This is a genomic window from Micromonospora sp. NPDC005087 (genome assembly GCF_042872965.1).
GTDB lineage: Bacteria > Actinomycetota > Actinomycetes > Mycobacteriales > Micromonosporaceae > Micromonospora.
In genome coordinates this window covers 224,803-268,878 of the sequence record NZ_JBIALB010000010.1, presented here as the reverse complement: position 1 = coordinate 268,878, position 44,076 = coordinate 224,803, and the positions used below count along the sequence as shown (strand labels likewise).

Here is a 44,076-nt window from a genome sequence, read left to right as displayed (position 1 = left end):
CGGCTGCCGGAGGCAGTGGCTCGTGGTGTCCTGGCTGAGGCCGGGCCTGGCTGATCACTGCGAGCAGGTCGGCGGCAGCCGCCGCGTTGAGGACGATGCCGGAAGCAGCGTCGGTCAATGTGTGGGCGGCGCGACGGTAGTCGCGGAGGATCTTGAAGCACTTCATCCTGGCCAGGGCGTGTTCCACCTGTGCTCGGACGGTGCGGTGCTGTCTGCTCAGGTCGTCCTTCCACTCGGGTAGCTCGCTGCCGTCGGCTGGCTTGCGGTACGGGATGATCACCTCTGGGTTGCCGCGGTAGGCGCCGTCGGCCATCACCGGCCGTCCGGCCAGCTTCTGGTCGATGCCGCTGGTGCGGTAGACGATGGTGTCGTTGCGGTTGCCGGGTTGTGGGTCGCCGAGGGCCACCACGAGGCGGGTGTGGGCGTCGATGGCGACCTGCAGGTTCGTTGAGTAGCGGTAGTTCTTGCTCGGGGCGGCCAGGCGGTGGTCCCGGGTCGGGATGAGGGTGCCGTCGACGATCGCGATCTGGTCGACCCGGCGCCGACGAACCGGGGCCAGTGCGAGGAGCGGGCCGAGGGTGTCGATGACCCGGTGAGCGGCGGAGTGCGACACCCCGAACAACGGGCCGATCTGGTGCATCGTCAGGTTCGTCCGCCAGTACGCGGCGACCAGCAGCACCCGGTCAGAGAGGTCGAGAGACCACTGCCGGCCCGGCCGGCCGTCAGCGATCGCGTCACCGCCACGCTCGGCGACCAGGCGGACCAGCCGGCGGAACTGGGCGGCTACCGCCAAGCCGAGACCGACGTCACCGGCACCGACGACACCGGCACTGTCGTGGCCGGCGGCACGCGACGCGCGGCCGTAGGCTGATTGTCGTGCCGACTGTCAGCGGGGGTGCGCCGGCCCATCGACCGGCCCGCACCACGGCGCCGCCCACCTGGCGGCGATGAGCGGGCCTGCCCGGGGCACCCGGGCCACCCACCAGGAGCTGCCGCCAGCGCTGCGCGACGCGGTGGACGATTTCGCCGACTACCTGTCCCGGGTCCGCAACCGGTCGACGCACACCGTCCGCGCGTACGTCACCGACCTGGTCTCGCTGCTCGACCACGCCGTTCGGATGGGCTGTGTCGAGCTGGCCGAGCTGGACCTGTCGGTGCTGCGCAGCTGGCTGGCCCGGCAACGGACGACCGGTGCCGCCCGCACGTCCCTGGCCCGGCGGGCCGCGTCGGCGCGGGCGTTCAGCGCCTGGGCACACCGTGCCGGGTTGCTCCCCGCCGACGTGGGCGCCGCGCTCGCCAGCCCTCGCGCGCACCGGGAACTTCCCACCGTCCTGCGCGCCGACCAGGCCGCCGCCCTGGTCGAGGCACCAACCCGGCTGACCCCCGCCTCCACACCGACCGGGCCGACAACGGCTGAGCCGCCGGACGAGGCGAAGCCCGGCCCGGCGGAAGGGACGGCGGTCGAGGCGGTACGGCTTCGCGACCGGGTGCTGCTGGAACTGCTCTACGCCACCGGCGTGCGGATCAGCGAGGCCTGCGGGTTGGACGTCGGGGACGTCGACCACGGCCGCCGGGTGATCCGGGTGTTCGGCAAGGGCGGTCGGGAGCGCTCGGTGCCGTACGGGGTGCCCGCGCAGCGAGCACTCGACGACTGGCTGCGGCGGGGCCGCCCGGCGCTGGTTGGCGCCCGCTCGGGCGACGCGCTGCTGCTCGGTGCCCGGGGCGGCCGACTCAACCCGACCACCGCACGCCAGATCGTCGGCGGGTACGCCGAGGCCACCGGCCTCCCCCGGACCAGCCCGCACGGGCTGCGCCACTCCGCCGCCACCCACCTCCTCGAGGGCGGCGCCGACCTGCGCGCGGTGCAGGAACTGCTGGGCCACTCGTCGCTGGCCAGCACACAGATCTACACGCACGTCTCGGTGGATCGGCTGCGCGCCGCCTACCGCCAGGCCCACCCGCGCGCCTGACCCCGACGAGCGAACCGCTCGGCGGTGATCGACCGGCGGTTACGATCATCAGGTGAGCGTCCCGCAGCCCCCCGAGCCGATCCCGGGCGCCCGCCTGCTCTTCTCCCTCGACCCGGCGGTCAGCCACCTCAACCACGGTTCGTTCGGCGCGGTGCCGATCGGCGTGCAGCGAGCCCAACAGCGGCTGCGCGACGAGATGGAGGCCAACCCGCTGCGCTTCTTCACCCAGGGGCTCGTCGACCGGATCGGGCACACCCGCCGGCACCTCGCCAGTTTCCTGGGCGCCGACCCGGAGGGCAGCGCCCTGGTCGGCAACACCACCACCGGCGTCGCCGTGGTGCTCCAGTCGCTGGGGCTGCAGCCCGGTGACGAGGTGCTCAGCACCGACCACGGGTACGGGGCGGTGAGCCTGGCCATCCAGCGGGAGTGCCGCCGGACCGGAGCGGTTGGCCGGGTGCTGCCGATCCCGCTGGCGGCCACCGACGAGCAGATCGTGCAGACCGTCCGCGCCGGCCTACGCCCGGGGCGGACCCGGCTCCTCGTCGTCGATCAGCTCACCTCGGCCACCGCCCGGCTCTTCCCGACCGCCGCCATCGTCGGGGTGGCCCGCGAACACGGCGTTCCGGTCCTGGTGGACGCCGCGCACGCGCCGGGCATGCTGCCGACCCCGGTCACCAGCATCGGCGCCGACTTCTGGGTGGGCAACCTGCACAAGTGGGGGTACGCCCCACGCGGCACCGCCCTGCTCGCGGTGAGCGCGCCGTGGCGGGACCGGATCGAGCCGCTGGTGGTCTCGTGGGAGCAGGACACCGGTTTCCCGGCCCGGATCGAATGGCAGGCCACCCTGGACTACACCTCGTGGCTGGCCGCCCCGGCGGGCCTCTTCACGCTGCGCAGCCTGGGCGTCGACCGGGTCCGGGAGCACAACGCCGCGCTCGCCGCGTACGGCCAGCGGGTGGTGGGGGACGCGCTGGGGGTGCCTCCCGCCCACCTGCCCGACCCCGGCGGGCCCGCGGTGGCTCTGCGGATCATCCCGCTGCCGGCCGGCACGGCCACCACCATCGACGCGGCGCGGGCCCTGCAGACGCGCATCGGCGAGCGGCTCGCCGCCGAGGTGGCGGTGATGAGCTGGAACGGCCGGGGGTGGCTGCGGCTCACCGGTCAGGTCTACAACGCCGCCGGCGAGTACGAACGGCTGGCCGTGCGGCTGCCGGCGCTGCTCGCCCAGCGCTGACCCCGCCGACCGGGAGCAGGCGTACCGGGCCGAGGCCGAGCAGGGCCAGCGGGTCGAGGTATTCCGCGCCCCGGCGCAGGCCCCAGTGCAGGCAGGCGACGGCGGGGCAGCCCGGATGCCCGGGCAGCAGTTCACCCAGCGGCGCACCGGCGGCGAGCGGCTGGCCGGGGCGTACCGACGGTCGCACCGGCTCGTGGGTGGTGCGCGGCCCGCCGGCGTGCCCCACGGTGACCACCGGTCGACCGGCCACCAGGCCCGCGAAGAGCACCGTGCCCCGCCCGGCGCTGCGGATCACCGCGCCGGCCGGGGCGGCCAGGTCCACTCCCCGGTGCCCGGCCAGCCACGGCTGGGGCGGCGGGTCGAATCGGCGCACCGGGCGGGGCTGCCCGTCGACCGGCCAGCGGAACCGCCCCGGGCCGGTGTCCGTCGGGTCGGGCGCCACGACCGCGACCGGCACGACCAGCGTCGGCGGGCGGCCGGGCAGTGCCGCGACCAGCAGCGCCAGGCAGCTGAGCTGGGCGGTCAGCGCGAGCGGGAACGCGGCGCAGAGCAGCACGGTGCGGCGGATCGGGACGGTGCGCGGGGCGGGTGGCGGTCGCATGACGGCAGCCTGCGACCGGGCGGGGCCGCCTGCCACCCCCGAGCAGCCGGGCTGTGGACAAATAGGGCTGCTGTGGACGACCACTCAAGGCCCTCGATGATCTGCTATGTCGCGGGCCGGCGGACGCTGCCTATGCTGGGCCGATGGCTCGGGACTGGCTTGCCTGGCATGACGACTACGACCAGCCGGGTTCGGCGCTGGCCGCCCGGCTGGTTGAGGTGCGGGAGCAGGTTCGGGCGGCACTGGACGGGGCGCCGGCTGGGCCGCTCCGGGTGATCAGCGCGTGCGCCGGTCAGGGCCGGGACCTGATCCCGGTGCTCGCCACCCACCCGCGCCGCCACGACGTGACCGCCCGCCTGGTCGAGCTGGACCCGCGCAACGCCGCCGTGGCCGAGGACGCCGCCCGGACGGCTGGTCTCAGCGGCGTACAGGTGGTGGTCGGCGACGCGGCGGTGACCGACGCGTACGCCGATCTGGTCCCGGCCGACCTCGTGCTGCTTTGCGGGGTGTTCGGCAACGTGTCGGACGCCGACGTTCGGGCCACCGTGGGGCACTCTGCCGCGCTCTGCGCGAGGGGCGGCACGGTGATCTGGACCCGGCATCGGCGCGAGCCGGATCTGGTGCCCGCCGTCTGTGACTGGTTCGCGCAGGAGGGATTCGCACCGGTCGCGGTAGGTCGCCCGGCGGACCGGGTCGGCGTCGGCGTGCACCGCCACCTCAACCGTCCCCGGCCTCTGCCGCCCGGGTTGACGATGTTCCGCTTCCTCCCCCGATGACCCTGCCACCCCGCACCGGAGGCGTCGCGCGCACCGGGCCGCGCTCGGGCCGTCGCAGAGGGCCTAGGCTGGTCCGAGTGCGAGCGCAGTGCCGCCGTCCGAGCCGGGGAGGCCCCTATGACCACTGTCGATGACCGGACGTCGGGGTCTCAGCAGGACGTCCCGACTCCGCACCTCGGGGCGGCCGACGCGCCGACGGTCGCCGAGGTGAGCGGCCCGTCCCGGCTCGCTGAGCCGGGCGAGGCGATCAGCGCCGAGGAGTTGCAGCTCGCCGCCCGCAACCACGGCATCCCGCTGGAGGCGCTGCGCTACGACGTCACCCCGGCGGGGTTGCACTACCTGCTCATCCACTACGACATCCCGGAGCTGGACCCGGCCACGCACGCGCTGACCGTCGGCGGTGCGGTGGACCGGCCGCTGACCGTCAGCCTGGCGGAGCTTCGTGAACGGCCCCGGGTCACCCACCGGGTCACCCTGGAGTGCGCCGGCAACGGCCGGGTCCTGCTGGACCCCCGGCCGGTCAGCCAGCCCTGGCTGGTCGAGGCGGTCGGCAACGCCGAATGGACCGGCACCCCGCTGGCGCCGCTGCTGCGCGAGGCGGGTCTCGACCCGGCCGCGGTCGACGTGGTCTTCACCGGCGCCGATCACGGCGTCGAGCGCGGGGTCGAGCAGGACTACCAGCGCGGGCTGCCCGTCGCCGACGCGCTGCGCGAGGAGGTGCTGCTGGCGTACGAGATGAACGGTGCTCCCCTGCTGCCGCAGCACGGTGCGCCGCTGCGGCTGATCGTGCCGGGCTGGTACGGCATGGCGCACGTGAAGTGGCTCCACTCGATCGACGTCCGGACGGAACCGTTCGAGGGCTACCAGAACGCGGTCGCCTACCGGCTGCGCCGCGACGCCGACGACCCGGGCGTTCCGGTCACCCGGATCGAGCCACGCGCGCTGGTCCGCCCGCCCGGCTTCCCCGACTTCATGTCCCGCCGCCGCGTGCTCCGGCCGGGGCCGTGCACTCTGGACGGTCGGGCCTGGTCGGGGCACGCGCCGGTGGTCTCCGTGGAGGTGACCACTGACGGCGGGACGACCTGGGTGCCGGCGGAGCTGGACGCCGCGGAGGGCGGCGACTTCGCCTGGCGACGGTGGCGGCACGAGTGGACGGCGACGCCGGGCCGGTACGTGCTCGGCGCGCGGGCGACGGACGCCTCCGGGCGGACCCAGCCGGTTGAGCAGCCGTGGAACCGGGGCGGCTTCGCCAACAACCTGGTGCAGCGGGTTGAGGTCGTGGTGCCGGCCGAATGACCGGCGGCGTGGGCTACGCCACGGGTGGGGGGCCCGTGGTGGCGCCGGACGGTACGGGAGCGGTCAGCCGCCGAAGCCGGAGTCGGCGGGGAGCGAGATGTCCGGCTTCTCCAGCTCCTCGACGTTGACGTCCTTGAAAGTCATCACTCGGACGTTCTTCACGAAGCGGGCAGGACGGTACATGTCCCACACCCAGGCGTCGTGCATCTCAACCTCGAAGTAGACCTCGCCGTCGGAGTTGCGCACGTGCAGGTCGACCTGGTTGGCCAGGTAGAACCGGCGTTCCGTCTCCACCACGTAGGAGAACTGGCGGACAATGTCGCGGTACTCCCGGTAGAGCTGCAGCTCCATCTCGGTCTCGTACTTCTCGAGATCTTCCGCGCTCATCGCACTCCGCCTTCCATGACCACATCTTCCCCCACCGGCGCCGGAGGCCGAAGCTGCTCGCCCAACGCCACGCCGACGGTACTCCCTGACGCCCAGGAGCGCTCCATCGGCTCATCCGGGCCCGGTTGGACGGGCCGACGGGCGCGCGGCGGCCGGCCGTCGCGACCGGAGACCGCGGCGACGTTGACGTACGAGAACCGGTGCTCCCGGCACGGCCCGTGCTCCCGCAGCGCCGCGGAGTGCTCCGGGGTGATGTAGCCCTTGTGCTCGGCGAAGCCGTACGCCGGGAACACCCCGTCCAACTCCACCATGATCCGATCCCGGGTGACCTTGGCGAGCACGCTGGCCGCCGCCACGCAGGCCGCCACGCGGTCGCCCTTCCACACCGCCAGCCCCGGCACCCCCAGGCCGTCCACGCCGAAGCCGTCGGTCAGCACGTACTCCGGCCGGGTGGTGAGCGAGGCGAGCGCCCGGCGCATCGCGGACAGGTTGCACACGTGCAGCCCCCTGGCGTCGACCTCCTCGGCCGGGATGACCACCACGGCGTACGCCAGCGCGCGGTCCACGACCTCCGCGTACACCCGCTCCCGGCTCGCCGGGGTGAGCAGCTTGGAGTCGGCCAGCCCGTCGATCTCGCCCCGTCGCCCCTCGGGCAGCACCGCCGCGGCGGCGACCAGCGGACCGGCGCACGCGCCCCGACCGGCCTCGTCGGCACCAGCGACCTGCCGGAAGCCGCGCCGCTGCAACGCCCGCTCCAGCGCGTACAGCCCGGCCTCCCGGCGCACGACGGTGCGCGGCGGGGTCAGCACGAGCCCTCGTCCCGGCCGACGCCGACCGTCGGTCGCAGGAGCGTGGTCAGCAGGGCGGGCAGCTCGACCGGGTAGTACCGCTCATCGCTGGCCGCCAGCTCGTCCGGCGACCACCAGCGGTGACCGGCGATGCTGCGCTGCTCGACGTCGTCGAAGCCCGCGGTGTCCACCTGCCACGACGACACCTGGACCAGGAAGAACACCTGCTGCTGGCGATACCACACACCGTCGAACGGGAACTCGGTCATCTCGGACCAGACCGGCTCGCCCAGCTCGGCGGGGTCGAGTCGCAACCCGGTCTCCTCGGCCAACTCCCGGGCCGCGCCCGCCGCCGGTGACTCCGTCGGATCCAGCCCACCGCCCGGGGTGAACCAGTAGCGGTGCCCGGGGCGGGCCGGGTCGAAGCCGTCGAAGAGCAGAACCCGGCCGGCCGCGTCGACGAGCAGCACGCGGGCGGCGCGTCGAGGGGTGTAGACGGTCACGCCCCCAGCCTGCCAGACCGGCGGCGGATCGCCCACGCCCCCGTCGGGCCTACGGCTTCGGAATGCCGTCGTACTGATCCGGCACGGTCAGCCAGGTGGCCCGGTTGACCGGCCAGAACACGGTGAACGCCCGCCCGACCACCTCGCCCTCCGGGATCGTGGCCTCGGTGATGTTCTGCCCGGACTGCTGCCAGTGCTCCAGCGAGTCGCCCGAGGCCGACCGGTGGTCGCCCATCACCCACAGCCGCCCCTTCGGCACGGTGATGTCGAATTCCTGGTCCGCCGGCTTGTCGCGGACCCCGTCCATCGAGAAGATGTACGGCTCGTCGAGCGACTTGCCGTTGATCACCAGCCGCTCCTGCGGGTCGCAGCAGACCACGTGGTCACCACCGACGCCGATCACCCGCTTGATGAAGTCCTCACCGTCGGGGTTGCCGCTCCACTCGATCGGCGCCTTGAACACGATCACCTCGCCGCGGTGCGGTGACCGGAAGTCGTAGACCAGCTTGTTGACCAGCACCCGGTCATCGATCTTGAGGGTGTTTTCCATGGACGGGGAGGGGATGAAGAAGGTCTGCAGCACGAAGGCGCGGACCAGCACCGCTACCAGGATCGCCACACCCAGCAGGATCGGCAGCTCCTTCCAGAAGGAACTACGGGGCTTGTCGGTCTGCTCGTCAATCACGCCAAGGAGCCTACGTTGCCGGGCCAGACGTCACCGTCCGGAACGCGCGGGAACCCCGCAGCGCGGCTACCAGGGGAAGAAGCAGCAGCACACCGCCCTGCGGGGTCGGACGGACCGGGGGCGCGCCCGAGGACGCCGCAGCCGGCCCGGACACGTCGTCGAACGTCGACGGCACCGACAGCGGATTCCACCGGGAGGACGGCCAGACCACCATGAAGGCACGGCCGACCACGTTGTCGATCGGCACCGGGCCCTGGCAGCGCGCGTCCTGGGACACCAGCCGGTGGTCGCCCATCACGAAGATCTGGCCGGGCGGCACGACGACCTCGTCGAAACGCCGGGAGCGGCACTCCCCCGGGTTGGGTGGCAGGTCCAGCGGGGAGTCGCGCACCACGTACGGCTCGTCGAGTGGAGTGCCGTTGACGGTGACCCGGCCCTGGCTGTCGCAGCACTTGACCCGGTCGCCGGGGAGACCGATCACCCGCTTGATGAAGTCCTTCTCGCCGGGGCGGCTCACCCCCACCAGGTCACCGACGGTCCGGGTGAGCTTGCCGGCGAAGCCCGGCGCCGGCTGCTCGTCGACCTGCGGTGCCCAGCGGTCGGTGCCCCGGAAGACCACCACCTCGCCGCGTACCGGGTCGCGGACGTCGTAGACGACCTTGTTGACCAGCACGCGGTCGCCGATCAGGAGCGTGTCCTCCATCGAACCGGACGGGATGAAGAACGCCTGGAGCAGGAAGGTGCGGATCAGCACCGCGAGGCAGAACGCGACGACCAGCAGCAGCGGGAGCTCCTGCCAGAGCGGCATCTGCCGGCGGGTGCGGCGGGCCCGCCGGCGCCACGGATCGACGGTGCCGTCCTCGTCAAGCGTCTGCACCACGCCACTCCCCGGTCCGCAGAAACACCACCGCCCGGGAGCCTCGTCGAGGCCCCACGGGCGGTTGTGGACGGCTGCCCGCCACATGGGCGGGGCCGCCGCCTCGCTGCGCCCGTACGACCAGGGTAGTGCGGTCCGGTCGGTACGGCATACGCGCAGCTCAGGCGGCGTGGCGAGCGGGAAGTCAGCTGGGCTGCTTCTCCCGCTTCTCCTTGATCTTGGCCTTCTTGCCGCGCAGCTCGCGCAGGTAGTACAGCTTGGCGCGGCGCACGGCACCGCGGGTCACGATCTCGATCCGGTCGATGCCCGGGCCGTTGATCGGATAGGTCCGCTCGACGCCGACACCGAAGCTGACCTTGCGGACCGAGAAGGTCTCGCGCAGACCGTCACCCTGGCGGCGGATCACGACGCCCTGGAAGATCTGGACACGGGACCGGGCGCCCTCAACGACGCGGGCGTGCACCTTGACGGTGTCACCGGCACGGAAGTCGGGAAGATCGGTCCGCTTCGACTGGGCGTCAAGGGCGTCCAGGATGTTCATCGCTGCGTCCTCGTGAGGCTCACGGCGCACCGTCACTCGGTGCGCGGGTGGGTGGTTCTGATCCCCGGGTGGTGGTCGGCGTGCCGACCCCGGTCGAGGATCCTCGCAGCCGCCCGCGGGCGCGGACGGATGCGGCAACCCCTCTACTTTGCCACATCCCCCGGCGGCGGCTGAAATCCGGCCCGGTCCAGCGCCGCGATGTCCCGTTTGTCGAGCTGATCGGCGGGCAGCGCGGCGAGCAGGTCCGGGCGCCGGGCGGCGGTGCGCAGCAGACCCTCCTCGCGCCGCCAGCGGGCGATCTTGCCGTGATCGCCGGAGCGGAGCACCTCCGGCACGTCGTGCCCGCGCCAGCTCGGCGGCTTGGTGTAGATCGGCGCTTCGAGCAGCCCGTGCGCGTGCGACTCCTCGTCCAGCGAGCCGGCGTTGCCCAGCACACCGGGCAGCAGCCGGGTGACCGCCTCCAGGACGACCAGCACCGCCACCTCGCCGCCGAAGAGCACGTAGTCGCCGAGCGACACCTCGGTGACCGGCATCCGGGTCGCGGCGTGCGCCAGTACCCGCTGGTCGATCCCCTCGTACCGACCGCAGGCGAAGAGCAGGTGCGGCTCGGCGGCCAGCTCGTGCGCCATGGCCTGGGTGAACGGGACACCGGCCGGCGAGGGCACCAGCAGCCGGGGCGGCGGGGCTTCGGCCGGCGCGAGCGCGTCCAGCGCGCCGCCCCACGGCTCCGGGCGCATCACCATGCCCGGACCGCCGCCGTAGGGGGTGTCGTCGACCGTGCGGTGCACGTCGTGGGTCCAGGTCCGCAGGTCGTGCACGGCCAACTGGAGTACGCCATTGGCCCGGGCCCGGCCGATCAGCGACAGGTCGAGAGGGGCGAAGTACTCCGGGAAGATCGACACGATGTCGACGCGCATGCGGGTGGTCCTAAAGGTCGAGCAGTCCGGCGGGTGGGTCGACGATCACGCGTCCACCGGCCAGGTCGACCTCCGGAACGATCGCCCGGACGAACGGGATCAACGCGACACGCCCCTCGGGGCGTCGCAGCACCAGCAGGTCGGAGGAGGGGGCGTGGTCGATCCGGGCCACCTCGCCCAGCCGCTCGCCGCCCGGCGTGACCACGGCCAGCCCGACGAGCTGGTGGTCGTGGAACTCCTCCGGGTCCTCCGGGGGCTCCACGTCGGCGCTGTCCACCACGAGCAGGGTCCCGCGCAGCGCCTCGGCGCCGTCGCGATCCAGTATCCCGGCGAACGCGACCAGCATCCGGCCCTGATGGAAGCGGGATTCCTCGATGGTCAGCTCGGCCGGGACCCGGAACAGCACCCCGGGCCCGTCCGTGGCCGGGGGCGGCGGAACCGCCCCAGGCTCGGTGCGCAGCACGCCGCTGCTGCGCGGGGACACAGTCTGGGGCGTCGCCCCAGGCTCGGTGCGCAGCACCGTGCCTGGGGCGAACCGTGCTTCGGGCTCGTCGGTCCGCACCTCCACGGTGACCTCACCGCGGACACCGTGCGGCTTGCCGATCCTGCCGACGACGAGCTGCATCAGTACGAGTCGACGATGTCGACGCGTACCCCGCGCCCGCCGATGGAGCCGATCACCTGGCGCAGCGCCTTGGCGGTCCGGCCGGACCGCCCGATCACAGTGCCGAGGTCCTCGGGGTGCACGCGGACTTCCAGCCGCTTGCCCCGACGGGAATCGACCATCCGCACCCGGACATCGTCCGGGTGGTCGACGATGCCCTTGACCAGGTGCTCCAACGCCGGACGCAGAGGCATATCAGGCCTGCTCACCGGCGTCGGCAGCGGCAGCCGGGGCCTCGGCCGGAGCCTCGGTCTTCGGCGCCTCAGCCGGAGCCTCGGCCTTCGGAGCCTCAGCCGGAGCCTCGGCCTTCGGAGCCTCAGCGGCCTTGGCGGCCTTCTTGGCCGGCTTGGCCGGGGTCTCCGGGGCGAGCCCGGCGGCGGCCTTCGCCTCAGCCTCGTACGCCGCCTTGCGGTCGGCCCGCTCGGGGGCGACCTTCAGCGGCGGCGGGGCCGGCAGGCCCTTGTACTTCTGCCAGTCACCGGTCAGCTCCAGCAGCCGCTGCACCGCCTCGCTCGGCTGAGCGCCGACGGACAGCCAGTACTGGACCCGCTCCGACTTGACCTCGATGATCGAAGGGTCTTCCTTCGGCTGGTACACCCCGACGAACTCGATCGCCCGGCCGTCACGCTTGGTGCGCGAGTCGGCGATGACAATGCGGTACTGCGGGTTGCGGATCTTACCCATCCGCAGGAGCCGGATCTTTACGGCCACAGTTGTTTCGCTCCTGTTGCGATCTCACCAGCCCGGTACGGGCGGTGTGTATGGGTGAGCGCCGACGGCACAGTGGGGTTGGGCCGGAGACTACTCGGTGGACTGGCGACGCGCCTGGGTTAGAGGGCGCCGGACGCGCGCCGGATACCAGCGACCCATTCTGCCAGATCCGCCGCCGATCTCTCGCACCGGACCCGGACACCGCGCCCGGCTCGCCCGGACCGGTGACCCGGAACACCCCTCAGCGCACCGGCGGACGGTCCCAGCCCGGCGGAAGTTCGTCCGGTACGTCCCAGTCGGCGGGAGGCGCGAAGTCGCACCAGGTGCCGTCGAACGGGAACTCTCCGGCCTCGGCGAGCGCGATCACCCGCTCCCCCTCGGCCCGAACCGCCTTCTCGTCGGCCACCCAGTAGTCGTCCGGGAAGGCGAGGCGCTCGACGAACTCCTCCTCGTCCTTCCACTGCCAGCTGCGGTCCGGGTGCACCACCACGTCGAGGTCCTGGTCCACCACGTCGACGCCGGCCACCGGGCCGTCGTCCCAGCGCACGCCGGGCTCCTCCAGGTTGACGTACCAGTGGGCGAACCGGCCCTGCGCGTCCCGGAACCACCAGACGGAGTGCGCCGCACCGGTGGGCAGGAACTTCAGCAGCGGCGGCCCGTTCCAGCGCCCGTGCTCCAGCCGGTACGCCGACGAGATCCACTGGGCGAACGGCATCGCCCGCATCCCCAGCCCCGCCTCGCTCACCTCGTGGGCGACCGGCGAGTCCCGGGCGATCCAGACCAGCAGGCCCCGCTCGTCGTCGCTGACCACCCGGCCCGGCCGGACCCATCCGATCCGGCCGCGTCGCACGCTGCGGTGCATGATCAGCCGACCCGACTCGAAGCGCACCGCACCACCTCCGGGGCTGTTAACAGGGGGCCCTTCCTCTACCGCAGGCGTTAAGAAGGTGCCCTTCCTTCCGCCTCAGTAGGCGCGGGCGAGGATGGCGATCAGGTCGGGTTCGTCCTCGGAGTCCGGCACCGAGCCGTCGGCGCGAAGCAGGCAGCGCACCGTGACGCCCTGGCCGTTCGCCTCGGCCTCGCCGGCCACGCCGACCGCCGACCACGGCACCCGGGCCCAGCCGTTCGCGGCGGCCTCGATCGCCTCGGCGAGGGTGGCCACCTCCACCGTGAGCGACTCGCGGTTGGCCAGCGCCTGGTCGTGCAGCACCTGCTGGTCGGTCTCCAGCGCGGCCAGCACCACGCCGACCACGTCGGCCACCGGCGTCGGGGACTTCGACCCGTCGGTACGGCGCACCACCACGGCGTTGCCGGCGGCCAGGTCGCGGGGGCCGACCTCGACGCGTACCGGATAGCCGCGCAGCTCGGCGTCGACGGCCCGGCGGCCGAACGCGGTGTCCGTGCGGTCGTCGAGCGCGACCCGGACACCGGCGTCACGCAGGCCGTCGCGCAGCTTGGCCGCCGCCTCGGCGACGCCCTCGCCGTCCTTGACGATCATGACGTACGCCTGGATCGGGGCCAGCCTCGGCGGCACCCGCAGGCCGTTGTCGTCGCCGTGCGCCATGATCAGCCCGCCGAGCATCCGGGTCGAGGTGCCCCAGGAGGTCGTCCAGGCGTGCTCCCGGCCACCCTCGGCCGACGAGTAGCTGATGTCGAACGCCTTGGCGAAGTTCTGGCCCAGCTCGTGGCTGGTGCCCAGCTGAAGCGCCTTGCCGTCGCCCATCATGCCTTCACAGGTGTACGTGGCGGTCGCACCGGCGAACCGCTCGCGGGCCGTCTTCAGACCCACCACCACGGGGATGCCGATCACGTTGACCATCAGGTCCTCGTACGCCTCGTGCAGGATCCGCCGGGCGTAGGCCCGGGCGTCCTCGCGGGTGGCGTGCGCGGTGTGCCCCTCCTGCCAGAGGAACTCGCTGGTACGCAGGAAGATCCGCGGGCGCAGCTCCCACCGGACCACGTTGGCCCACTGGTTGAGCAGCAGCGGCAGGTCCCGGTACGAGTCGATCCACTTGGCCATGAACTCGCCGATGACCGTCTCGCTGGTGGGGCGCACCACCACCGGTTCGGCGAGCTGCTTGCCGCCACCGTGAGTGACCACCGCCAGCTCCGGCGAGAAGCCCTCGACGTGCTGGGCCTCGCGCTTGAGGTAGCTCTCCGGAATGAACAGCGGGAAGTACGCGTTCTCCGCGCCCGCCGCCTTGATCCGGGCGTCCATCTCGGCCTGCATCCGTTCCCAGATGGCATAGCCGGCCGGGCGGATGACCATGGTGCCGCGGACCGGGCCGTTGTCGGCCAGCTTCGCCTTGGCGATCAGGTCCTGGTACCAGCGGGGGAAGTCCTCCGCACGGGGAGTGAGCACGCGTGCCATGACCGCACATCCTATGCGCCACACGGGGGGACACCGCGTCCGGGAGTGGCCGTGCCGTGTCGCGCCCGCCCGTCGTGCGGTGTCACGCCCGGCTTGTCGTCGTCGTGGCAGCTCTGGGCGTGGCGACGGTGCCCCCGTAGAATTCGACCACCATGACTGCATCGACCGGCTCGCCGCGCCAGCAACTGCGGGACACGATCGTGGACGCCGCCCGTACGCGGACCATCGCCGGCGGCTGGGACGCGGTCCGGATGGGTGGGGTGGCCACCACGGCCGGGGTGAGCCGGCAGACCGTCTACAACGAGTTCGGCAGCAAGGCGGGGCTGGCCGAGGCGCTGGCCCGGCGCGAGGTGGACCGGTTCGTCGGCGACGTCCGTGCCGCACTTGTCGCGAACGGCGACGACGTGCGGGCCGGGGCATACGCGGCCATCGCGCGCACCCTCGCCACGGCAGCGGACAACCCGCTGGTCAAGGCCATCCTGACCAGTGCCCGGGGTGGCTCGGACGAGCTGCTGCCATATCTGACCACCCGGGCCGAGGTGGTGCTCACCGAGGCTTCCGGCGCGCTGATCGAGTGGGCCGGAGACCACCTGCCGGGAGCCGACCCGGCCGCGCTGGCCTTCGCCGCCGACAGCATCGTCCGCCTGGTGGTGAGCCACATCGTGCTTCCCCGCTCCCCGATCGACCAGACCGCCTCAGCCCTGACCGACCTGGCGATACGCCTCTTCGCGGCGACGGCCCGCCCAACCCACTAACCCCACGGGCCGCGCGCGGGGCGTCAGCGGATGACGCGGCCCCGGAGGATGGTGCGGGACGGGGCACGGACGACGCGCAGGTCGTGGCGTGGGTCCTCGGGGTAGACCGTCAGGTCGGCGAGGCCGCCCTCGACCAGGCCGGGAAAACCGAGCCACTCCCGGGCGCCCCAGGAGGCTGCGGCCAGCACGTCGATCGGCGCCATCCCGGCCCGCTCGTGCAGCAGCAGCATCTCCTCGGCGGCCAGCCCGTGGTCGATGCCGCCGCCCGCGTCGGTGCCCACGTAGATCGGCACGCCCGCCTCGTGTGCGGCCCGCACCACCTCCGGGAATCCGTCCCGCAGTGCCAGCATGTGCTCGGCATACCCGGGGAACTTGGCCCGCGCCTGCTCTGCGATGCCGTCGAAGGTGGCAATGTTGATCATCGTGGGGACCAGCGCGGTGCCCTGGCGGGCCATCTCGTCGATCAGGTCGAGGCTCAGCCCGGTGCCGTGCTCGACCGAGTCCACCCCGGCCCGCACCATGATCTCCACCGCCGACTCGGAGAAGGTGTGCACCGCTGCGCGTACCCCGGCGTCGTGCGCGGCCCGCACGGCGGCGGTGAGGGTGTCCGCGTCCCAGGCCGGCGCCAGGTCACCCACGCCGCGGTCGATCCAGTCGCCGACCAGCTTGACCCAGCCGTTGCCGGCCCGCGCCTGAGCCGCCACCGTGGCGGCCACCTCGGCCGCGCCGACCTCCACGCCGATGTCGCGCAGGTAGCGCTTCGGCGGCGCGACATGCCGGCCCGCCCGGGCCAGTCGCGGCAGGTCCGGTTCGTCGTCGAGTTCGGGGTACGGGTACGGCGAGCCGGCGTCGCGGATCGCCAGCACGCCAGCGTCCCGGTCGACGTGGGCCAGCTCGCGGGCCTGATCGAGGGAGGTGATCGGGGCACCGCCACGGGCGATGCCGATGTGGCAGTGCGCGTCGACCAGCCCAGGCAGGACGAAACCGCCGTCGACCACCGTCTCCACGTCGGGCACCGGGGTGAAGGTCACCCGGTCGCCGACCAGCCAGAGATCCCGGACCTCGTCGTCGGGGAGCAGCACACCGCGCACATGAAGAGCCATGCGCACAGTCCTACCCGATCAGCCCGGCGTCTGCGGAATCAGCGGGGGCCCTTGTCGCCACCCTTGCCGAGCTTGTTGAAGTCGATCTTCGGGAGCTTGAAGCCGGGCGGCAGCCCCTGGCCCCCGGCGAGGTCGTTCGGGTCCATCCCCGGCGGGAGCTGCGGCATACCGCCCGGGAAGCCGCCCGGCATCCCGGCACCGGCGCCGGTACGCGGCCGACCGCCACCCTTGGTGCCCTTCCGCTTGTTCTTCGGCGACTTGGTCGCCTTGCGCCGGCCACCGCCGGGCAGGCCCATCATGCCGCCCATCTGCTTCATCATCTTCTGCGCGTCGGCGAAGCGGTTGAGCAGCTGGTTGACGTCCATCACGGTGACTCCGGAGCCGTTGGCGATGCGCGCCCGGCGGGAGCCGTTGATGATCTTCGGGTTGGTCCGCTCGCCCGGGGTCATCGACCGGATGATCGCGGTGACCCGGTCGAAGTGGGTGTCGTCCAGATCGGCCAGCTGGTCCTTCATCTGCCCCATGCCGGGCATCATGGCCAGCACGTTGGCGATCGGACCCATCCGCCGCACGGCGATGAGCTGGTCGAGGAAGTCCTCCAGGGTGAACTGCTCGCCGCCCATCAGCTTGGCGGTCATCTTCTCCTTCTGATCGGAGTCGAAGGCCTGCTCGGCCTGCTCGATCAGAGTGAGGACGTCGCCCATGCCGAGGATCCGGCTGGCCATCCGGTCGGGGTGGAAGACGTCGAAGTCCTCCAGCTTCTCGCCGGTGGAGGCGAACAGGATCGGCTGCCCGGTCACCTCGCGCACCGACAGCGCGGCGCCACCACGGGCGTCGCCGTCGAGCTTGGAGAGCACCACACCGGTGATGCCGACACCGTCGCGGAACGCCTCGGCAGTGCGGACGGCGTCCTGACCGACCATCGCGTCGATGACGAAGATGACCTCGTCCGGCTGGACCGCGTCGCGGATGTCGGCGGCCTGCTGCATCATCTCGGCGTCGATGCCGAGCCGGCCGGCGGTGTCGACGATGACGATGTCCCGGGCCGCCCGCTTCGCGTGCTCGATCGACGCGCGGGCCACCTGGACCGGGTCGCCGACGCCGTTGCCGGGCTCCGGGGCGTACACCTCGACGCCGGCCCGGCCACCGAGCACCTGGAGCTGCCCGACGGCGTTGGGACGCTGGAGGTCCGCGGCGACCAGCAGCGGCTGGTGCCCCTGGCCCTTGAGCCAGCGGGCCAGCTTGCCGGCGAGGGTGGTCTTACCGGAGCCCTGGAGGCCGGCCAGCATGATCACGGTCGGGGACTGCTTGGCGAACTGGAGCCGCCGGCCCTCGCCGCCGAGCACGTTGATCAGCTCATCGTTGACGATCTTGATGATCTGCTGGGCCGGGTTCAGCGCCTGGGAGACCTCGGAGCTGCGGGCCCGCTCCTTGACGGCCGCGATGAAGCCCTTGACGACCGGCAGCGCGACGTCCGCCTCCAGCAGCGCGAGGCGGATCTCGCGCGCGGTGGCGTCGATGTCGGCGTCGGTGAGCCGCCCCTTGCCGCGGAGCTTGGTGAAGATCCCGGACAGGCGGTCACTCAAGGTGTCAAACACGCGAACATCCCGTTTGTCAGTGTTCCGGCGGGCACAACGTGGCCGGCAGTGCGGAGTCCGACCACCGCAAGGGTAGCGGGCCGGCTGCACGGCCGCTGTCGCCCGGCCCGGGCCGCGTCCCGGCCGCCCCGCCGCGCCCGGCCGCCGCCGTTTATCCGGACACCAACCCCGACTGGTACGCGAAGACGACGAGCTGCGCCCGGTCCCGAGCGCCCAGCTTGCCCATCGCCCTGCTGACGTGGGTACGCGCGGTCGCCGGGCTGACCACCAGCCGGGCGGCGATCTCCTCGTTGTTCAGCCCCTCACCGACCAGGCCGACCACCTGGCGCTCCCGGTCGGTGAGCGCGTCGAGCCGCGGGTGCGGGCGGGGCGCCCGGGACGGGCGGGTGGCGAACTCCCGCACCACCCGCCGGGTCACCGACGGCGACAGCAGCGCCTCCCCCTCGGCGACCAGCCGGACAGCCCGCAGCAGCTCGGCCGGCCGGGTGTCCTTGGTGAGGAACCCGCTCGCCCCGTACCGCAGCGCGTCGAAGACGTACTCGTCCAGCTCGAAGGTGGTGAGCACCACGACCCGTGTGCCGACCAGGTCGGGGTCGGCGACGATCCGACGGGTGGCCTCGATCCCGTCGATGCCCGGCATCCGGATGTCCATCAGCACCACGTCCGGCCGTTCCCGGCGGGCCAGCTCCACCGCCCGCAGTCCGTCGGCCGCCTCACCGGCGAGCGCCAGGTCGTCCTCGCTCTCCACCAGCGCGCGCAGCCCGAGCCGGACCAGGTCCTGGTCGTCGGCGATCAGCACCCGGATCACGCGGACGGCTCCACCGGCAGCCGGGCGTACACCCGGAAACCGCCGTCGGGGCGCGGCCCGACGAGCAGCCGCCCACCGAGCGCGTCGACCCGCTCCCGCATCCCGGCCAGACCGTGCCCGCCGTCGCCGGCGGGATCCAACACGTCGCCGGCCGCGCCCGCGCCCCGGTCGGTGACCTCGACGGTCAACTCGTCGACGCGGTAGCCGACCGTCACGTCCGCGTTGGCCACCCCGGCGTGGCGCAGGACGTTGGTCAACGCCTCCTGCACCACCCGGTACGCGGCCAGGTCCACCGGGTTCGGCAGCTCCCGGGGATCACCGACCACCCGCAGCTCGACGGCGAGACCAGCCCCGGCGAGCCGGTCGCGCAGCGCCGGGAGTCGGGCCAGGCCGGGCACCGGCCCACGCTCCGCGCCCCGCCGCACGGCCCCCAGAGTGACCCGCAGCTCGTCGAGTGCCTCCCGGCTGGTCCGGCTGATCGCGGTCAGCGCGGTCTCCGCCTGCTCCGGCCGTTTCGGCAGCAGGTGCAGGGCGATCTCCGCCTGCATGCTGATCGCGGCCAGCCCGTGCCCCACCACGTCATGCACCTCCTGAGCGATGCGCAGCCGCTCCTCGTCGGCCTGTCGCCGGGCCTGCTCGGCGCGGCTGCGAGCCTGCTCGGCACGACTGCGGGCCGTCGCCTCGCGGTTGACCCGCACCACCGTCCCCGCCGCGAACGGTACGACCGCCCACGCCGACGCGGGCAGCACCGCGGCCCAGCCCGGAGCCGGACCCCGGGACCAGAAGACGTGTGTCAGCAGCAGCACGAACGCGCCGCCGGTGGCAAGCGCCGCAAGCCGCACCGGCAGTCGCGCCGCCACGGTGTACACCGCGATCAGGAAAGTGAGCAGAATCGGACCGTACGGGTAGCCGAGCACGAGGTACGCCGTGGTTGCCACGGTGACCACGGCCAGGGTGGCGACCGGGGCGCGGCGTCGGGCCAGCAGGGCCAGCGCGGCGACCGCGATCAGCACCCGGCAGGCGGCGTCCACCGGCCTCGACCCCGGCTGGTTGTTCCCGGCCAGGCCGGTCGCGAGCAGCGCGAATCCGAGCAGCACCAGGGCGAGCGCCGCGTCAACGGCCGTCTCCTGCCACCCTCGCTGCCCGCTCCCTCGCATGGCCGTCATTCTGCCCGCGCCGAAGCCGCCCGGCGTGCGTCCACGAGCGGCACCGCAGCTACGCCCCCGGACGTACCCGCCGCCCCAGGGCCCCCGCCCCTGTCCGCCTCGCCGCACGCCGCCCTGCCACACGCCGCCCTGCCCCAAAAGCCCTGCCACACGCCGCTCTGCCGCACGCCGCTCTGCCGCTCCCGCCCGCTGCCGGTGGCCGCGCCACCCGCCGGCCCGCGCCTCTCACCGGCCGCCGTTCCCCGGCACACCCCCAGAAGGCACACCCCCGGACGGCGCCCTTCCGGACAGGGCCCTTCCGGACAAGGCCCCCTCCGGACGGCGCCACAGCGCTCCCGCTGGGCGGTGAGACCCGCCGGACGGCTCGAGCGCGCCCGGGCCGGCGGCGGACACCTCCGCGAGCGTTATACCTCTGAGGCATAAATATGACTCTGAGGTATAACGCTTGTGAGCGAGATGGGCTGGCACGAGGGTTGGGCCGCCGAAGACGCAGGCGCGCGTGGCAGCCGGACAGCGGCGGCGGCCGCGGTACCGACAGCAGGGACCACGTCCGGTGGGCGGCGTCCCCCCGCCCGGGGGTGTGCTGGGCCTAGCAGAGCAATGAGGTGCCGCGTCGGCTAGGCGGACGCCGCAGCGCCGGGCGTCGGACGGCGCAGCGCCGCGCGTCGGACAGCGCAGCGCGGGCACCGGCCGGGGCTTCGGGGCGGATCCGATCGCGGGTCAGACGGCGGCAAGGACTGCGGTCTCCAGGCGGGCTCGGGTGGCGTCGTCCGGCCAGCCGCCGACCAGGTAGAAGGCGTCGACCACGTCGGCGCCGAGGGTGGAGATGCGGGCCGCGCGGACCAGGGCACCCGCCTCGTCGAGCGCACAGGTGACGCGGTAGAGCAGCCCGGCGGCGTCGGCGGCGCGCAGTTCCAGCAGCACCGCGTCGGTGGCCGCCTCGCGGTGCCAAACCACCCGGGGGGCCGCGCCGCCGCCCCGGGCGGCGAGCGCACGGCCGCGCAGCCGCTGGGTGACCGACACGTCGCCGGATACCGCTCGCCGCAGGTCGGCGCGGAGCGGGACCGGGTCCGGCGGCAGGCCGTAGCGCGGCTGCACCCGGCACTCGACCAGGGCCCGGCCGTCGACCACGGAGGCGTCCGCGGAGATCACTTCCAACCGGTGCAGCGCCAGGCAGCCGGCCACCGTGGCGAGCAGGCCGCGCCGGTCCGCCGCCGCCACCGCTACTCGGTCCCCGGTCAGGTGGACGACCGGCAGAGGCCCGGCCAGCAGCGCCGGGTCGGGGGTCGGCGGCTCGGGCAGCACGCCGGTGTCCAGCGCGGTGCGGACCCGGGCGACCAGTTCGGCGACCAGCCGGCCCTTCCAGTCCGACCAGGCCGCCGGTCCGGTGGCCGCCGCGTCCGCCCGGACCAGCGCGTGCAGCAGGTCGAGTGTGCCGGTGTCGCCGACCGCCTCGGCCACCGATGCGATGGTCACCGGGTCGGCCAGGTCCCGGCGGGTGGCCACGTCGGGCAGCAGCAGGTGCAGCCGGACCAGCGTGCCGATCAGCTCGACCTCGCCGGTGGGCAGGCCGATCCGGGTCGCCACCGCCTCGGCCAGCGGCACACCGACCGTGCTGTGATCTCCGGGCAACCCCTTGCCGATGTCGTGCAGCAGGGCGCCGAGGAGCAGCAGGTCCGGACGGTCCACCTCGCGGGAGTGTCGGCTGGCCTCGTGCGCGGTCTGCACCAGGTGCCGGTCGAGGGTGTACCGGTGCACGGGGTTGTGCTGGGGCAGGCTGCGCAGCCGGGCCCACTCGGGAAGCCAGCCGTCGACCAGCCCGTACCGGTCACAGGTCTCCCAGGCCGGCACCAGGCCGGGACCGGCGCCGAGCAGGGTGGTCAGCGCGGCCCGGGCCCCGGCCGGCCAGGGCGCGGGCAGCGGCGGACAGTACGCCGCCAGCCACTCGCAGGTGGCGCGGGCTATCGGCAGCCGAGTGGCGGCCGCGGCGGCGGCCACCCGCAGTGACAGGCTCGGGTCGGGGCGTGCTCCGATCGCCGTGCGGGCGAGCACCAGTTCGCCGTCGTGCTCCACCACGTCCCGGGCCACCGGTCGGCGCACCGGGCGTCCGTTCCCGCCCCGGGAGCGGCCGGAGCGCAGCCGGTCGGCGGCGCGGAAGGCGTCGTCCAGGGCGTGGCTGACCGTGCGCGCGTCCCCGGCGACCCGGCGCAGGAGGGCATCGCCGTCCTCTACGACGGCTCCAGGGCGCCGCGCGGCGTCAGACGCGCCGAGCTGGAGTTGTCGGAGGCCGAGGAGCGTGGCCACCCCGTCACGCTCCTGGGCGACCAGCCGGTCGACCCGGCGGCCGACCTGCTGGTGCAGGGCGTCCCGGGTGTCCAGCAGGCGCAGGTGTGCGGCGCGCACGGCGGGACGTAGTGCGTCGGTGATCCCCGCGGCGGAGATCGCCCGCAGCAGCCCCACGTCGCGCAGCCCGCCGGCGGCCTCCTTGAGGTCGCCCTCCAACAGGAAGGCCAGCTCGCCGTGGGCCTGCCAGCGGGCGGCGGTGACCTCCCGCAGGCCGGGCAGCTGGCGGACGGCGGTCCGCCGCCAGTGGTCGGCGGCGGCACGGACCAGCGCGTCGGCCAGGGCGCGGTCGCCGGCCACCAGCCGGGCATCGAGCAACCCGAGGGCGACCTTGACGTCGTCCCGGGCCACCGAGAGCGCCTCGGCGACGGTCCGCACCGAGTGGTCCAGCCGCAGGCCGGCGTCCCAGATCGGGTACCAGACCGCGGCGGCCAGCTCGTCCGTGCCGGGTACACCGGCGTGCAGCAGCACCAGGTCGAGGTCACCGTACGGGGCGCACTGCCGCCGGCCCAGCCCACCGACAGCGAGCAGCGCCACGCCCGCACGCGCGGGCAGCAAACCCCGCAGGAAGTCGTCGTACGCTGCCGCCCGGGCCAGCCGGGCCGGCTCGCCGATCCCCCCGGGTAGGCCGACGACCTCGTTGATCAAGCGGCCCGCGTCGCCGTCGCCGGCGTGCCCTGACGCGTTCCCCTTGATCAACGAGGTCATGTCGGTCGTGGCCCGGTCAGAGCGCGTCGAGGCCGCGTTCGCCGGTACGAACCCGGACGACCTCCTCGACACCGGTGACCCAGACCTTGCCGTCGCCGATCTTGCCCGTGCGGGCTGCACCGACGATGGCGTCCACGATCTTTTCCACGTCGATCTCGTCGGTGAGCACCTCGACCCGGATCTTGGGCAGGAACTCGACCGTGTACTCGGCACCCCGGTAGACCTCGGTGTGCCCCTTCTGCCGCCCGTACCCCTGAACCTCGCTGACGGTCAGCCCGGCCACCCCGAGGGCGTGCAGAGCCTCCTTCACCGCGTCCAGCTGGTACGGCTTGATGACCGCGGTCACCAGCTTCATGTCCAACCCCTCCATCCCAGGAACGTTAACCGGCGACCTTCTCGCTGACCGGCTCGGCGGGATCCGCCTCCGGCTTGGCACCGCTCGTCACGCCGCCACCGGGGGTGCCGATGCCGGCCATCGCGAACGCGCTGCCCGTGCCGCCGCCCGCCGGGGACAGGTCGTAGCTGCTCTCGGCGTGCTCGGCGATGTCGATCCCCTCGACCTCAGCCTCGGCCCGCACCCGGAAGCCGATCGTCTTCTCGATGACGAAGGCGAGCACCCAGGCGATGCCGAACGACCAGACCGAGACGATCAGGCCGGCGAGCGCCTGCCGTCCGAGCTGGGTGACGCCGCCGCCGTAGAAAAGGCCGTCGGAGGCGCCCACCACGTCACTGATCGCGGCGTTGACCGAGTTGGTGGCGAAGAGGCCGAGCCAGAGCGAGCCGATCCAGCCGCCGACGAAGTGCACGCCGACCACGTCGAGGGAGTCGTCGTAGCCGAACCGGTACTTGAGACTGACGGCGAGCGCGCACACCACCCCGGCGACGATGCCGAGCAGAACGGCCGCCCAGGGGGCGATGAACCCGCAGGCCGGGGTGATGGCGACCAGGCCGGCGACGGCGCCGGACGAGGCGCCGACCATGGTCGGCTTCCGGTCCTTGATCCATTCGACCGCGATCCAACCGAGCACGGCGGCCGCCGTGGCGAGCTGGGTGTTGATGAAGGCGAGGCCGGCGACCGAGTCGACGGTCAGCTCCGAGCCGGCGTTGAACCCGAACCACCCGAACCACAGCAGGCCGGCACCGAGCGCGACCAGGGGAATGTTGTGCGGCTTCATGCCCTCGCGCGGCCAGCCGAGCCGCTTGCCGAGCACCAGAGCCACGGCCAGGGCCGCCGCGCCGGCGTTGATGTGCACCGCGGTGCCACCGGCGAAGTCCAGCGCGTGGATGTCGCCGCCGATGATCCCGCCGCCCCAGACCCAGTGGGCGACCGGGAAGTAGACCAGGGTGGCCCAGCCGAAGGCGAACAGCAGCCAGCCGGCGAACTTGGCCCGGTCGGCGATGGCACCGCTGATCAGCGCGACGGTGATCACCGCGAAGACCATCTGGAAGGCCATGAACACGTAGAGCGGAACCCCGATGCCGCTCGGGTTCTCCGCCGTGGCGCCCCACAGGTCGGTCTCGGCGAGGAAGGTCTTGGTGCCGAGGTACGCGCCCGGGTCGCCCCAGAAACCGTTCACGTCGGTCCCGAAGGCGACGCTGAAGCCGTAGAACCACCACAGAACAGAGATGAGCCCGATGGCGGAGAAGCTCATCATCATCATGTTGAGCACGCCCTTGGCCCGGTTGAGCCCGCCGTAGAACAGCGCCAGTCCCGGGGTCATGAGCAGCACGAGCGCGGTCGAAACCAGCAGCCAAACGGTATTGCCGCCGTCGATCGTGGGTGCTTCAGGCACGCTGGCCTCCTAAAGGTGAAGTTCCCTCCTTCGCGGCTTTCCGGGGCAGCGTCGCCCGTCGGCCGGTTGGGCGGAAGCTTCGCGGCCGGCTGTTTCACCCATGGTCCCGTGCCGGTTTCCGTTTCGTGACGGGTTGTTTCGTACGTGTCACGAACTTCGCACGGTCAGCGGAATGCGCTCAACGGAGGGCGTTCTCCAGGGCGTGCCGCTCGTAGTCGAGCAGCCGCAGATCGCGCATCGGCCGGCGCAGGTGCCCCTTGTGCACGATCCGGACGAACGCCGGCTCCCCGGCGGCGGCCATCCGACGGATTCCCTCGACGTGATCCACGATCCGCTTGCGGATGGTCCGGATCAGCCGGTGCCGGTCCCGGGGGATCAGCCCGTACGCGTCGGCGAAGAGCCGCAGCCGGCGCGGCCGGTCCGGGCGCTTCCAGCCGAGGGTGATCGAATCCCGGTCCGCGAAGATCGGCACCCAGGTCCAGGCCGCGTACGCCACGTCGTAGATCCGGGAGCCTGGCGACGCCAGATCGAAGTCGATCAGCCCGAGCGTGCCGTCCGGCCGCCAGATCACGTTGTGCGGCGCCGCGTCGTGGTGGCAGATCACCTCCGTGTCCGGTGGCGGCGGCCCGAACGAGCGCCAGACCGCCCCGGGCGGCGGGGTGAAGCCGTACTGCGCGTCGTGGAACATCCGCAGCATGGTGGCCACGGTGACCAGCGCCTCGTCGGTCACCCAGTGCGGGGCGAGCGGGTACTCCCCGCACTCCCCCTCCAGGTACGACAGCACCTCGCGGTTGCGCTCGTCCATGCCCAGGGCCCGGGGTGCGCCGGTGAACCCGACGTACTCCAGGTGCCTCAGCAGGGCGTGCACGGACGGGGTCCAGGGCCCGGCGTTGCGGCGGACCGTGTCACCGACCCGGACCACGGTGCTCACGTTGCCGCCGTGCAGCGGGATCTCCTGCGAAGTCACGTACGGTCTCCCGAGGCGCTGCGAGGGGTGGCCGGGGTCGCGCCAGCCCGCGTACGCGCGATCGTCAGTGGTCACCCGAGACTACGCGTCCCGTCCGGCGGCCTCGGTGCCCAACAGCGCGTCGACGAACTGCGCCGGGTCGAACGGGGCCAGATCGTCCTTGCCCTCACCGAGGCCGACGAGCTTCACCGGGATGCCCAGCTTGCGCTGCACGGCGATCACGATGCCGCCCTTCGCGGTGCCGTCGAGCTTGGTCAGGACCACGCCCGTCACGTTGACCACCTCGGTGAAGACCCGGGCCTGCTCCAGACCGTTCTGCCCTGTTGTGGCGTCCAGGATGAGCAGTGTCTCATCGATCGGGCCCTGTTTCTCCACCACCCGCTTGACCTTGCCCAGCTCGTCCATCAGGCCGACCTTGTTCTGCAGCCGGCCGGCGGTGTCGATGAGCACGGTGTCCACGCCGGTGTCGATGCCGCGCTTGACCGCGTCGAAGGCGACGCTGGCCGGGTCCGCGGCCTCCGGGCCGCGGACGGTCTCCGCCCCGACCCGTGACCCCCAGGTCTCCAGCTGGTCGGCGGCGGCGGCCCGGAAGGTGTCCGCCGCGCCGAGCAGGACGCTGCGGCCGTCGGCCACCAGCACCCGGGCGATCTTGCCGCAGGTGGTGGTCTTGCCGGCGCCGTTGACGCCGACGACCAGCAGCACCGCCGGGACGCCGTCCTTCGGGGCGGTGCGCAGCGACCGGTCCAGGCTCGGGTCGAGGGCGTTGACCAACTCGGCGGCGAGCAGTGCGCGCAGCTCGGAGGCCGAGCGGGTGCCCAGCACCCGGGTGCGCTCGCGCAGCCGGTCGACGATGTCGCGGGTGGCGTCGACGCCGACGTCGGCGGTGATCAGGCTGTCCTCGATCTCCTCCCAGACGTCCTCGTCGAGGTGGTCGCGGGCGAGCAGGCCGAGCAGCCCCTTGCCGAAGACGTTCTGCGAGCGGGACAGCCGCGAGCGGAGCCGGACCAGCCGCCCGGCGGTCGGCTCGGGCACCTCGACGGTCGGCGCGGGCACCTCGAGCACCGGTGGCGGCTCGACCAGGACACCGGTGGACAGATCGGACTCCGGCGCCTCGACCGGCGGGCCGGCGAGATCCTCCTCGGCCCGGGTGTCGACCTCGGTGCGCGGCAGTGGGGGCTCGGGCCGCCGCCGCAATCGCGGCACGACCAGCCCGACTGTGCCGGCGATCAGCACACCGAGCAGGACCAGAGCGAGGACGAGATATTCGGCCATGCCGGAATCCTGTCAGATGCCGGGCGCGGCGTCCCAGCCACCGCACCCCGGCCGGTGCGGGAACCGGCGGTAGGCTCGCCGCATGCCCGCCGCCCACCTCCTCATCGGCCCCCTTCTGCGGCGAGTGGTGGACACCCGGGCGACCATCTGGGTGGAGACGGCGGCGCCCGCCGTGGTCACCGTCCGCACCGCGGACGGCGCCACCGGCACCGAAGCCACCTTCTCGGCGTACGACCATCACTACGCGCTCGTGGTGGTGCAGGGGCTCACCCCGGACAGCGCGACCACGTACGAGGTGCTGGTCGACGACGAGGTGGTCTGGCCGGTGCCGAGCAGCGGCTTCCCGCCGAGTGTGATCCGCACCCGGGCGGCCGACGACCGGGACCAGCCGGTGAGCCTGCTCTTCGGCTCATGCCGGGAAACCACCCAGCACGCCACCACGCGCAAGCTCCCGCCGGACGCGCTGGACGCGTACGCCCGGCGGTTGATGGCCGACCCCGAGGCGAACGCGCTGCCGGACCTGCTGGTGCTGCTCGGCGACCAGGTCTACGCCGACGTCACGTCGCCGACGGTGCGCCGGTTGCTGCGTCGGCGCCGGCGGCGACCGAAGGGCGCCCCGGCCGACCAGGTGGTGAGCTTCGACGAGTACACCAAGCTCTACCTGGAGTCCTGGCGGGATCCGGAGATCCGCTGGCTGCTCTCCACCGTGCCGAGCGTGATGATCTTCGACGACCACGAGATCATCGACGACTGGAACACCTCGGCGTCCTGGCGGGCCGAGGTCCGCGAGCAGCCGTGGTGGTCCGAGCGGATCGGCAGCGGTCTCGCCTCCTACTGGGTCTACCAGCACCTGGGCAACCTCTCCCCGGACGACATCGCCGCCGACCCGGTGTTCGCGAAGGTCACCGCCGCGGAGGACGCCACCGGCGTGCTGCGCGAGTTCGGCCACCGGGTCGACCAGGAGTCCGACCTGGCGCACGACACCGAGCGTTGGCGTGCGGTGCAGTACCAGTGGAGTTACGCGCTGGACCTGGGCCGGACCCGGCTGGTGATGCTGGACAACCGGTGCAGTCGGGTGCTCGAGCGGGGCAACCGGGCGATGCTGCCGCCGGGTGAGTGGGCCTGGTTCCTCGACCAGGCGCACGGGGTTTACGACCACCTGGTGGTCGGCGCCTCGCTGCCCTGGCTGCTGCCGCAGGGCATCCACCATGTCGAGGCGTGGAACGAGAAGCTCGCCGACTCACGCCGGCCCTGGGTGGCGCGCGGGGCGGAGAAGCTGCGCCGGGCACTGGACCTGGAGCACTGGGCTGCCTTCCGCCGCTCCTTCGAGGCGCTCGCGGAAACCTTCGCCCGGATCGGCACCGGCACCCCGAGCCGGTCCGGCGCGCGGGTCGGCGCAGGCCCGGCGTACGCCCCGCCGGCGTCGATCAGCGTGCTGTCCGGGGACGTGCACCACTCGTACGTGGCCCAGGCCCGGTTCGCCGACCCGGCGGTGGTGACCCCGGTGCACCAGCTCACCTGTTCGCCGATCCACAACCAGGTGCCGGCCGGTATCCGTCCGCTGATGCGGCTCGCCTGGTCGGCCGGCCCGGCGGGGGCGACCCGGGCGTTGGCCCGCTCGGCGGGTGTCCGCCGCCCGGGGGTGCGCTGGCGCAAGCTGGCCGGCCCCTACTTCGGCAACGCGGTGTCCACCCTGACCCACCGGGGGCGCGCGGCTGAGGTGACCGTCGAGGGCACCACGAAGGATGGGCGGCTACGCCCGGTGATGCGCCACCGGCTCTCCGGCAACGGCTGAGCTGACCCCGCCGTAGTCTCTACGCCGTGGACGACGAGCACCTGCCGAAGCCGATCCGGGCGGTCGAGCACGAACTGACGGCCCTGCTGCGTCGTGGCCGGGCGGTCTCCTGGGAGATCGCCCGGGAGGTGCACCCGAACCTCGAACCGAACACCTACGGCCTGCTGCTCTGGCTGCGCCGCAGTGGCTCGATCCGGTTGACCGAGCTGGCGGGGCGGCTGGGGGTGGGCAAGGGGACGTTGAGCCGGCAGATCAACGGGCTGGAAGCGCTCGGCCTGGTCAACCGCGACCCCGATCCCAGCGATCGGCGGGCCGCGCAGATCAGCCTCACCGAGGAGGGTCAGCGGCGGTTCGACGTCGCCCGGTCCGCCCGGCTGGGCGAATTCCTGCGCGCCCTGGACGGCTGGCCGGCCCGGGACGTCGAGGAGTTCGCCCGGCTGCTCGGCCGGTTCAACGACTCCTGGGTCTGACCGGCGGCGGCGGGGAATGCCGGCGCGGTCCGACGAGTTGTTGCTTGAGGCAACCAACCCCTACGGTTGCTTCAAGCAACTTCTGAGCGGCAGCGGCCTCACCGGCCCCGCCGCTCCACCTCGACTCCACGCGGAGGCAGCAACGATGAGCCAGGCGACAGCGCCCACCCGGGCGACCGGCGTCGACATGACCCACCGACAGATCCTGGAGGCCCTCTCCGGTCTGCTGCTGGGCATGTTCGTCGCGATCCTCTCCTCCACGGTCGTCTCGAACGCGCTGCCGCGGATCATCACCGAGCTGCACGGCGGCCAGTCCGCGTACACCTGGGTGGTCACCTCGGCCCTGCTCGCGACCACCGCGACCACCCCCATCTGGGGCAAGCTCGCCGACCTGACCAGCAAGAAGCTCCTGGTCCAGCTCTCCCTGGGGATCTACGTGCTGGGCTCGGTGCTGGCCGGCGCCGCGCAGGGCACCAGTGAGCTGATCGCCTGCCGGGTGCTCCAGGGCATCGGCGCCGGCGGCCTCACCGCGCTGGCCCAGGTGATCATGGCGACCATGATCGCGCCGCGCGAGCGGGGACGCTACAGCGGCTACCTCGGCGCCGTGTTGGCCGTCGGCACCATCGGCGGCCCGCTGATCGGCGGCGTGATCGTCGACACCTCGTGGTTGGGCTGGCGCTGGTGCTTCTACGTTGGGGTGCCCTTCGCCATCGCCGCGCTGGTCGTGCTCCAGAAGACCCTGCACCTGCCGGTGGTGAAGCGGAAGGCGCAGATCGACTGGTGGGGCGCCACGCTGATCACCGCGGCCGTCTCGTTGCTGCTGATCTGGGTCTCGCTCGCCGGTAACCAGTTCGACTGGACCTCCTGGCAGTCCGCCGCCATGGTGATCGGCGCGCTGGTGCTCGGCGCGTTGGCGATCCGGGTGGAGACCCGGGCCGCCGAGCCGATGATCCCGCCGCGCCTGTTCCGCAACCGCACCATCACCCTGGCCGTCGTCGCGAGCATCGCGGTCGGCGTGGGCATGTTCGGCGCCTCGGTCTTCCTCGGCCAGTACTTCCAGATCAGCCGCGGCCAGAGCCCGACGATGTCCGGCCTCATGACCCTGCCGATGATCCTCGGCCTACTGGTCGCGTCGACGCTGAGCGGTCGGATCATCACCAAGACCGGCCGCTGGAAGCGGTTCCTGGTGATCGGTACGGCGCTGCTCACAGTCGGCTTCGCGCTGATGGGCACGCTCCGGGCCGACACGAGCTTCACCCTGCTCAGCATCTACATGGCGCTGGTCGGCATCGGCCTCGGCATGACCATGCAGAACCTGGTCCTCGCCGTGCAGAACACCGTCGGCACGCACGAGCTCGGCGCGGCCAGCTCGATGGTGGCGTTCTTCCGCAGCCTGGGCGGCGCGATCGGCGTCTCCGCGCTCGGCGCGGTGCTCGGCCACAAGGTCACCGGCTACACGTCCGAGGGCCTGGCCCGGCTCGGCATCTCCGCGTCCAGCTCGGGCGGCGGTGGCGTCCTTCCCGACGTGCACACCCTGCCCGGCCCGATCCGGGCGGTGGTGGAGAGCGCGTACGGCCACGGCGCTGGCGACATCTTCGTGGCCGCTGCCCCCTTCGCGCTGATCGCGCTGATCGCTGTGAGCTTCATCAAGGAGGTGCCGCTGCGGCAGCACACCGGCTCTCCGGTCGGCGCCGAAGTCGAGCAAGAATCAACCATCGGGGCCGGCGCTGATGCCGCCGTCGTCCGTACCGGCGAGCAGAGGTGAGGTAGACAGCCATGAGCGTGGGAGCGCCTGACCGCGAGGACTACGGGCCCCGGACCCGCCCGTTGCCCTTCGAGCGAGGCACGGACGGACCCCGGGTGATCATGGTGGGTGTGGACGGCACCCGCACCTCCGAGCGGGCCGGCTCCTACGCCGCCGGCCTGGCCCGCCGGCAGGGCGCCGCGCTGGTGGTGCTCTTCGTCAGCTCGGCGAGCGGACTGACCGCCCTGGTGCCGGGGATGGACGCGGGCGCGGTGCAGCGCACCCACGACGAGTTGGCCGACGAACTGCGCCGGGAGTGCCGGCGCGGCGCCGAGGAGCTCGGCCTGCCGGTGACCTTCCTGTGCCGGCGGGGCGACGCGTACGGCGAACTGTGCGCGGCGGCCGACGAGTTCCAGGCCGACATGGTGGTGGTCGGCGCTTCCGAGCAGGCGGGTCACCGGCTGGTCGGCTCGGTCGCCACCCGCCTGGTTCGCACCGGCCGCTGGCCCGTCGTCGTGGTGCCCTGATAACCCGTCGCGTTGTGTCAGGTCCGCCGGGCAGGATGCGCGGCATGACGTGGATCGCACCGGAGATCACCCGGACACCTGAACCGTACGTCGGCGACGAGCGCACCATGCTCGACGGCTGGCTCGACTACCACCGACAGACGCTGCTGCTCAAATGCGCCGGGCTGACCGAGGCCCAGCTGCGCACGCCGAGCGTGGAGCCGTCCGGGCTGACCCTGCTCGGCCTGGTCCGGCACCTGGCCGAGGTGGAGGCCTGGTGGTTCCGGGAGAACTTCGCCGGCGAGCCGGTCGACTACCCGTACTTCACCCCGGAGACGCCGGACGCCGACCACGACGTCAGCGCCGCCGACGCCGAGGCCGACTTCGCCACCTTCCATCGGGAGGTGGCGCTGGCCCGGGAGGCTGCCTTCGGCCACTCGCTCGACGAGACCTTCACGGAGGTCGGCGCGAAGAAGCGCACCTTCAACCTGCGCTGGGTCTATGTGCACATGATCGAGGAGTACGCCCGGCACAACGGTCACGCCGACCTGATTCGCGAGCGTATCGACGGCGTCACCGGCGAGTGAGGGCCGCTCAGTAGTTCAGCGCCGCCCGCAGGTAGCGCAGGTCGGCGTGGCCGCCCCAGCGGTGTGCCGACAGGCCGGCGGCCCTGGCGCCCCGGATTGCCCAGTCCTCGTCGTCGACGAAGAGCACCCGGGCCGGCGGGGTGGCCAGTGCCACGCAGGCGGCCTGGAAGTACTCCGGGGCCGGCTTGTGCACCCCGAGCGTCGAGGAGTTCACCACCACGTCCAGCTCGCCGGTCAGGCCGAGCGTGGCCAGGTCGGCGTCGAGCAGGTCGGTGGCGTTGGTGGCCAGGCCGACCTTGATCCCTGCTGCGCGCACCTCCCGGACGAAGTCGAGCACCTCGGTGTCCACCTCGCCCCGGTAGCGCTGCCACTGCTCCACCGCCGCCCGGGCCCGGTCCGGGTCGCCGGCCGGCTCGGCCAGCGCGTCCGCCACGCTTCCCACCCAGTCGGCGTGGCTGACCTGGCCGGTGAGCACAGGCTGGAGCCGGCCCCACCGCATGGCGATCTCGGTGAGCACCCCGTCGGCGAGGCCGTACTCCCGCTCCACCCCGGCGGCCACCGCCGGGTCGAACCGGCGCAGTACGCCGTCCAGATCCAGCAGGAGCGCCGTCGCGCGTTCCCGAGCCACTACCCGTTCTCCTCGCCGCGGCTGTGCCGCTGGTCGTCCTCGTCGGCCCGGTTGAGCCGTTGGCTGATCACCTGGGTGACACCGCTGCGCATGGTCACTCCGTAGAGCGCGTCGGCGATCTCCATCGTCCGCTTCTGGTGCGTGATGACGATCAGCTGACTCTTCTCCCGCAACTGTGCCAGCAGCGTGATCAGCCGGCCCAGGTTCACGTCGTCCAGGGCGGCTTCCACCTCGTCCATGATGTAGAACGGGCTGGGCCGGGCGCGGAAGATCGCCACCAGCATGGCCACCGCGGTCAGCGACCGCTCGCCACCGGAGAGCAGCGACAGCCGCTTGATCTTCTTGCCCGGCGGGCGGGCCTCCACCTCGACGCCGGTGGTGAGCAGGTCCTCGGGGTCGGTGAGAATCAGCCGACCCTCACCGCCGGGGAAGAGCACGGTGAACACCTGCTCGAACTCCCGCGCGGTGTCCTCGAACGCGCTGGCGAAGACCTCCAGGATCCGCTCGTCCACGTCCTTGACCACGGTGAGCAGGTCCCGCCGGGTGGCCTTGAGGTCCTCCAGCTGCTCGGAGAGGAACTTGAAACGCTCCTCCAGCGCGGCGAACTCCTCCAGCGCGAGCGGGTTGACCTTGCCGAGCAGGGCCAGTTCGCGTTCGGCCTTGGCGGCCCGCTTCTCCTGCACCGGCCGCTCGTAGCGGACCGGCTCGGGCACCGGGAGCCCGTCGCGTTCGGCCGCCGCGACGTCGACCTGGGTGGGCGGTACGGGTTGGGTGGGCCCGTACTCGGCGACCAGGGTCTCCACGTCCAACCCGAAGTCCTCGGCCGCCTTCGCCTCCAACTGCTCGATGCGCAGCCGCTGCTCGGCGCGGGCCACCTCGTCCCGGTGCACCTGGCTGGTCAGCCGCTCCAGTTCCGCGCCGAACCGCTTGGCGGCTCCGCGTACCTCCTGGAGCTCCGCCTCGCGGGCGGCGCGTTCCCGGGCCACCGCGTCGCGGTGCTCCTCCGCGGCCGCGATCGAGGTGGTGAGCCGGGTGAGCGCCTCCCGGGCGCCGGCGGCGACGGCCCGGGCGATGCCCGCGCCCCGGGTGCGGGCGGCCCGCCGGGCCGCGGCGCGTTCCCGGGCGGCCCGCTCCGCGGTGGCCTGCCGGGCCAGCGAGTCGGCCCGGCCGGCGATCGAGGAGACCCGCTCCTCGGCGGTACGCACCGCGAGCCGGACCTCCATCTCGTTCTGCCGGGCCTGCGGCACCATCGCGGCGAGCTGGTCCCGCTCCTCGGCGGAGGGCTCGGCGTCGACCGGGGTCTCCTCGGCCAGCCGAAGCCGCTCCTCCAGCTCGGCGAGCGCGGCGAGGTCCCGCTGCCGGGCGGCCTCGGCACGGGCCCGGGACTCGCCGAGGCGGTCGGTCTCCGCCTTCGCCGAGCGGGCCGCCGCACCCAGCTCGGCCAGTCTGCGGGCGGCGGCGTTCCGGTGGCTCTCCGCTTCGCGCTTCTCGGCGGCGGCGTGCTGCACGGCCTCCTTGGCGACGGCCACCTCGGCACGTGCCTCGCCAAGCTGGTCGCGCAGCTCCGCGCCGGTCTGCTCGGCGGCGAGCCGGTTGCTGCGAGCCTCCTCGACGGCCGCCTGCACCTCGATGTAGCTGGGCGCCTTGGCCGACCCGCCGGCCGCCGCGTACGCCCCGACGACGTCCCCGTCCGGGGTGACCGCGCGCAGCTCGGGATTGCCGGCGACCAGGTCGGCCGCGGCGGCCAGATCATCGACGAGCACCACGTCGCGCAGTGCCCGGTGCACCGCGGGGCGCAGCTCGGCGGCGCATTCCACCAGGTCGGGAGCCCATCGAGCGCCGTCGGGCACCTTTGGACGCAGCGCGTCGGCGGAACCGGTCATGCCCGGCCCCGCCGGGCTGCCCACCAGCAGGCCGGCCCGGCCGGCGTCGGAGATCTTGAGCAGCCGCATCGCCTCGACGGCCTCGTCCACCCCGCTGACCGCGACCGCGTCGGCGAGGCCGCCGAGCGCGGCGGCCAACGCGGCCTCGTGTCCCGGGGCGACGGTGAGCAGCCCGGCGAGGCTGCCGAGCAGGCCGGGGACGTCGCCGGCCCGGGCGAGCAGCGCGCCCGCCCCGTCCTTGCGTCGCAGGCCAAGGGAGAGCGCCTCCTCCCGGGCCTTCCAGGTGGCCGCGTCCTTCTCCGCCGCCCGCTCGGCGTCGGCCAGCGACCGGACGGTGGCCTGCGCCCGCTCCTGCCCGGCGACCGCCTCGGCGTGCCGGGCGTCCAGGTCGGCGTTGTCCCGGTCCGCCTCGGTGGACTGCGCGGAGACCGCGTCCAGGTCGGCCTGCGCCGCCTCGGCACGGCTCATCGCGTCGGCGTGCGCGACGGCGAGCCGTTCGATCTCCTCGCCGGCGCTGGTGGTCCGGGCCTGGGCCGAGTTGACCTGGCCGGTGAGCCGGGCCATCCCTTCGCGCCGGTCGGCGATGGCCTTGGCGGCGACGACCAGCTCCCGTTCGGCGGCGGCGAGCTGACGCTCCAGCTCCTGGCGGTGCTCCACGGCCTCGGCCAGCCGGATCTGGTCGTCGGTGAGCGCCGCGCGCAGCTCCTCCTCCTGCTCGCGGACCCGCTCGGCCTCGGCCTCCAGCTGGTCCGGGTCGCGGCCGGGCCGCTCGTCGTCGCCGGTGGCGCTCAGGTGCCGCAGCCGTTCGCGGGCGAGCTGTTCGATCGACCGGAAGCGTTCTTGGAGGGCGGACAGCTTGTACCAGGTGTCCTGGGCGGCGGCGAGCAGCGGCGCGTCCTCGGCCAGCGCGGCCTCCAGCTCACCGAGCCGGCCCTGCACCTCGGCGTGCTCGGCCTCGACCTGCTCGCGCCGCTCCCGCAGCGCGGTCTCGTCGGCGATCTCCCGGTCGAGGGTGGTCCGCAGGGTGGCCAGGTCGTCGGCGAGCAGCCGCAGCCGGGCGTCGCGCAGGTTCGCCTGGATGGCGGCGGCCCGCCGGGCCACCTCCGCCTGCCGGCCCAGCGGCTTGAGCTGGCGGCGCAGCTCGGCCGTGAGGTCGGTGAGCCGGTTGAGATTCACCTGCATCGCGTCGAGCTTGCGCAGCGCCTTTTCCTTGCGCTTGCGGTGCTTGAGGACGCCGGCCGCCTCCTCGATGAACGCCCGGCGGTCCTCCGGCTTGGCGTGCAGCATGCCGTCGAGCCGGCCCTGGCCGACGATGATGTGCATCTCCCGGCCGATGCCGGAGTCGGAGAGCAGCTCCTGGATGTCCAGCAACCGGCACGAGTTGCCGTTGATCTCGTACTCGCTCTCGCCGGAGCGGAACATCCGGCGGGTGATGGAGACCTCGGTGTACTCGATCGGCAGCGCGCCGTCGGTGTTGTCGATGGTGAGGGTGACCTCGGCGCGACCCAGCGGCGCCCGGCCGGCGGTGCCGGCGAAGATGACGTCCTCCATCTTGCCGCCGCGTAGCGCCTTGGCGCCCTGCTCGCCGAGCACCCAGGCGATGGCGTCGACGACGTTGGACTTGCCGGAGCCGTTCGGGCCCACCACGCAGGTGATCCCGGGCTCCAGCTTCAACGTCGTGGCGGAGGCGAAGGACTTGAAGCCCTTCACCGTCAGGCTCTTGAGATACACCTTCTCGATCCTTGTCCGGTGGCCGCCGTACCGTCGCCGGCTGCGCGGACCTGGTGAACCCGCAGACTAACCCGGTGGCGGGAGCGGTCGGGCACGCGACCCGCCCCGAAGCGCGCCGGTCGGAAGCGCGGGACGCGAGTGCGAGCCGCCGGCGCTGTTGTTCGAGAGGCGGCGAGAAAGACAAACACCGTTCATGATCGGTACGCCGTCCGACGCGTTTCCGGAAACAACTGGCGCGGTTCCAGCGCCGCCCGAGACAAGATCATAAATAGCCGACCGGGAAAGGGGCCGGACAGCGTTGCGCGCCGGCACAGAGGTGTCGGCGCGCATTTTTGCGATGGTGCGATTCAGTTTTCCGACCCCGGAGATCAGGTCAGCGCCGGCTCGGCCAGACGAAGCAGGTCGTCCGCCTCCGCCGCAGCCGCCGCGAGCCGATCGTTGTCGGCGCGCAGACGCGTGATCTCGAACTCCAGTGCCTGAACCCTGGCACGCAGTCGGGTGACCTCGTCGAGCAGACGCCGGTCGGGCGCTGCACCTACGTGGCCGTAGAGGGCCTTCGCCATGCTGACTCCTTGATATGCGCTGCCGGAAAGGCCGGCCAACGCGCGCCCATTCATACGCGACTGTCATTCCAGCTGTATCTGGGCATGACCGGGCGCGACTGGCGACACCTATATATTGAGCCGCAAACCCCCCTTCGTCAAGTTCTCGCAGGCCGTAGATCATCTCTACGTCGACCTGTCCACTTGTCGGGGGGGCTGCCTCAAGGCACGGACACTCTCTGTCCGGACACCTTTACTGTACGCCCGAATTCCGGGAAGTCCGCACCTTGGCGTCCGACTTCCCCTTAACTCTTCCTTAGCCACGTTGCCGCAGGTAGTGGGCGGGTCGTAGCGTCACTCCGGCCCGCAACCGACCCCGTGGAGGCAGTGCGTGTACGGCTGGACCGACCCGATGGACCCGAACGGCGCCCCCCGGCGCGCCGAGCGGCCGACCGACGAGCCGGACTGGCTGAGGGACCGCCCGGAACCCCGCTCGGCCTACCTGTTCGGTGACGACGACCCTGACCAGCCCGGCGACGAGTGGCACCGCCCGCAGCCCACCGCCCGTTGGCAGCAGGAACCGGCGGCCCCCGCCGAGCCCGCCGACGGCCCGACCGCCGCCTGGCCCGCGTACGAGCCCGCCTACCGGCAGGACGACGAGGCGACCGGCGACTGGCGCGGCAACACCCCCGCCGAGGAGACCACCGGCGGCTGGCCGACCGACACGACCGGTGCGGGCCGTTCCAGCGAGGGCCGGCACCGCTCCCAGCGGCGCTGGCGCCGCCCCCTGGTGATCGGCGGCGCCGCCGCGGCGGCCACCCTCGTGGTGAGCCTCGGCGTCGGCGCGCTCGCCCTGCCCGGCGGAGGCGGCACGGCCAGCGAGCCGACCGCCGTCGACGACACCCTCGCCGCCGCCCCGGCGGTGCCGACCGAGGAGCCGGTGGGCGACAACCTGGTCGCGCCCTCCCCGACCACCGCGCCCAGTTCCGCCCGGCCGAGCCCGACACCTAGCAAGGTCGTCAAGCCCAGCCCGGCGTCGTCGCGCGCCACCGCCGCCTCGCGGCGCAGCACCCCGCGCACCAGCGCGCCGAGCAGCACCACCGGCACGGGCTCCGGCGGCAGCGGCACCGTCAGCGCCCAGGCCCGCGAGGTGGTCGACCTGGTCAACGCCGAACGGGCCAAGGCCGGCTGCAAGGCGCTGAGCATCGACGACAAGCTGATGACCGCCGCCCAGCGGCACAGCCAGGACCAGGCCGATCACAAGAACATGTCGCACACCGGCAGCGACGGCAGCAACGCCGGAGTCCGGCTCGACCGGGTGGGCTACGCCTGGCGCACCTACGGCGAGAACGTGGCGTGGAACCAGAAGACCCCGGCCGCCGTGATGGACGCCTGGATGAACAGCTCCGGCCACCGGGCGAACATCCTGAACTGCGCGTTCACCGAAATCGGCGTCGGCATCGCCAACAGCAACGGACCGTACTGGACGCAGGTCTTCGCGGCGCCGCGCTGACCGCGCGTCGTCCCCGCCCCCGCGCTCGTTTGACCCGGTGAGGTACGCCGGGCCGGAGCGTGGGGGCGGCGTACCGGTGAGGGCGGCGACGGGCCGCCCGGGACCCGGGAGCTGCCGATGCGGATCCGGCCGCGGCGACGCGCCGTCTTATGCCCGCTGCGCCGAATCGCGGCGGCCTGCGTCGCCCTCGTCCTGCTGGTCCCGGCGTACGGCTGCCGGGCCGAGTTCACCCCGCCCGGGGCGCCCACCCCCTGGCCGACCGACCAGGCCCGGCACTGGCAGTGGCAGTGGCAGCTCCACGGCCCGCTCGACCCGGCGGTGGACGCCGACGTCTTCCTGCTCGACCCGGTGGCCACCACCGCCGCCCAGACCGCCGAGCTGCGCTCCCGGAACCGCCGGCTGATCTGCCAGGTGCACATCGGCTCGGTCCGCTCGGACGACCCGGACGCCAGCCGGCTCCCGGCCGCCGTACAGGGCTCCACCGGCCGCCAACCCGGCAGCCGGTGGCTGGACGTCCGGCGGTGGGACGCGCTTGAGCCGGTGCTGGCCGACCGGTTCCGGCTCTGCCGGGGCAAGGGCTTCGGCGCGGTGGCGCTGGCCGACGCCGACGGGTACGCCCAGCGCAGCGGCTTCCCGCTCGACTTCGACGACCAACTGCTGTTCAACCGCCGGCTGGCCCGGCTGGCCCGGTCGCTGGACCTCTCCCCCGGGCTGGTCAACGACGTGCCACAGCTCGCCGCGCTGGCCCCGGACTTCGACTTCGCGGTCAACGAGGAATGCGTCCGGCTCGACCAGTGCGCCAAGCTGCTGCCCTTCGCCGACGCCGACAAACCGGTCTTCCATGTCGAGTACACCGGCTCGACCGACGACTTCTGCGTCACCACCGTCGGCTACGGCTTCGCGTCCATCCGCAAGGACCGGACCCTGAACGCCTGGCGAGAAGCCTGCCCCCTGCCCTGACGCAGCCCCGTCCGCGTCGATCCAGGGAGAATCGTCTGGATCGACGCGGACGGGGTGGGGTGCGGCAGGAGTCAGGACACCGGCACCAGCTCCGGGGCGGGGGCCGGTGGTTCGGTGGGGGTGGGCGCCGAGCGCGGGCGCAGGAAGCGTGGGGCCCACCAGTTGGCGTCGCCGAGCATGGTCATCAGCGCCGGCAGCACCACGCCCCGGATGATCGTGGCGTCCAGCAGGATCGCCGCCGCCAGGCCGATGCCGAGCTGCTTCATGTCGATCGTGCTCAGCGTGGCGAAGATGGAGAACACCCCGACCATCACGATCGCCGCACTGGTCACCACGCCGGCCGAGGACGTGATCCCGTACGCCACCGCGTCCCGGTTGGACATGCCCGCCCGAATGCCCTCGCGGATCCGGCTGACCACGAAGACGTGGTAGTCCATGGAGAGGCCGAAGAGCACCACGAAGAGGAACAGCGGCAGCCAGGACACGATCGCGCCCATCGAGGTGAAGCCGAGCGGCCCCGCCGCCCAGTCGCCCTGGAAGACCAGCACCAGCAGCCCGTACGCGGCGCCGGCGGAGAGCAGGTTCAACGCGATCGCGCTGGCCGCCACCACCACCGACCGGAAGGTGAGCACCATGACCAGGAAGGTGAGCACCAGGACGAAGCCCATCACCAGCGGCAGCTTGTCCCGGACGTGCTGCGCGTAGTCCTCGCTGTCGGCCACGCTGCCGCCGACCGCGTACTCGATGCCGGGGATGCCCCGCAGCTCGGCCGGGACCAGGTCCTCGCGCAGCTTCTCCAGCGACCGCACCGACCGGTCGTCACGGCTGGCATACGGGGTGGCCACGTCGAGCACCGAGACCCGCCGGTCGGCCGACACCTCGATCTTCGGGCCGTCGGCCTCGGTGGGGGCGAACAGCGGATCGCTGGCAGCCCGGGTGGCCAGGTCGGTGAGCGCCGCGCGGACCCGGTCGGCCTGCTCGGCCGGCGCCCGGACGGCCACAACGTGGTTGGTGCCGGTGCTCGGGAAGGCGGCGGTGAGGCGGTCGTACGCCTGCATTGCCGGGGTGGTGCGCGGCAGGTCCTCCATGCCGGGGAACTTCAGCTTCATGCCGAGTGCCGGCGCGGCGAGCGCGAGCAGCAACCCGACCGAGATGACCAGGGTCGGCACCGGGGCACGCAGCGCGGGCCGGAGCACCGCCGGCCAGAGCCGGGGCGAGCGGGGCTGGCCGTGCCGGCCGGCGCGTGGGGCGGTCAGTCGCCAGAGCAGCGGCACCCGGGGGCGGTCGACCCAACGACCGAGCTTGGCGAGCAGTGCGGGCAGCACGGTCAGCGAGCCGACCACCGCGACCGCGACGACCAGGATCGAGCCGACGGCCAGCGACGAGAAGACCACGTCGCCAGCGAGCAGCAGGCCGGCCATCGAGATGATCACTGCGAAGCCGGAGACCACCACGGCGTGCCCGGAGGTCTCCGCAGCGATCTCCACCGCGTCCAGCCCGGAGCGGCCCTTGGCGCGTTCCTCCCGCTCCCGCCGGACGTAGAACAGCGAGTAGTCGACCCCGACCGCCATGCCGATCAGCAGGATCACCGGGGCCGTGGTGTCGGTGGCCGGCACGAGGTGCGAGGCGAGAGTGGACAGACCCATCGCGGCGGCGACCGAGGAGAGCGCCAGCAGCACCGGCACGCTGGCCGCGATCAGTGCGCCGAACGCGACGATCAGGATCGCCAGCGTGACCGGCAGACTGAGCAGCTCGGCGCGCTTGAAGTCCTTGCCCAGGGTGTCGTCGAGGGCCTGCCCGATGGACGGGCCGCCGACCTGCTCGACGCGCAGCTGCGGGTGCGCCTCCTGGACGGTGGCGGTGGCGTCACGGAGCGGCTGCACCCGGTCGGACGCGGTACCCGGGTCGCCGGACATGGTGATCGGCAGCAGCAGCGCCGAGCCGTCCCGGGCGGTCACCGGCGGGCCGATCTCGGCGACGCCGGTGACCGTGCGCAGCCGGGCCGCCGCGTCGTCCGCCGCCACCTTCGCCGCCGCCGGGTCCAGCGCGCCGGCCCGCGACGTGATCAGGACGTTCTCCACGGCCGCGTCGTCGAAGGCGCCGGCATCCACGATCAGGCCGGCGCGCCCCGCCTCGCCGATCGCCTGGTCGCCGCTGGTGGCCTCGTTGAGGCCGGCGGCGTTGCCACCGAGGAAGCACACCGCCACGAAAACGGCCCACAGCGCTATCGCCCGCCACGGGTGCTCGGCGCTCCACCGCGCCATCCGCACCGTCACCGGTCTTGTCCCCATCTCGGGTCCCCCTGTCACGTCAACCCCCTGTCAACGGTGCTGACGTTAGGAGCGTGACGAGGCGGTCACATCGGGGATCGTCCCCCGCCGTCCCCGGAGCCGGTCCACACGGGTCGGCGGGACCGTTCGGGCGGTACGGCGGGCATCAACCCGCGATTCGGACCGCCGCCCGGGTCCAGCCCGGAAAGGTCGGCCGCGACCCGCCGGACCCGACCCCGAGCGACCTCCGGGTCATCCCCGAAGGGAACCCCGGGGCCGGGGCTGGCAGTGTGGGCAGCTGTACGAGGAGCGGTTCATGAACGCCTCCCGGCGGACCGGGGCGCCGCACCGCCGGCACGGCTCACCCTCGCGGCCGTAGACGTTCAACGCCCGGTCGAAGTAGCCGCTCTCACCGTTGACGTTGACGTAGAGGGCGTCGAAGCTGGTGCCACCCTCCTTGATCGCCTCAGCGAGCACGTCGCGGACGTGGCCGAGCAGGCGCTGCGCGGCCGGACCGGTCAGCGCGTCGGTGGGCCGGGTGCCGTGCAGCCCGGCGCGCCAGAGCGCCTCGTCGGCGTAGATGTTGCCCACCCCCGAGATCAGGGTCTGATCGAGCAGAGCCCGTTTCACCTCGGTCCGTCGGCGGCGCAGCGCGGCGACGAACGCCGCGTCGGCGAACTCCGGGTCCATCGGGTCGCGGGCGATGTGCGCGATCTCCGCGGGCAGGTCCGCGCCGCCCTCGCTGACCGAGAGCCCACCGAACGTGCGCTGGTCGACGAAGCGCAGCTCCGGCCCGCCGTCGGCGAACCGGAACCGCACCCGCAGGTGGGTCTCGTCGGGCGTGCCGGGCGGCTGGAACAGCAGCTGACCGGACATGCCGAGGTGCCCGATCACGGCGTCGCCGCTGTCCAGCGGCAACCACAGGTACTTGCCGCGGCGGCGGACGTCCAGCACGGTCCGGTCGGCGAGCACGTCGGCGAAGTGCGCTCCGCCGGGGACGTGCCGGCGGACCGCACGGGGGTGGCGGACCTCCACCGAGGCGATCCGGCGGCCGATGACCCACTGGGCCAGCCCCTGCCGGACGGTCTCCACCTCGGGCAGCTCAGGCACGTCGTAGCCCCGTCCCGCGGTCCGCGACGTCGGCCGGCATGGCCTGCGCGAGGTGGTCAGCCTGCTCGGTCTGGGCCGCCCGCTCGGCGCGTTCCATCGGCCCGGCCGGCTCATCGCGGTCGGCCGATCCGTCCCGGCCGGTGCGCCCGTTCGCTCCAGCCTGGCCGTCCCGACCAGACTGGCCGACCTGATCGTCCTGGTCGTCCTCGTCGGCGAGCGTGCGCCAGGCCGCCTCGGCGGCGCGCTGCTCGGCCTCCTTCTTGCTGCGCCCCTCGGCGCCGCCGTACCGGTTGCCGGCCACCACCACCCAGGCGGTGAACGTCTTGAGGTGGTCCGGGCCGGTGCCCTCGATCCGGTATTCCGGCACGCCGAGCCCGAGCGCCGCGGTCAGCTCCTGGAGGCTGGTCTTCCAGTCCAGGGCCGCGCCCCGGCCTGCCGACTCCGCCATCAGCGGGTCGAAGAGCCGGTGGATGACGATCCCGGCGGTGTCCAGCCCGTACTGGAGGTAGATCGCGCCGAGCAGCGCCTCCAGGGTGTCGGCCAGGATGCTCGCCTTGTCCCGACCTCCGGTGGTCTCCTCGCCCTTGCCGAGCAGCAGGTACGCGCCGAGGCCGTCCGGTCCCAGGCCACGGGCCACGTCGGCGAGCGCGCGCATGTTGACCACGCTGGCCCGCAGCTTGGCCAGCTGCCCCTCGGGCAGGTCCGGGTGGTTGTGGAAGAGCGCCGTGGTGATCACCACGCCGAGCACCGAGTCGCCGAGGAACTCCAGCCGCTCGTTGGTGGGCAGGCCGCCGTTCTCGTACGCGTACGAGCGGTGGGTCAGCGCGCGTTGCAGCAGGTCAGGGTCCAGGCTCACGCCGAACGCGGCTTCCAGGTGACCGACGGACGCCCGCCGCCGCTTGTCGTTGCTCATGATGTGCGTACCTCGGTGTCGGTGGAGCGGTCGGTGCGGTGCGTCGCGGCGTCGCCGTCGAGCAACGCGGAGACCAGGGCGGTGGCGTGCCGCCGCCACAGGTGGGCGGCGAGGGCGATGCCGGAGGCGACGTCGGCGGCGCGAGCGGAGCCGTGGCAGACGACCACCGTCCCGGCTACGCCGAGCAGGGCGGCGGCGCGGGGAGCGCCACCAACGACGGGCGGGCCGCCGGCCATGGCGTACGCGCCCTCGATCGCCTTGAGCAGCACGTTACCGGTGAAGCCGTCAGTGACCACCACATCGGCGCGCGCGCCGAGGGCGACGTCGTACCCCTCGACCAGCCCGACGTAGCGCGCCGCTGCGGGCAGCGGCTCGACGGCGAGCAGCGGATCGGTGGCCCGACGGACCCGGTCGCCCTTGCCGGCCTCGGTGCCGACCGAGAGCAGGCCGACACGGGGCTCGGCGATCGAATGCGCCACCGTCGCGTACGCGGCGCCGAGCACGGCGTGCCGGGCGAGGGTGGCCGGGCGGGGCTCCAGCGAGCCGCCGACGTCGAGCAGCACGACCGGCCCGGCGACCCCGGGCAGGGT

Annotated in this window: 41 protein-coding genes and 1 pseudogene (1 of these 42 only partly in view); 12 read left to right on the top strand and 30 right to left on the bottom strand. The window is 73.0% G+C overall.

Features of this window, described 5'->3' with window-relative positions; genetic code table 11:
• Positions 1-94: 94 nt before the first annotated feature.
• Positions 95-793: pseudogene (locus tag ACFYPS_RS23740) on the bottom strand (transposase family protein); the annotation flags it as partial.
• A 154-nt stretch (positions 794-947) separates the two neighbouring features.
• Between ACFYPS_RS23740 and ACFYPS_RS23735 the strand changes: the two are divergent.
• Both ACFYPS_RS23735 and ACFYPS_RS23730 read left to right on the top strand, forming a co-directional pair.
• The gene (locus ACFYPS_RS23735; protein ID WP_354966911.1) at positions 948-1,970 is read left to right on the top strand and encodes a tyrosine recombinase XerC; all 1,023 of its coding nucleotides are present in this window, start codon (positions 948-950) and stop codon (positions 1,968-1,970) included.
• Positions 1,971-2,022: 52 nt separating this feature from the next.
• The gene (locus ACFYPS_RS23730; RefSeq protein ID WP_354966912.1) at positions 2,023-3,204 is read left to right on the top strand and encodes an aminotransferase class V-fold PLP-dependent enzyme; all 1,182 of its coding nucleotides are present in this window, start codon (positions 2,023-2,025) and stop codon (positions 3,202-3,204) included.
• On the opposite strand, the gene ACFYPS_RS23725 is transcribed toward ACFYPS_RS23730, so the two are convergent.
• Positions 3,125-3,805: a M23 family metallopeptidase gene (locus tag ACFYPS_RS23725; RefSeq protein WP_354966913.1), complete on the bottom strand. Its 681-nt coding sequence runs from the start codon at positions 3,803-3,805 to the stop codon at positions 3,125-3,127. The genes ACFYPS_RS23730 and ACFYPS_RS23725 overlap by 80 nt on opposite strands.
• Before the next feature lie 143 nt (positions 3,806-3,948).
• On the opposite strand from ACFYPS_RS23725, the gene ACFYPS_RS23720 reads away from it, so the two are divergent.
• Both ACFYPS_RS23720 and ACFYPS_RS23715 read left to right on the top strand, forming a co-directional pair.
• Positions 3,949-4,581, top strand: coding sequence for a class I SAM-dependent methyltransferase (locus ACFYPS_RS23720; protein WP_354966914.1), 633 nt, complete (start codon positions 3,949-3,951; stop codon positions 4,579-4,581).
• Between the two features lie 117 nt (positions 4,582-4,698).
• Positions 4,699-5,877, top strand: coding sequence for a sulfite oxidase (locus ACFYPS_RS23715; RefSeq protein ID WP_354966915.1), 1,179 nt, complete (start codon positions 4,699-4,701; stop codon positions 5,875-5,877).
• A 63-nt stretch (positions 5,878-5,940) separates the two neighbouring features.
• On the opposite strand, the gene ACFYPS_RS23710 is transcribed toward ACFYPS_RS23715, so the two are convergent.
• The 12 genes from ACFYPS_RS23710 to proS all read right to left on the bottom strand — a co-directional run bounded on the left by ACFYPS_RS23710 (position 5,941) and on the right by proS (position 14,321).
• Complete coding sequence (locus ACFYPS_RS23710; RefSeq protein ID WP_007075222.1) at positions 5,941-6,264, bottom strand: DUF2469 domain-containing protein; 324 nt, start codon at positions 6,262-6,264, stop codon at positions 5,941-5,943.
• On the bottom strand, positions 6,261-7,073 hold the full coding sequence (locus ACFYPS_RS23705) for a ribonuclease HII (RefSeq protein ID WP_354966916.1): 813 nt from the start codon (positions 7,071-7,073) through the stop codon (positions 6,261-6,263). The genes ACFYPS_RS23710 and ACFYPS_RS23705 overlap by 4 nt, the downstream gene beginning before the upstream one ends.
• The gene (locus tag ACFYPS_RS23700; RefSeq protein WP_354966917.1) at positions 7,067-7,555 is read right to left on the bottom strand and encodes an NUDIX domain-containing protein; all 489 of its coding nucleotides are present in this window, start codon (positions 7,553-7,555) and stop codon (positions 7,067-7,069) included. The genes ACFYPS_RS23705 and ACFYPS_RS23700 overlap by 7 nt, the downstream gene beginning before the upstream one ends.
• A gap of 49 nt (positions 7,556-7,604) precedes the next feature.
• Positions 7,605-8,240 carry a signal peptidase I gene (gene lepB / locus ACFYPS_RS23695; protein WP_354966918.1) on the bottom strand — a complete coding sequence of 212 codons (636 nt, stop codon included), beginning with the start codon at positions 8,238-8,240 and terminating at the stop codon, positions 7,605-7,607.
• 10 nt (positions 8,241-8,250) lie between these two features.
• Positions 8,251-9,120 (bottom strand): signal peptidase I, encoded by an 870-nt coding sequence (gene lepB, locus ACFYPS_RS23690; RefSeq protein ID WP_387327026.1) that lies wholly within the window; start codon positions 9,118-9,120, stop codon positions 8,251-8,253.
• Positions 9,121-9,301: 181 nt separating this feature from the next.
• Positions 9,302-9,658, bottom strand: a complete 357-nt coding sequence (gene rplS / locus ACFYPS_RS23685) for a 50S ribosomal protein L19 (protein WP_354966920.1) — start codon at positions 9,656-9,658, stop codon at positions 9,302-9,304.
• 143 nt (positions 9,659-9,801) lie between these two features.
• The gene (gene trmD / locus ACFYPS_RS23680) at positions 9,802-10,575 is read right to left on the bottom strand and encodes a tRNA (guanosine(37)-N1)-methyltransferase TrmD (RefSeq protein WP_074319223.1); all 774 of its coding nucleotides are present in this window, start codon (positions 10,573-10,575) and stop codon (positions 9,802-9,804) included.
• Positions 10,576-10,585: 10 nt separating this feature from the next.
• Entirely contained in the window at positions 10,586-11,200 is a 615-nt protein-coding gene (rimM, locus tag ACFYPS_RS23675) for a ribosome maturation factor RimM (protein WP_354966921.1), read from the bottom strand.
• Entirely contained in the window at positions 11,200-11,460 is a 261-nt protein-coding gene (locus ACFYPS_RS23670) for an RNA-binding protein (RefSeq protein WP_172862164.1), read from the bottom strand. The genes rimM and ACFYPS_RS23670 overlap by 1 nt, the downstream gene beginning before the upstream one ends.
• Positions 11,435-11,950: a 30S ribosomal protein S16 gene (rpsP, locus tag ACFYPS_RS23665; RefSeq protein WP_354966922.1), complete on the bottom strand. Its 516-nt coding sequence runs from the start codon at positions 11,948-11,950 to the stop codon at positions 11,435-11,437. Before rpsP ends, ACFYPS_RS23670 begins: the two co-directional genes overlap by 26 nt.
• Before the next feature lie 241 nt (positions 11,951-12,191).
• Positions 12,192-12,839: a DUF402 domain-containing protein gene (locus ACFYPS_RS23660; protein ID WP_387327023.1), complete on the bottom strand. Its 648-nt coding sequence runs from the start codon at positions 12,837-12,839 to the stop codon at positions 12,192-12,194.
• A gap of 75 nt (positions 12,840-12,914) precedes the next feature.
• On the bottom strand, positions 12,915-14,321 hold the full coding sequence (gene proS / locus ACFYPS_RS23655) for a proline--tRNA ligase (protein WP_354966924.1): 1,407 nt from the start codon (positions 14,319-14,321) through the stop codon (positions 12,915-12,917).
• A gap of 152 nt (positions 14,322-14,473) precedes the next feature.
• Between proS and ACFYPS_RS23650 the strand changes: the two genes are divergently transcribed.
• On the top strand, positions 14,474-15,076 hold the full coding sequence (locus ACFYPS_RS23650; RefSeq protein ID WP_354966925.1) for a TetR family transcriptional regulator: 603 nt from the start codon (positions 14,474-14,476) through the stop codon (positions 15,074-15,076).
• A 23-nt stretch (positions 15,077-15,099) separates the two neighbouring features.
• Here ACFYPS_RS23650 and ACFYPS_RS23645 read toward each other — a convergent pair whose 3' ends face one another.
• The 9 genes from ACFYPS_RS23645 to ftsY all read right to left on the bottom strand — a co-directional run bounded on the left by ACFYPS_RS23645 (position 15,100) and on the right by ftsY (position 26,834).
• Positions 15,100-16,179: an amidohydrolase family protein gene (locus ACFYPS_RS23645; RefSeq protein ID WP_387327020.1), complete on the bottom strand. Its 1,080-nt coding sequence runs from the start codon at positions 16,177-16,179 to the stop codon at positions 15,100-15,102.
• A gap of 38 nt (positions 16,180-16,217) precedes the next feature.
• Positions 16,218-17,777, bottom strand: coding sequence for a signal recognition particle protein (gene ffh / locus ACFYPS_RS23640; RefSeq protein ID WP_354966927.1), 1,560 nt, complete (start codon positions 17,775-17,777; stop codon positions 16,218-16,220).
• Positions 17,778-17,928: 151 nt separating this feature from the next.
• Positions 17,929-18,585, bottom strand: a complete 657-nt coding sequence (locus tag ACFYPS_RS23635; RefSeq protein WP_354966928.1) for a response regulator transcription factor — start codon at positions 18,583-18,585, stop codon at positions 17,929-17,931.
• Positions 18,582-19,742, bottom strand: coding sequence for a sensor histidine kinase (locus ACFYPS_RS23630; RefSeq protein WP_354966929.1), 1,161 nt, complete (start codon positions 19,740-19,742; stop codon positions 18,582-18,584). Before ACFYPS_RS23630 ends, ACFYPS_RS23635 begins: the two co-directional genes overlap by 4 nt.
• A 729-nt stretch (positions 19,743-20,471) precedes the next feature.
• The gene (locus ACFYPS_RS23625) at positions 20,472-22,802 is read right to left on the bottom strand and encodes a [protein-PII] uridylyltransferase (RefSeq protein ID WP_387327017.1); all 2,331 of its coding nucleotides are present in this window, start codon (positions 22,800-22,802) and stop codon (positions 20,472-20,474) included.
• A gap of 16 nt (positions 22,803-22,818) precedes the next feature.
• Complete coding sequence (locus tag ACFYPS_RS23620) at positions 22,819-23,157, bottom strand: P-II family nitrogen regulator (RefSeq protein ID WP_007456507.1); 339 nt, start codon at positions 23,155-23,157, stop codon at positions 22,819-22,821.
• Between the two features lie 25 nt (positions 23,158-23,182).
• Entirely contained in the window at positions 23,183-24,595 is a 1,413-nt protein-coding gene (locus ACFYPS_RS23615; RefSeq protein WP_354966931.1) for an ammonium transporter, read from the bottom strand.
• Between the two features lie 178 nt (positions 24,596-24,773).
• Positions 24,774-25,637 (bottom strand): aminoglycoside phosphotransferase family protein, encoded by an 864-nt coding sequence (locus tag ACFYPS_RS23610; protein ID WP_172898993.1) that lies wholly within the window; start codon positions 25,635-25,637, stop codon positions 24,774-24,776.
• 6 nt (positions 25,638-25,643) lie between these two features.
• On the bottom strand, positions 25,644-26,834 hold the full coding sequence (ftsY, locus tag ACFYPS_RS23605; protein WP_387327014.1) for a signal recognition particle-docking protein FtsY: 1,191 nt from the start codon (positions 26,832-26,834) through the stop codon (positions 25,644-25,646).
• An 82-nt stretch (positions 26,835-26,916) separates the two neighbouring features.
• Between ftsY and ACFYPS_RS23600 the strand changes: the two genes are divergently transcribed.
• The 5 genes from ACFYPS_RS23600 to ACFYPS_RS23580 all read left to right on the top strand — a co-directional run bounded on the left by ACFYPS_RS23600 (position 26,917) and on the right by ACFYPS_RS23580 (position 31,936).
• Positions 26,917-28,629 (top strand): alkaline phosphatase D family protein, encoded by a 1,713-nt coding sequence (locus tag ACFYPS_RS23600; RefSeq protein ID WP_387327012.1) that lies wholly within the window; start codon positions 26,917-26,919, stop codon positions 28,627-28,629.
• Positions 28,630-28,655: 26 nt separating this feature from the next.
• On the top strand, positions 28,656-29,099 hold the full coding sequence (locus ACFYPS_RS23595; protein ID WP_354966934.1) for a MarR family transcriptional regulator: 444 nt from the start codon (positions 28,656-28,658) through the stop codon (positions 29,097-29,099).
• 145 nt (positions 29,100-29,244) lie between these two features.
• Positions 29,245-30,864 carry an MDR family MFS transporter gene (locus ACFYPS_RS23590; protein ID WP_387327010.1) on the top strand — a complete coding sequence of 540 codons (1,620 nt, stop codon included), beginning with the start codon at positions 29,245-29,247 and terminating at the stop codon, positions 30,862-30,864.
• 11 nt (positions 30,865-30,875) lie between these two features.
• On the top strand, positions 30,876-31,370 hold the full coding sequence (locus tag ACFYPS_RS23585) for a universal stress protein (RefSeq protein ID WP_354966936.1): 495 nt from the start codon (positions 30,876-30,878) through the stop codon (positions 31,368-31,370).
• 44 nt (positions 31,371-31,414) lie between these two features.
• The gene (locus tag ACFYPS_RS23580) at positions 31,415-31,936 is read left to right on the top strand and encodes a DinB family protein (RefSeq protein ID WP_354966937.1); all 522 of its coding nucleotides are present in this window, start codon (positions 31,415-31,417) and stop codon (positions 31,934-31,936) included.
• Positions 31,937-31,943: 7 nt separating this feature from the next.
• Here the strand turns inward: ACFYPS_RS23580 and ACFYPS_RS23575 are convergent, their stop codons facing one another.
• The 3 genes from ACFYPS_RS23575 to ACFYPS_RS23565 form a co-directional block, all read right to left on the bottom strand.
• The gene (locus tag ACFYPS_RS23575) at positions 31,944-32,564 is read right to left on the bottom strand and encodes an HAD-IA family hydrolase (RefSeq protein ID WP_354966938.1); all 621 of its coding nucleotides are present in this window, start codon (positions 32,562-32,564) and stop codon (positions 31,944-31,946) included.
• Positions 32,564-36,178, bottom strand: a complete 3,615-nt coding sequence (gene smc, locus ACFYPS_RS23570) for a chromosome segregation protein SMC (protein ID WP_387327007.1) — start codon at positions 36,176-36,178, stop codon at positions 32,564-32,566. The genes ACFYPS_RS23575 and smc overlap by 1 nt, the downstream gene beginning before the upstream one ends.
• A 368-nt stretch (positions 36,179-36,546) precedes the next feature.
• Positions 36,547-36,741: a hypothetical protein gene (locus tag ACFYPS_RS23565; RefSeq protein ID WP_007456482.1), complete on the bottom strand. Its 195-nt coding sequence runs from the start codon at positions 36,739-36,741 to the stop codon at positions 36,547-36,549.
• 391 nt (positions 36,742-37,132) lie between these two features.
• On the opposite strand from ACFYPS_RS23565, the gene ACFYPS_RS23560 reads away from it, so the two are divergent.
• Together ACFYPS_RS23560 and ACFYPS_RS23555 are read left to right on the top strand one after the other, a co-directional pair.
• A complete protein-coding gene (locus ACFYPS_RS23560; protein ID WP_354967062.1) occupies positions 37,133-38,233 on the top strand; it encodes a CAP domain-containing protein in 1,101 nt (366 codons plus the stop codon).
• A 117-nt stretch (positions 38,234-38,350) separates the two neighbouring features.
• Complete coding sequence (locus tag ACFYPS_RS23555) at positions 38,351-39,193, top strand: endo alpha-1,4 polygalactosaminidase (RefSeq protein WP_354966940.1); 843 nt, start codon at positions 38,351-38,353, stop codon at positions 39,191-39,193.
• Between the two features lie 71 nt (positions 39,194-39,264).
• Here ACFYPS_RS23555 and ACFYPS_RS23550 read toward each other — a convergent pair whose 3' ends face one another.
• From ACFYPS_RS23550 to ACFYPS_RS23535, 4 genes are all read right to left on the bottom strand, one after another.
• Positions 39,265-41,484, bottom strand: coding sequence for an MMPL family transporter (locus ACFYPS_RS23550; protein WP_354966941.1), 2,220 nt, complete (start codon positions 41,482-41,484; stop codon positions 39,265-39,267).
• A 231-nt stretch (positions 41,485-41,715) separates the two neighbouring features.
• A complete protein-coding gene (gene mutM / locus ACFYPS_RS23545; RefSeq protein ID WP_354966942.1) occupies positions 41,716-42,573 on the bottom strand; it encodes a bifunctional DNA-formamidopyrimidine glycosylase/DNA-(apurinic or apyrimidinic site) lyase in 858 nt (285 codons plus the stop codon).
• Positions 42,566-43,486, bottom strand: a complete 921-nt coding sequence (gene rnc / locus ACFYPS_RS23540) for a ribonuclease III (protein WP_354966943.1) — start codon at positions 43,484-43,486, stop codon at positions 42,566-42,568. Before rnc ends, mutM begins: the two co-directional genes overlap by 8 nt.
• A protein-coding gene (locus ACFYPS_RS23535) for a phosphate acyltransferase PlsX (RefSeq protein WP_354966944.1) crosses the window boundary here: on the bottom strand, positions 43,483-44,076 show its 3' portion. It continues 393 nt past the right edge of the window; the window shows 594 of its 987 coding nt (coding positions 394-987); its start codon lies off the right edge, out of view; its stop codon occupies positions 43,483-43,485. Before ACFYPS_RS23535 ends, rnc begins: the two co-directional genes overlap by 4 nt.

Excerpts from the sequence above, each read along its gene's own strand:
- ACFYPS_RS23735 (WP_354966911.1), top strand. The coding sequence starts at position 948 with ATGAGCGGGCCTGCCCGGGGCACCCGGGCCACCCACCAGGAGCTGCCG.
- ACFYPS_RS23725 (WP_354966913.1), bottom strand. The coding sequence starts at position 3,805 with ATGCGACCGCCACCCGCCCCGCGCACCGTCCCGATCCGCCGCACCGTG.
- ACFYPS_RS23720 (WP_354966914.1), top strand. The coding sequence starts at position 3,949 with ATGGCTCGGGACTGGCTTGCCTGGCATGACGACTACGACCAGCCGGGT.
- ACFYPS_RS23715 (WP_354966915.1), top strand. The coding sequence starts at position 4,699 with ATGACCACTGTCGATGACCGGACGTCGGGGTCTCAGCAGGACGTCCCG.
- ACFYPS_RS23710 (WP_007075222.1), bottom strand. The coding sequence starts at position 6,264 with ATGAGCGCGGAAGATCTCGAGAAGTACGAGACCGAGATGGAGCTGCAG.
- rplS (WP_354966920.1), bottom strand. The coding sequence starts at position 9,658 with ATGAACATCCTGGACGCCCTTGACGCCCAGTCGAAGCGGACCGATCTT.
- trmD (WP_074319223.1), bottom strand. The coding sequence starts at position 10,575 with ATGCGCGTCGACATCGTGTCGATCTTCCCGGAGTACTTCGCCCCTCTC.
- rimM (WP_354966921.1), bottom strand. The coding sequence starts at position 11,200 with ATGCAGCTCGTCGTCGGCAGGATCGGCAAGCCGCACGGTGTCCGCGGT.
- proS (WP_354966924.1), bottom strand. The coding sequence starts at position 14,321 with ATGGCACGCGTGCTCACTCCCCGTGCGGAGGACTTCCCCCGCTGGTAC.
- ACFYPS_RS23650 (WP_354966925.1), top strand. The coding sequence starts at position 14,474 with ATGACTGCATCGACCGGCTCGCCGCGCCAGCAACTGCGGGACACGATC.
- ACFYPS_RS23645 (WP_387327020.1), bottom strand. The coding sequence starts at position 16,179 with ATGGCTCTTCATGTGCGCGGTGTGCTGCTCCCCGACGACGAGGTCCGG.
- ACFYPS_RS23630 (WP_354966929.1), bottom strand. The coding sequence starts at position 19,742 with ATGCGAGGGAGCGGGCAGCGAGGGTGGCAGGAGACGGCCGTTGACGCG.
- ACFYPS_RS23625 (WP_387327017.1), bottom strand. The coding sequence starts at position 22,802 with ATGACCTCGTTGATCAAGGGGAACGCGTCAGGGCACGCCGGCGACGGC.
- ACFYPS_RS23620 (WP_007456507.1), bottom strand. The coding sequence starts at position 23,157 with ATGAAGCTGGTGACCGCGGTCATCAAGCCGTACCAGCTGGACGCGGTG.
- ftsY (WP_387327014.1), bottom strand. The coding sequence starts at position 26,834 with ATGGCCGAATATCTCGTCCTCGCTCTGGTCCTGCTCGGTGTGCTGATC.
- ACFYPS_RS23600 (WP_387327012.1), top strand. The coding sequence starts at position 26,917 with ATGCCCGCCGCCCACCTCCTCATCGGCCCCCTTCTGCGGCGAGTGGTG.
- ACFYPS_RS23590 (WP_387327010.1), top strand. The coding sequence starts at position 29,245 with ATGAGCCAGGCGACAGCGCCCACCCGGGCGACCGGCGTCGACATGACC.
- ACFYPS_RS23585 (WP_354966936.1), top strand. The coding sequence starts at position 30,876 with ATGAGCGTGGGAGCGCCTGACCGCGAGGACTACGGGCCCCGGACCCGC.
- ACFYPS_RS23580 (WP_354966937.1), top strand. The coding sequence starts at position 31,415 with ATGACGTGGATCGCACCGGAGATCACCCGGACACCTGAACCGTACGTC.
- ACFYPS_RS23565 (WP_007456482.1), bottom strand. The coding sequence starts at position 36,741 with ATGGCGAAGGCCCTCTACGGCCACGTAGGTGCAGCGCCCGACCGGCGT.
- ACFYPS_RS23560 (WP_354967062.1), top strand. The coding sequence starts at position 37,133 with ATGGACCCGAACGGCGCCCCCCGGCGCGCCGAGCGGCCGACCGACGAG.
- ACFYPS_RS23555 (WP_354966940.1), top strand. The coding sequence starts at position 38,351 with ATGCGGATCCGGCCGCGGCGACGCGCCGTCTTATGCCCGCTGCGCCGA.
- ACFYPS_RS23550 (WP_354966941.1), bottom strand. The coding sequence starts at position 41,484 with ATGGGGACAAGACCGGTGACGGTGCGGATGGCGCGGTGGAGCGCCGAG.
- rnc (WP_354966943.1), bottom strand. The coding sequence starts at position 43,486 with ATGAGCAACGACAAGCGGCGGCGGGCGTCCGTCGGTCACCTGGAAGCC.